General features: G+C 71.4%; 67 protein-coding genes and 3 pseudogenes (2 of these 70 running past the window's edge). 10 read left to right on the top strand and 60 right to left on the bottom strand.

All coding sequences use genetic code 11. The features are described 5' to 3' along the window. From ACIP2X_RS18945 to ACIP2X_RS18910, 8 genes and pseudogenes are all read right to left on the bottom strand, one after another. Positions 1 to 225, bottom strand: the start of a protein-coding gene (locus ACIP2X_RS18945) for a hypothetical protein (RefSeq protein WP_401674141.1). Its footprint begins 630 nt before the window's first position; the window shows 225 of its 855 coding nt (coding positions 1-225); the start codon lies at positions 223 to 225; the stop codon falls past the left edge of the window. A 137-nt stretch (positions 226 to 362) separates the two neighbouring features. Continuing rightward, positions 363 to 548, bottom strand: a complete 186-nt coding sequence (locus tag ACIP2X_RS18940; protein WP_401674139.1) for a hypothetical protein — start codon at positions 546 to 548, stop codon at positions 363 to 365. A gap of 151 nt (positions 549 to 699) precedes the next feature. After that, positions 700 to 1,635 (bottom strand): DUF3560 domain-containing protein, encoded by a 936-nt coding sequence (locus ACIP2X_RS18935; protein WP_401674136.1) that lies wholly within the window; start codon positions 1,633 to 1,635, stop codon positions 700 to 702. Positions 1,636 to 1,721: 86 nt separating this feature from the next. Then, positions 1,722 to 1,898 (bottom strand): hypothetical protein, encoded by a 177-nt coding sequence (locus ACIP2X_RS18930; protein ID WP_401674134.1) that lies wholly within the window; start codon positions 1,896 to 1,898, stop codon positions 1,722 to 1,724. A 173-nt stretch (positions 1,899 to 2,071) separates the two neighbouring features. Then, positions 2,072 to 2,803 carry a PP2C family protein-serine/threonine phosphatase gene (locus ACIP2X_RS18925; RefSeq protein WP_401674131.1) on the bottom strand — a complete coding sequence of 244 codons (732 nt, stop codon included), beginning with the start codon at positions 2,801 to 2,803 and terminating at the stop codon, positions 2,072 to 2,074. Between the two features lie 83 nt (positions 2,804 to 2,886). Continuing rightward, a complete protein-coding gene (locus ACIP2X_RS18920) occupies positions 2,887 to 3,417 on the bottom strand; it encodes a hypothetical protein (protein ID WP_401674522.1) in 531 nt (176 codons plus the stop codon). Between the two features lie 182 nt (positions 3,418 to 3,599). Continuing rightward, positions 3,600 to 4,091: a hypothetical protein gene (locus ACIP2X_RS18915; RefSeq protein WP_401674520.1), complete on the bottom strand. Its 492-nt coding sequence runs from the start codon at positions 4,089 to 4,091 to the stop codon at positions 3,600 to 3,602. Between the two features lie 220 nt (positions 4,092 to 4,311). Next, positions 4,312 to 4,566: pseudogene (locus ACIP2X_RS18910) on the bottom strand (DUF6884 domain-containing protein); the annotation flags it as partial. A gap of 261 nt (positions 4,567 to 4,827) precedes the next feature. Here ACIP2X_RS18910 and ACIP2X_RS18905 point away from each other — a divergent pair. Beyond that, a complete protein-coding gene (locus ACIP2X_RS18905) occupies positions 4,828 to 5,340 on the top strand; it encodes a hypothetical protein (protein ID WP_401674129.1) in 513 nt (170 codons plus the stop codon). Positions 5,341 to 5,432: 92 nt separating this feature from the next. Here ACIP2X_RS18905 and ACIP2X_RS18900 read toward each other — a convergent pair. The 8 genes and pseudogenes from ACIP2X_RS18900 to ACIP2X_RS18865 all read right to left on the bottom strand — a co-directional run bounded on the left by ACIP2X_RS18900 (position 5,433) and on the right by ACIP2X_RS18865 (position 13,965). After that, positions 5,433 to 6,202: pseudogene (locus ACIP2X_RS18900) on the bottom strand (transposase). Between the two features lie 10 nt (positions 6,203 to 6,212). Continuing rightward, positions 6,213 to 6,647, bottom strand: a complete 435-nt coding sequence (locus ACIP2X_RS18895; RefSeq protein WP_401674126.1) for a hypothetical protein — start codon at positions 6,645 to 6,647, stop codon at positions 6,213 to 6,215. Between the two features lie 223 nt (positions 6,648 to 6,870). Next, positions 6,871 to 9,399, bottom strand: coding sequence for a hypothetical protein (locus tag ACIP2X_RS18890; RefSeq protein ID WP_401674123.1), 2,529 nt, complete (start codon positions 9,397 to 9,399; stop codon positions 6,871 to 6,873). A gap of 635 nt (positions 9,400 to 10,034) precedes the next feature. Then, on the bottom strand, positions 10,035 to 10,214 hold the full coding sequence (locus ACIP2X_RS18885) for a hypothetical protein (RefSeq protein ID WP_401674121.1): 180 nt from the start codon (positions 10,212 to 10,214) through the stop codon (positions 10,035 to 10,037). 72 nt (positions 10,215 to 10,286) lie between these two features. Beyond that, a complete protein-coding gene (locus tag ACIP2X_RS18880) occupies positions 10,287 to 10,700 on the bottom strand; it encodes a hypothetical protein (RefSeq protein WP_401674118.1) in 414 nt (137 codons plus the stop codon). A gap of 66 nt (positions 10,701 to 10,766) precedes the next feature. After that, complete coding sequence (locus ACIP2X_RS18875) at positions 10,767 to 11,531, bottom strand: hypothetical protein (RefSeq protein WP_401674116.1); 765 nt, start codon at positions 11,529 to 11,531, stop codon at positions 10,767 to 10,769. A 179-nt stretch (positions 11,532 to 11,710) separates the two neighbouring features. After that, entirely contained in the window at positions 11,711 to 12,778 is a 1,068-nt protein-coding gene (locus tag ACIP2X_RS18870; RefSeq protein WP_401674114.1) for a hypothetical protein, read from the bottom strand. Positions 12,779 to 12,948: 170 nt separating this feature from the next. Beyond that, a complete protein-coding gene (locus ACIP2X_RS18865) occupies positions 12,949 to 13,965 on the bottom strand; it encodes a hypothetical protein (protein WP_401674112.1) in 1,017 nt (338 codons plus the stop codon). A 182-nt stretch (positions 13,966 to 14,147) separates the two neighbouring features. On the opposite strand from ACIP2X_RS18865, the gene ACIP2X_RS18860 reads away from it, so the two are divergent. Further along, positions 14,148 to 14,417, top strand: coding sequence for a hypothetical protein (locus ACIP2X_RS18860; RefSeq protein WP_401674110.1), 270 nt, complete (start codon positions 14,148 to 14,150; stop codon positions 14,415 to 14,417). Positions 14,418 to 14,586: 169 nt separating this feature from the next. Here the strand turns inward: ACIP2X_RS18860 and ACIP2X_RS18855 are convergent, their stop codons facing one another. The 10 genes from ACIP2X_RS18855 to ACIP2X_RS18810 all read right to left on the bottom strand — a co-directional run bounded on the left by ACIP2X_RS18855 (position 14,587) and on the right by ACIP2X_RS18810 (position 20,605). After that, entirely contained in the window at positions 14,587 to 14,820 is a 234-nt protein-coding gene (locus ACIP2X_RS18855) for a hypothetical protein (protein WP_401674107.1), read from the bottom strand. 146 nt (positions 14,821 to 14,966) lie between these two features. Further along, the gene (locus ACIP2X_RS18850) at positions 14,967 to 16,343 is read right to left on the bottom strand and encodes a hypothetical protein (RefSeq protein ID WP_401674105.1); all 1,377 of its coding nucleotides are present in this window, start codon (positions 16,341 to 16,343) and stop codon (positions 14,967 to 14,969) included. Then, positions 16,343 to 16,738 carry a hypothetical protein gene (locus ACIP2X_RS18845; protein ID WP_401674103.1) on the bottom strand — a complete coding sequence of 132 codons (396 nt, stop codon included), beginning with the start codon at positions 16,736 to 16,738 and terminating at the stop codon, positions 16,343 to 16,345. Before ACIP2X_RS18845 ends, ACIP2X_RS18850 begins: the two co-directional genes overlap by 1 nt. Before the next feature lie 17 nt (positions 16,739 to 16,755). After that, positions 16,756 to 17,619, bottom strand: a complete 864-nt coding sequence (locus tag ACIP2X_RS18840) for a hypothetical protein (RefSeq protein ID WP_401674100.1) — start codon at positions 17,617 to 17,619, stop codon at positions 16,756 to 16,758. Then, positions 17,619 to 18,350: a nuclease-related domain-containing protein gene (locus ACIP2X_RS18835; RefSeq protein WP_401674098.1), complete on the bottom strand. Its 732-nt coding sequence runs from the start codon at positions 18,348 to 18,350 to the stop codon at positions 17,619 to 17,621. The genes ACIP2X_RS18840 and ACIP2X_RS18835 overlap by 1 nt, the downstream gene beginning before the upstream one ends. Further along, complete coding sequence (locus tag ACIP2X_RS18830) at positions 18,347 to 19,516, bottom strand: hypothetical protein (protein WP_401674095.1); 1,170 nt, start codon at positions 19,514 to 19,516, stop codon at positions 18,347 to 18,349. The genes ACIP2X_RS18835 and ACIP2X_RS18830 overlap by 4 nt, the downstream gene beginning before the upstream one ends. A gap of 84 nt (positions 19,517 to 19,600) precedes the next feature. Continuing rightward, positions 19,601 to 19,846, bottom strand: a complete 246-nt coding sequence (locus ACIP2X_RS18825; protein ID WP_401674092.1) for a hypothetical protein — start codon at positions 19,844 to 19,846, stop codon at positions 19,601 to 19,603. Continuing rightward, positions 19,846 to 20,019, bottom strand: coding sequence for a hypothetical protein (locus tag ACIP2X_RS18820; protein ID WP_401674090.1), 174 nt, complete (start codon positions 20,017 to 20,019; stop codon positions 19,846 to 19,848). Before ACIP2X_RS18820 ends, ACIP2X_RS18825 begins: the two co-directional genes overlap by 1 nt. Then, entirely contained in the window at positions 20,016 to 20,162 is a 147-nt protein-coding gene (locus ACIP2X_RS18815) for a hypothetical protein (RefSeq protein ID WP_401674087.1), read from the bottom strand. Before ACIP2X_RS18815 ends, ACIP2X_RS18820 begins: the two co-directional genes overlap by 4 nt. Continuing rightward, positions 20,159 to 20,605, bottom strand: a complete 447-nt coding sequence (locus ACIP2X_RS18810; protein ID WP_401674084.1) for a hypothetical protein — start codon at positions 20,603 to 20,605, stop codon at positions 20,159 to 20,161. The genes ACIP2X_RS18815 and ACIP2X_RS18810 overlap by 4 nt, the downstream gene beginning before the upstream one ends. Positions 20,606 to 20,749: 144 nt before the next feature. On the opposite strand from ACIP2X_RS18810, the gene ACIP2X_RS18805 reads away from it, so the two are divergent. Further along, positions 20,750 to 21,091: a helix-turn-helix domain-containing protein gene (locus ACIP2X_RS18805; protein ID WP_401674081.1), complete on the top strand. Its 342-nt coding sequence runs from the start codon at positions 20,750 to 20,752 to the stop codon at positions 21,089 to 21,091. A 172-nt stretch (positions 21,092 to 21,263) separates the two neighbouring features. Further along, positions 21,264 to 21,485: a hypothetical protein gene (locus ACIP2X_RS18800; RefSeq protein ID WP_401674079.1), complete on the top strand. Its 222-nt coding sequence runs from the start codon at positions 21,264 to 21,266 to the stop codon at positions 21,483 to 21,485. A gap of 110 nt (positions 21,486 to 21,595) precedes the next feature. Here the strand turns inward: ACIP2X_RS18800 and ACIP2X_RS18795 are convergent, their stop codons facing one another. Then, positions 21,596 to 21,784 (bottom strand): hypothetical protein, encoded by a 189-nt coding sequence (locus ACIP2X_RS18795; RefSeq protein ID WP_401674076.1) that lies wholly within the window; start codon positions 21,782 to 21,784, stop codon positions 21,596 to 21,598. A gap of 317 nt (positions 21,785 to 22,101) precedes the next feature. On the opposite strand from ACIP2X_RS18795, the pseudogene ACIP2X_RS18790 reads away from it, so the two are divergent. The 4 genes and pseudogenes from ACIP2X_RS18790 (at position 22,102) to ACIP2X_RS18775 (ending at position 24,395) form a co-directional block, all read left to right on the top strand. Continuing rightward, positions 22,102 to 22,427 (top strand): annotated as a pseudogene (locus ACIP2X_RS18790) (DUF6233 domain-containing protein). A gap of 60 nt (positions 22,428 to 22,487) precedes the next feature. Beyond that, on the top strand, positions 22,488 to 23,345 hold the full coding sequence (locus ACIP2X_RS18785) for a DNA ligase (RefSeq protein WP_401674073.1): 858 nt from the start codon (positions 22,488 to 22,490) through the stop codon (positions 23,343 to 23,345). Positions 23,346 to 23,393: 48 nt separating this feature from the next. Continuing rightward, complete coding sequence (locus ACIP2X_RS18780; RefSeq protein WP_401674070.1) at positions 23,394 to 23,606, top strand: hypothetical protein; 213 nt, start codon at positions 23,394 to 23,396, stop codon at positions 23,604 to 23,606. Between the two features lie 336 nt (positions 23,607 to 23,942). Then, positions 23,943 to 24,395 carry a hypothetical protein gene (locus ACIP2X_RS18775; protein ID WP_401674067.1) on the top strand — a complete coding sequence of 151 codons (453 nt, stop codon included), beginning with the start codon at positions 23,943 to 23,945 and terminating at the stop codon, positions 24,393 to 24,395. Positions 24,396 to 25,288: 893 nt separating this feature from the next. On the opposite strand, the gene ACIP2X_RS18770 is transcribed toward ACIP2X_RS18775, so the two are convergent. The 29 genes from ACIP2X_RS18770 to ACIP2X_RS18630 all read right to left on the bottom strand — a co-directional run bounded on the left by ACIP2X_RS18770 (position 25,289) and on the right by ACIP2X_RS18630 (position 41,809). After that, positions 25,289 to 25,747 carry a lactococcin 972 family bacteriocin gene (locus ACIP2X_RS18770; protein ID WP_401674064.1) on the bottom strand — a complete coding sequence of 153 codons (459 nt, stop codon included), beginning with the start codon at positions 25,745 to 25,747 and terminating at the stop codon, positions 25,289 to 25,291. 792 nt (positions 25,748 to 26,539) lie between these two features. After that, positions 26,540 to 27,022 (bottom strand): hypothetical protein, encoded by a 483-nt coding sequence (locus ACIP2X_RS18765; RefSeq protein WP_401674062.1) that lies wholly within the window; start codon positions 27,020 to 27,022, stop codon positions 26,540 to 26,542. A 56-nt stretch (positions 27,023 to 27,078) separates the two neighbouring features. Next, on the bottom strand, positions 27,079 to 27,867 hold the full coding sequence (locus ACIP2X_RS18760; RefSeq protein WP_401674060.1) for a hypothetical protein: 789 nt from the start codon (positions 27,865 to 27,867) through the stop codon (positions 27,079 to 27,081). A gap of 69 nt (positions 27,868 to 27,936) precedes the next feature. Beyond that, complete coding sequence (locus ACIP2X_RS18755; protein ID WP_401674057.1) at positions 27,937 to 28,851, bottom strand: hypothetical protein; 915 nt, start codon at positions 28,849 to 28,851, stop codon at positions 27,937 to 27,939. Further along, positions 28,851 to 29,105, bottom strand: a complete 255-nt coding sequence (locus tag ACIP2X_RS18750; protein ID WP_401674055.1) for a hypothetical protein — start codon at positions 29,103 to 29,105, stop codon at positions 28,851 to 28,853. The genes ACIP2X_RS18755 and ACIP2X_RS18750 overlap by 1 nt, the downstream gene beginning before the upstream one ends. Before the next feature lie 3 nt (positions 29,106 to 29,108). Continuing rightward, entirely contained in the window at positions 29,109 to 29,768 is a 660-nt protein-coding gene (locus tag ACIP2X_RS18745; protein WP_401674052.1) for a hypothetical protein, read from the bottom strand. Beyond that, positions 29,768 to 31,105, bottom strand: a complete 1,338-nt coding sequence (locus ACIP2X_RS18740) for a helix-turn-helix domain-containing protein (RefSeq protein ID WP_401674049.1) — start codon at positions 31,103 to 31,105, stop codon at positions 29,768 to 29,770. Before ACIP2X_RS18740 ends, ACIP2X_RS18745 begins: the two co-directional genes overlap by 1 nt. Positions 31,106 to 31,283: 178 nt before the next feature. Beyond that, positions 31,284 to 31,511 (bottom strand): hypothetical protein, encoded by a 228-nt coding sequence (locus ACIP2X_RS18735; protein ID WP_401674047.1) that lies wholly within the window; start codon positions 31,509 to 31,511, stop codon positions 31,284 to 31,286. Then, the gene (locus ACIP2X_RS18730; RefSeq protein ID WP_401674045.1) at positions 31,508 to 31,804 is read right to left on the bottom strand and encodes a hypothetical protein; all 297 of its coding nucleotides are present in this window, start codon (positions 31,802 to 31,804) and stop codon (positions 31,508 to 31,510) included. The genes ACIP2X_RS18735 and ACIP2X_RS18730 overlap by 4 nt, the downstream gene beginning before the upstream one ends. Positions 31,805 to 31,893: 89 nt before the next feature. Beyond that, positions 31,894 to 32,190, bottom strand: coding sequence for a hypothetical protein (locus ACIP2X_RS18725; RefSeq protein ID WP_401674042.1), 297 nt, complete (start codon positions 32,188 to 32,190; stop codon positions 31,894 to 31,896). 32 nt (positions 32,191 to 32,222) lie between these two features. Next, positions 32,223 to 32,462 (bottom strand): helix-turn-helix domain-containing protein, encoded by a 240-nt coding sequence (locus ACIP2X_RS18720; RefSeq protein WP_401674040.1) that lies wholly within the window; start codon positions 32,460 to 32,462, stop codon positions 32,223 to 32,225. Beyond that, a complete protein-coding gene (locus ACIP2X_RS18715; protein WP_401674037.1) occupies positions 32,459 to 32,920 on the bottom strand; it encodes a hypothetical protein in 462 nt (153 codons plus the stop codon). The genes ACIP2X_RS18720 and ACIP2X_RS18715 overlap by 4 nt, the downstream gene beginning before the upstream one ends. Beyond that, positions 32,917 to 33,117 (bottom strand): hypothetical protein, encoded by a 201-nt coding sequence (locus tag ACIP2X_RS18710; protein ID WP_401674035.1) that lies wholly within the window; start codon positions 33,115 to 33,117, stop codon positions 32,917 to 32,919. The genes ACIP2X_RS18715 and ACIP2X_RS18710 overlap by 4 nt, the downstream gene beginning before the upstream one ends. Next, positions 33,117 to 33,407: a hypothetical protein gene (locus ACIP2X_RS18705; protein WP_401674032.1), complete on the bottom strand. Its 291-nt coding sequence runs from the start codon at positions 33,405 to 33,407 to the stop codon at positions 33,117 to 33,119. The genes ACIP2X_RS18710 and ACIP2X_RS18705 overlap by 1 nt, the downstream gene beginning before the upstream one ends. Before the next feature lie 43 nt (positions 33,408 to 33,450). Further along, complete coding sequence (locus ACIP2X_RS18700) at positions 33,451 to 33,810, bottom strand: WhiB family transcriptional regulator (RefSeq protein ID WP_401674029.1); 360 nt, start codon at positions 33,808 to 33,810, stop codon at positions 33,451 to 33,453. Then, a complete protein-coding gene (locus tag ACIP2X_RS18695; protein WP_401674027.1) occupies positions 33,807 to 34,094 on the bottom strand; it encodes a hypothetical protein in 288 nt (95 codons plus the stop codon). The genes ACIP2X_RS18700 and ACIP2X_RS18695 overlap by 4 nt, the downstream gene beginning before the upstream one ends. Next, the gene (locus ACIP2X_RS18690; protein ID WP_401674025.1) at positions 34,087 to 34,419 is read right to left on the bottom strand and encodes a hypothetical protein; all 333 of its coding nucleotides are present in this window, start codon (positions 34,417 to 34,419) and stop codon (positions 34,087 to 34,089) included. The genes ACIP2X_RS18695 and ACIP2X_RS18690 overlap by 8 nt, the downstream gene beginning before the upstream one ends. Then, positions 34,419 to 34,679 carry a hypothetical protein gene (locus ACIP2X_RS18685; RefSeq protein ID WP_401674022.1) on the bottom strand — a complete coding sequence of 87 codons (261 nt, stop codon included), beginning with the start codon at positions 34,677 to 34,679 and terminating at the stop codon, positions 34,419 to 34,421. Before ACIP2X_RS18685 ends, ACIP2X_RS18690 begins: the two co-directional genes overlap by 1 nt. A 174-nt stretch (positions 34,680 to 34,853) precedes the next feature. Next, the gene (locus ACIP2X_RS18680) at positions 34,854 to 35,459 is read right to left on the bottom strand and encodes a hypothetical protein (protein WP_401674020.1); all 606 of its coding nucleotides are present in this window, start codon (positions 35,457 to 35,459) and stop codon (positions 34,854 to 34,856) included. Positions 35,460 to 35,467: 8 nt separating this feature from the next. After that, positions 35,468 to 36,208: a hypothetical protein gene (locus ACIP2X_RS18675; RefSeq protein ID WP_401674017.1), complete on the bottom strand. Its 741-nt coding sequence runs from the start codon at positions 36,206 to 36,208 to the stop codon at positions 35,468 to 35,470. A 2-nt stretch (positions 36,209 to 36,210) separates the two neighbouring features. Beyond that, positions 36,211 to 37,101 carry an exonuclease domain-containing protein gene (locus ACIP2X_RS18670; RefSeq protein ID WP_401674015.1) on the bottom strand — a complete coding sequence of 297 codons (891 nt, stop codon included), beginning with the start codon at positions 37,099 to 37,101 and terminating at the stop codon, positions 36,211 to 36,213. Continuing rightward, positions 37,098 to 37,625 (bottom strand): hypothetical protein, encoded by a 528-nt coding sequence (locus tag ACIP2X_RS18665; protein ID WP_401674013.1) that lies wholly within the window; start codon positions 37,623 to 37,625, stop codon positions 37,098 to 37,100. Before ACIP2X_RS18665 ends, ACIP2X_RS18670 begins: the two co-directional genes overlap by 4 nt. Next, positions 37,625 to 38,596, bottom strand: coding sequence for a recombinase RecT (locus ACIP2X_RS18660; protein WP_401674010.1), 972 nt, complete (start codon positions 38,594 to 38,596; stop codon positions 37,625 to 37,627). Before ACIP2X_RS18660 ends, ACIP2X_RS18665 begins: the two co-directional genes overlap by 1 nt. 2 nt (positions 38,597 to 38,598) lie before the next feature. Then, positions 38,599 to 39,672 (bottom strand): YqaJ viral recombinase family protein, encoded by a 1,074-nt coding sequence (locus ACIP2X_RS18655; RefSeq protein WP_401674008.1) that lies wholly within the window; start codon positions 39,670 to 39,672, stop codon positions 38,599 to 38,601. After that, positions 39,669 to 40,154, bottom strand: a complete 486-nt coding sequence (locus tag ACIP2X_RS18650; protein ID WP_401674005.1) for a hypothetical protein — start codon at positions 40,152 to 40,154, stop codon at positions 39,669 to 39,671. Before ACIP2X_RS18650 ends, ACIP2X_RS18655 begins: the two co-directional genes overlap by 4 nt. Then, on the bottom strand, positions 40,154 to 40,855 hold the full coding sequence (locus tag ACIP2X_RS18645; protein WP_401674003.1) for a hypothetical protein: 702 nt from the start codon (positions 40,853 to 40,855) through the stop codon (positions 40,154 to 40,156). The genes ACIP2X_RS18650 and ACIP2X_RS18645 overlap by 1 nt, the downstream gene beginning before the upstream one ends. A 5-nt stretch (positions 40,856 to 40,860) precedes the next feature. After that, a complete protein-coding gene (locus ACIP2X_RS18640; RefSeq protein ID WP_401674000.1) occupies positions 40,861 to 41,088 on the bottom strand; it encodes a hypothetical protein in 228 nt (75 codons plus the stop codon). Positions 41,089 to 41,222: 134 nt separating this feature from the next. Further along, positions 41,223 to 41,549, bottom strand: a complete 327-nt coding sequence (locus tag ACIP2X_RS18635) for a hypothetical protein (RefSeq protein ID WP_401673997.1) — start codon at positions 41,547 to 41,549, stop codon at positions 41,223 to 41,225. Then, positions 41,546 to 41,809, bottom strand: a complete 264-nt coding sequence (locus ACIP2X_RS18630) for a helix-turn-helix domain-containing protein (RefSeq protein ID WP_401673994.1) — start codon at positions 41,807 to 41,809, stop codon at positions 41,546 to 41,548. The genes ACIP2X_RS18635 and ACIP2X_RS18630 overlap by 4 nt, the downstream gene beginning before the upstream one ends. 230 nt (positions 41,810 to 42,039) lie before the next feature. On the opposite strand from ACIP2X_RS18630, the gene ACIP2X_RS18625 reads away from it, so the two are divergent. Then, positions 42,040 to 42,510: a helix-turn-helix domain-containing protein gene (locus ACIP2X_RS18625; protein ID WP_401673992.1), complete on the top strand. Its 471-nt coding sequence runs from the start codon at positions 42,040 to 42,042 to the stop codon at positions 42,508 to 42,510. A gap of 5 nt (positions 42,511 to 42,515) precedes the next feature. Next, on the top strand, positions 42,516 to 43,205 hold the full coding sequence (locus tag ACIP2X_RS18620) for a hypothetical protein (protein WP_401673990.1): 690 nt from the start codon (positions 42,516 to 42,518) through the stop codon (positions 43,203 to 43,205). Positions 43,206 to 43,236: 31 nt separating this feature from the next. On the opposite strand, the gene ACIP2X_RS18615 is transcribed toward ACIP2X_RS18620, so the two are convergent. The 4 genes from ACIP2X_RS18615 to ACIP2X_RS18600 all read right to left on the bottom strand — a co-directional run. Further along, positions 43,237 to 45,018 carry a tyrosine-type recombinase/integrase gene (locus tag ACIP2X_RS18615; protein ID WP_401673987.1) on the bottom strand — a complete coding sequence of 594 codons (1,782 nt, stop codon included), beginning with the start codon at positions 45,016 to 45,018 and terminating at the stop codon, positions 43,237 to 43,239. A 152-nt stretch (positions 45,019 to 45,170) separates the two neighbouring features. Further along, positions 45,171 to 46,616, bottom strand: a complete 1,446-nt coding sequence (locus ACIP2X_RS18610) for an aldehyde dehydrogenase family protein (RefSeq protein WP_401673985.1) — start codon at positions 46,614 to 46,616, stop codon at positions 45,171 to 45,173. Positions 46,617 to 46,782: 166 nt separating this feature from the next. Then, on the bottom strand, positions 46,783 to 48,351 hold the full coding sequence (locus ACIP2X_RS18605; RefSeq protein WP_401673983.1) for a PucR family transcriptional regulator: 1,569 nt from the start codon (positions 48,349 to 48,351) through the stop codon (positions 46,783 to 46,785). 128 nt (positions 48,352 to 48,479) lie between these two features. After that, on the bottom strand, positions 48,480 to 50,538 hold the 3' portion of the coding sequence (locus tag ACIP2X_RS18600) for an ATP/GTP-binding protein (RefSeq protein WP_401673981.1). 338 nt of this gene lie beyond the right edge of the window; the window shows 2,059 of its 2,397 coding nt (coding positions 339-2,397); the start codon falls outside the window, past its right edge; its stop codon occupies positions 48,480 to 48,482.

Below are 50,538 nucleotides of genomic sequence, written 5' to 3'. Positions count from 1 at the left end.
GCCGCAGGGGCCGGGGCCGTGGGCCAGCAGGGCCTGGAGGGTGTGGTTTCCGGCGAGGACCACCAGGCCGTCGCCGGTGTCGCGGACGATGAGGCTGCGGAACTGGCCGGTGCGGACGAGGCTTTGCAGGATGACGCCGGGGTCGCCGCGGCGGGCGTTGCCGGGGAAGGGGCGCAGGTCGCCGAGGGCGACGTCATCGGTGCGGACGTAGGTTGCCTGGCTCATGGCGTGTTGTCCCTGCTAGGGGGCTGCTTGGGCAGCGGAGCAGGGTACGCCGGGCGACGGGCGGGGGCCTGGGGACGACGAGGGCCCGCCCTGGCCGGAGGGGGCGGCCGGGGCAGGCTCATGGGGGGGCTAGTCGGTCAGTCGCCGCTTTGCTTGACCGGGTTGATGGCCGTCGTGGAGTCCTGGCCGGTCTCGGCCCGGTCGTGGGCCATGCCGCGTGCGCAGGTGGCAAGGTGCCCGGCCCAGCCCTCCTGAGGGCCGTCGGGGATCACGCGGTAGACGAAACAGCGGTTGCCGCAGAACTTGCAGTAGGCACCAGGCATAGCGTGTCCTCTCGTGTCCGGACAGGGTCCGGGTGTGGTGTCCGGACACGTGGCGGAGGCTGTCCGCCCCGTGTCCGGTGGCTGGAAGTCCGTGCCGGTCAGGTGGTGTCCGGACGCGTCCGGCCGGTGGCGTCCGGGCGTGTCCGGCCGGTCAGGTGGCGGGCGCCTCGTCGGCGGCCTCGTCGTGCGAGCAGCGCAGGTCCCGGACTTCCTCCCACCCGTACTTGTCCGTCCAGGAGTAGCCGGTGGTCACGCTTACGGTCTTGGCGTTCGCCCGCACAACCTGGCGCCACTGGCCGCGGATACTCACCAGGTCGTCCCGGTGGACGTTGTCGCGGCTGTACTGGCCGAACCGGCCCTCCGCCTGGGCCTGCTCCAGCAGCTCCTTGTCCCCCTCGATCCGGGTCACGAGCGTGGCGCGCTCCCCCTGGTACTGCTCGACCACGGCGGACGAGTAGGCGTCGGGGTACAGCTTCATGCGGGCCAGGCGGCGGTCCAGGCCGCGCAGTTCGGCCTCCATGCGGTCCACGCGGCGCTTGACGACGTCGGGGCGCTCGCCGCGGGCCTCGGCGGCGCGGGAGGCGGCGATGCGGGCGGGCATCGCCTCCGCCTGGCGGGCCACCTGAGCGCCCTTGATGGCGGTGTCGATGGAGCGGTTGAGGAGGTTGCGGTGGGCCTGGCCGCGGCGGCCGGGGAGGACCGGCTGGCCGAGGGGGATGTGCTCGACCATGGCGTTGGAGCGGGCGTGCAGGGCGGCGGACTCGGCGGTGAGGCGCTCGCCCTTGGCGGCCAGGGCGGTGCGGCGGTCCTCCAGGCGCTCGTGCTGGGCGGCGCGCACGGTGGCGTTGTCCCGCACGGTGTCGTCCAGGGTCACGGTCACCTCGTGGCCTGCCGCGCGCAGGGCGTCTGCTGCGGCGTTGATGGCCAGGCGGCGGGGTGCGTGGTCGCGGCTGCCACGGATGCCCCACTGCTTGATGGAGGGGAACCAGCGGAAGCCGTGGGTCTTGAGGATCGGGGCGGTGCCGTCGCCGCGGTCGGTGCCGTCCACCAGGGTGCCGTCCTCGTGGGTGTGGGTGATCGTGATCATGCGGGGGTGGCTCCTTGCCTGTGAGGTGGGTGGGGGCGGGTCCGGGGGCCGCATATCGGGTGCGGCCCCCGGTCGGTGACTGCGGGTCAGGCGGGGAGGAGCTGGCCGGGGATCAGGGTCACGGTGGGCCCGTCGTCCAGGGTGACCTGGGGGAATCCGGTCCAGCTGTAGCCGGTGACGGTGGCCTCGGTGCCTACCGGGTACTGCTGGGGGTCCAGGGCGATGGTGATCCGTACGCGGGTCCCAACGGGGTGCTTCTTCATGGCGGTCGCTCCCTTTCCGGTCGGGCCCTGCGCCCTCCCTGACAACACGAACCTTACCCAACATGGCTTGGGCAACACAAGTTGGGCAACGTCGGGAGTGTCGTCGGCGACCAGGGTCCGGACATGCCCGGGGATAGGAGGCGGGCACGTCCGGACACCGGCGTGAGCAGGGGTTACCCGTACAGGTCGGCCACCAGGGCGGTGGCGTTGTCCGGCCGGTCGGTGATGGTGCGGGCGGTGGCCACGGCCCGGGTGACGACGCGGCGGGCGGCCTCGGCGGGCGTGCCGTGGAGCAGGTCCGAGAGCTGGTGTCCGGCGTCCTCGTGGGGCTCGTACGCCCCGTCACAGGCGAGCAGCAGGCGCCCGCGCTCGGCCCCGACGGTGACCGCCTCCACCGCCGGGTGGTTGGCGTAGCTCATGACCTCCTCGTCCGTCTCGACGGCGCCCAGGCAGCTGGTGACGCGGTGACGGCTGCCGCCGTCGTGCGTGTCGCATGGCGGGAACACGCGGCGCAGGTTGTGGTCCTGGGTGAGGGGGCGCAGGATGCCGCGGACCAGCCAGTAGGCGCGCACGTCGCCGCTCCAGGCGACGGTGAGCGGCAGGCCGGGGGCCTCGACGGCCACGAGGGCGCAGGCCTTGGGGCCGAGACCCCACGGGCCCTGGCGGTCCGGCTCGGCGGCGTAGTGGGCGCGTACGCGGCGCATGCCGGCTTCCGCGTCGTGGAGGCGGGCGGCGGTGCGGGCGAGGCGGCGGGCGGCGGCCCGGGTCCAGTCGCGGTTGTGCGGCTTGTCGCCGATGCCGTCCAGCAGAGCGTAGGCGCGGACGCCGTTGACGGTGGCCACGGCGGTGGCGTCGCACTGGTTGTCGCGGCCGCCGATGGCCTGGCTGGTGGCGTAGTTGCGCATGGTCCTGCTCCGTTCCGAGTGGTGTGGGGTGAGGGGCCGGGGGGCCGGGCGCATATCGGGTGCGCCCGGCCCGGCGGGGTGGGTCAGTCGGCGGTGACGGTGGCGCCGAGGGCCAGGCGCTCGCCGTGGAGCTGCAGGAGGGTGGCCAGGAGGGCGTAGCGGGTGGTGGGGTCGCCCTCGGTGGCCAGGTCGTGCTCCGCCAGGGCGATGCGGGTGCGGAGCTGCACGTCCTGTCGGGCGCCGGGGTCGGCGGCGGGCAGGGGCTCCGGGCGCATCAGGCGGTTGGTGACGGGGGCGGTGACGTAGGCGAAGAGGGCTTCCGAGACGCCGGCCTGGGGGTGCTCGGCGGCGTGGGCCATGGCCATGAGCAGGGGAAGGTGTCCCTCGGCGGGGGTGACGTTGGTGATGGTCATGCCGTCCATGACCAGGGGTTCGGCGGTCTCGAATCCCTCGGCGGCGGTGTGCAGGTGGCCGATGAGGACCAGCAGCGCCTGGCGGTGGGGGTGGCGCTCCAGGCGGGTGCGCAGGATGGCGGCGAGGTCGCGGGCGCGGGCGGCGCACTGGCCGTAGCGGTGGGTGGGGGCGGCGGTGCGGGTGGCGGTGGTGGTGATCACGGTGGGGCTCCTCCCTGGGGGGCTCCGTTGCCCTCCCAACACCCCGAACGTTATCCAACATGCGTTGGGCAAATCAAGTTGGTTAAGGCGTTTCGCGTGTCGTCCTGGCAGGTCAGGAGGTGCGGACACGTCGACGGCCGGGCGCCTATCGGGTGCGCCCGGCCGTCGAGGGGGGTGGCGGGTCAGGCCGCCGCGGCCCGCACGGGACCGTGGTCCACGCAGTCCTCGTCCCAGCAGTAGCCCCAGGGGCACGCTTGGTTGCGGCGGGGGGCGGGGCGCGCGGGGTCTAGGACGCAGTCCCGGCCGGCGGGCAGCTCCCCCACGGCGTAGCGGCGGGCGTTGACCACCAGGGAGATGGCCTGCGTGAGCACGGGGGCGCCGGTTTCCCCGGCGGGAAAGAACTCGTCGGCCTGGGGGTCGTACCACTCCGCGTGGATGGCGCTCGCCATGTGCCCGAGGGGCAGGATCACGCCGAGCAGGGAGCCGCTGGAGTCGCGCAGCTCCCACCCCTGCACGGGGTCGGTGCCGTCCATGTCGTCGCCCACCCACTTCCAAGTGGTCACCTGGGCGGAGGTCATGGCCACGAGCATCACGGTGACCTCGGAGAAGTTGAGGGCGGCGCCGTTGCGGCCGGTGAACAGGTCCAGGGTGCGGGCGGTGACCTGGTGCTGCATGACTGCCTCCTGGGGGTTGCGGTCGGGCGGTGCGCCCTCCCTGCGCTTCCCAAGTTACCCAATATACGTTGGGCAACGTAAGTTGCGTAGCGTTGAGAGTGTCGCGTCCAGGCAGGTCAGGAGCGGCGGGGGTGGCCCCGGCCGCCATGGCGGCCGGGGCCTGGAGCTGGTAGCCCATGCCGCCGAGTCCGGCCAGCGGGGTGGCCGCGTGCGACCACACGGCCAGGACTTCCCGGGTGTAGGCGGCGCCGCCGAGGGCGACCACCTCGCGCGCGCCGTCCAGGCCCAGGGCGCGGGCCTGCTCGGCCAGCCGGGCCGGGGTGACGCTGCCCGGCTGGCCCATGCGCAGCTCGTACGGCTCCAGCACCTGATCCAGGGGTACCAGGCCGTGGAGCGCGCTGAGCACCACCCCGGCGCCGCCCTGGGCGGTCAGGGCGTCCGCGGCGCGGCGGCACGCCCGGTGGTAGCTGCCCACGTACAGCTCCCCCGCCGGGGCCGGGCGGTCCAACTTGGCGCCGCCGCAAAGAAAAGCGCGCCTGTTCGCAGAATCTGAGACTCCGGGGGGCTGGAACCGGACCTAGCGGCCGGCGCTTCGCGTCAGGAGAAGACGCAGCGATTCGTGGCGAACTCGCGTTAAGTTATGGGCAGATAAGCCCAGGGGGACTGGCGCGACTTGCGGCGCCCGTGTGTCTTTGTTCCCAAGGCTGCCCGGCTGAAGTCAAGGGGGATCCGTGGCATGAAGTACAAGAACGAAGCTCAAATCATGAAGGCGCTTGGGATCGAGTCCTGGAGGAACCTCTCCAAGGACAAGATGGTCAGGTTCGCAGCCATGATGCCCAACATGGACACCGAGGTGGCTCTCAAGATCGTCGAGCAGTTCCCCGCGTTCAAGGACTTCGCTAAGGATGCTGTGAGTGTCGTCGAGAGATCGCATCAGATTACACTCTCGGCCAACAACCAAAGTCAGGAGCATGTCCACCGGGCCTGGCAAGAGGTCAGAGACATCCTCAAGGGCGAACTCGACAAAGACGACCTGAGCCGGGAAGATAAGAAGTTTCTGATCGAGCAGATCCAGGAGACTGCAAGGATGCAATCTCAAAAGGACAGCGAGAACAAGCAGTTCTTGGATGGGGCGGCCAAAAAGGTACTGATCGGCGCTGCCGCCGCAGTCGCCCTCACAGTAGCTTTCGTCGGCGGCAGGGTGACGGCCGAGTCCGAGGACAATACCGAGAGCTCCCAGGACGCCTGAACTGGGCTCGGTTACCGGGGCAGCTAAGACCTGTCCCGTAAATAATCTTCAAGGCGTCTCGGGCACGGTTGGCCGTTGCACGGCCCGCTGGTCTATCCGGCGAGGGCGGGGTCGTGCATCCGGGCGATGCCGAGCATGGCGTGGTGGACGCCGTCGCCCTTGAGGCGGCAGTCGCGGAGGATCTTCCAGGTCTTCATGCGGGCGAAGACGTGCTCGACACGGGCCCGGACCTGCTTTGGGACTTGTTGTGGTCCTCTTTCCAGTCCGGCAGTTCGGCCTGGCCGCGCCGCCGGCGGTGCGGGATGACGAGTCCGGTGCCCGGATAACCGCCGTCGGCGATCGTGATGGTGTTGCCAACGGTGGCCTTGGCGCCGGATTCCTCCCATGCCTTGCAGTCGTTGCGGTTCCCGGGCAGAGGCTGGCCGACCACGACGACCAGGCAGGTGTCGGCGTCGATGACGACCTGGTGGTTGGTGGAGTACCGGTAGCTCTTCGACCGCTCGGCGATGGTGTGGTCCCGGGTGGGGACCAGGGTGCCGTCCACGATCAGCACGGTGTCCTTGGCGAACCGCTTGCGGGGCTGGAGGGCGAGCATCGGCCCGAGGTGGTCGGTGATCCGGTCCGCCGTCGACTTGGGCACCCCGAACAGCGGAGCGAGCTGGTGCATGGTCAGGCTCGTGCGCCAGTAGGCCGCAACCAGCAGGGCCCGGTCCTCCAGCGGAAGACTCCACGGCCGACCCATGCGGACCGCGTCCGCCCCCTCGCGCCGCAGCACCGTCACCAGCTTCCCGAACTGCCGCGGGCTCAGTCCGGTGAACGGGGCTATCCAAGACGGCTCCGACGCCGTGATCACACCAGCCACACCAAGATCATCACATTGGGGTCAGACGGAGATCCCCGGCCCAGCTCTCGCAGCGGACGCGACCTCTGGGGAATGAGAGCTCCAGGGCAACGCGACCGGTGTTCGGTTCGTGCTCTTCCCGCACCGCCAGAATGCTTTCCCCGATGTGATCTGCGAACGGTGTCTCGTTGCCGATCGCTCCCACAGTGACGCGTCCCGAGTCGCCCATGCCGTAGCCGGTGTGGGGCTCCGACTCCTCGACGATCAGACACCCGTCCGATCCAGTCGTGACGTGAACAGTTGCACCCCGGTCATCGATCAGCCACACGTCCAGCGGCCCCGCGAGATCACCGCCGCCACTTACGTGCCGCGAAGCGACGACCTCCGCGAGCAAGCGCCCCATGAGACTCTGGGCAGCCGCCCCACCGCCGTGAAGCGGGCACCCGTTCGGCTTCTCAGACTCCATCAGCCGACAGTACCGCCAGCCGACCTACCAGCTCACAGCCATATACGGGACAGTTCTTAGGCGGTTAGTTCAGGAGGGGAACTGCATGGGCTTTTCGGCACACCCCACGGTTCGAGCCATCGTCTTCGAACCCCCGTCGCGGGCGGGCGGTGTTCGCGGAGCTGGAACGAGGGAGGCGGGCCCTCGACCGTGCCGAGAGCCCGCCCCTCCCCGATCTGACCGGTCAGACCTTGAGGATCAGCGCTTCCACCTGTTCGAGCGTCGTCACGCTGGCTTGCGCCGCGGCCCGGGCCTTCGACAGCTTCTCCATCCACTCGATCCGCCGCTCGGCCGGGAGCGACTCCTCCTCGAGCTGGACACGCAGGCGGTGCGCCTCCTCGAAGTCCGTCATCAGGGCGTGGGCGGCGTCCACCGCCTTCTGGTAATTCCCCTCCGCCAGTTCGACCCGCGCCGGCAACTCCCGGCGCAGCTTGACGAGCTGGTCGCGCGGGTCGGCGGCGGCCTCGCCATGCACGGTGGGCGGGGCGTCGGCGTCCGCAGTATTCCCAACGCCTGCAGGCGCGTCGGCGGAGTTCCCTGACGCAGTCGGCGCCGGGGCACCGAGGCTCACGGGGAACAGCTCGTCGAACCACGCCTTGTCGGCGACGTAGCGGGTGGGCCGGCCCTCGGTGTCAGGGGCGATCACCATCCCCGCGGTGATCGCCGTCCGGTCCGCCTCGGCCCAGTGCTGCTCGCCGTAACAGATCAAGGGCGTGCCATCGTCAGGCTCGGGCGGCCGCGGCGCGTCCGGGTGCTCCAGCACGGCCTTCGCGAACGCAAGGAGAAGGGCCTGGCTGACACCCGGCGCGCTCACCGTGTACGCAAGTGTCAAGGCGGCGAGGGCGTTCTTGGGCGTGCGGCGCACCCCCTTGCGCCCATCGCTGGCCTCGCTGCCCTGCCCCGGGGTGATGAACGGCTGCGGAGCATGGATCAGCGCCGGTGTCATCCGCCGGACCAGGGCGGTCCAGGCGGTCGCGTCACCGGCCTCCGCCCCGAGGAGCAGCTCCGTAAGCGGCCTCGGATCCTGTCCGGCGCCCTCCCTGGTCTCCGTGGTGCCGAAGAGGCCGAGGGCGGAGAGGATGTTGCCCCGGTGCACGAACAGCTGCGCGACGGCGGCGGACCACAGACGCATGCGCCCCTCGGCTGCCTTCGCCCGGATCTGGCTCCACGCCGGCTCCTGCAGCGTCCCCCTGACGACCGGCCAGAACCGCCCGGTGTCGCGGACGGTACGCCCGTTCGCCTGCTGCGGCTCCTCGGACGGAATCCCGGGGAACACCAGCGCGGTAATGGCCCGGACCGCGATGTCACGCAGCACGACCGAGGAGACGTCTGCGCCTGCGGGAACGAGCGGCTCCAGCGGATCGAGCGGCCCGTTGACCGTCAGCGCGTCGCGCACCCCCGTCAGATCGAGGAGGTCGGCCCCGCGCGCATCGGGGAACGCCTCGGCGAGCGCGTCCGCGAGGAGGGAATCCCTGGCGTAGGCGTCGACAAGCGTCGCGAACAGGGCGATCAGCCGCGCGTCCTCGTCGTAGGGCTGAATGCCGCGCAGGTGGTCGTTGACGTTCAGGGCCCGCAGGACGTGTTCCAGGGCCTCGGGCTTCGTGCAGCCGATCACGATCTCCGCCGACACCGTGGCGATCTTCGCGGCCCGGAGCGACGGGTCGGTCGCCTCCGTCTCCGGCTTCGCACCATCCCGGTTGAGACGAGCGGAGAGCCGGTTCAGGATCTCCCGCAGACTCAGCAGCAGGGGCTCAGGGCCGTCCTTCTTGTCCTTCGGCAGGGGCACGAGGGACTGCGGCATACCCATGACCAGATGCTCCGGACGCACACGGAAGACCTCCAACCGGGCCAGCGCCCGGTTGTTCCCCGTCACTGCAGCCAGTCGCCACGGCTTCGACACCGTTCCGTCCGCGTGGGCGATCTGCCACTGCTGCAGGACGTTCATGCCCTTGGAGAGCTGACCGGCGTCCGCGAGGGACTCGGCCAAGTCGTATCCGCGCTTCGTTCCGGCGCGCTTCAGGTTGTCGGCGGCGTACCGCTGCATGTGCACGGCCACCGCGTACGGCTGCTCGGCGAGCGTGAGCGCCGCCTTCGGCTGCCCGTCCTCCTGGACGGCGCGGACCACGGGCCGCGGCCGCCGGTGGCCCAACGCGGCAAGTAGAGCGTGCTTCTCGGCCTCAAGCTCGTGCAGGTGACGGATGGCGTCCTGGTGCTTCTGCGTCGCCGCCGCCAACGCCTGCGACGCGTACGCATCGTCCCCCGGCGCCCGGCGCAGCGCCTCCCGCTCCTTCTCGGCGGACTTCGCGCTCTTTGTGGCGTCCTGAAGCGCCATCTCGGTGGCGACGAGATCCTTGACGCGCTGGCTCGCCTCCGGTGCCGGCGACGACCAGCAGATGGCCGTGCGGTCGTTGAGGTCCCAAGGGACCACCGCGGCGCCGTGGACATCGCAAGTCAGCAGGAGCACCTGTTCGTCGCCGGCCTGCACGATCCGGTAGGCGTTGGGCTTGAGGACCTTCCTGCCGCGCTGAGTGGCGATCAGGGCCTTAATCTCGGTGTCCGGGAGCGCGGCGGCCAGACCCTCGAGGATCGCCTGCCGCGGAGGCGGTACGACCTCGTAGTCCGCGCAGGTGTTCTCGATCGCGTCCGCCAGACGGCCGGCCCAGAGGGCGTTGCCGATCTGCGGGTAGATGTCGTCGGACCGTTTCTCGGCCATGATGTCGTCCTTCCACCCGGGGCATCCCGGGCGAGCACAGAAACTCCCGACCGTCGGGAGCGAGTCACGCGCCCGAGTGCAGAAGACTCGTGCCAGCGAGGAATCGGGCCGACACCCGTGAAGGTGTGCGACGGTCCTCGCCCCGTACGGTCCACCGGTCAGCGTCCGAAGAACGATCAGCCCCAACAGCGCCTCGGTGGCACCTGGACCGCTCGCAGCTTGCTCCTGCTCCGCCGGAGGCGGCATGAGGCGGACGCCGGTGATGAGCCACCGACGTGCAGCACGGAATTTGTCACCGTCTGCGGCCCAACCGCCATTCGGGGCAGTCGAGTTCACCCAATCAGGTGAACGGATGCCACAACCAGACCGCGGGGCGCATGGGTTGGGATACATGTGCGCCGGCAAGCGACGGGATGCCTGGTTCTGGTCACCATGGCGCGCCCCTTCGGTGTGCGGGTCGAGCCCCTCACCCTTCCCAACCTCGAACGCTAGTCAATCTCTGTTGCCCAAAATTAGTTGGGCAATGGGTGTTGGTTCAGGTGGGAGTGATCTTGACCCCTGCGTCTCACCTCCCCAGGAGACGGGCAGGCCCGGGCGCATATCGGGTGCGCCCGGGCCGGCGGGTGTGGGTGGAGTCAGTGCGCGAGGGCGGTGGTGTCCAGGTCCAGCAGCACGTCCGGGCGGTCCGCGTAGCGCTGGACGTAGCGGTTCATCAGCTCCGGGAAGTCCTTGGGGTCGGCGGTGGACTCGCAGGCGAGCAGCTCGCCGTCTGCGGTGCGGCGGGCGGCGACTCTGTACAGGGCGGGTGCGGTCATGGCGGGTGGTTCCTCTCCGGGGTGGTGGGCCGGGCGCCTATCGGGTGCGCCCGGCCCGGGGGTTGGGGGTGGTCAGTCGGTGGCGGTCTTGGCCAGGGCGGCGTAGGCCAGCGCGGCCCCGGCCCCCTCGCGCCAGGCGGTGGCTGCCGGGCCGTCCCAGCTCGTGGCGTAGTCGCCGGGTACGGGCACGCCGCGCCAGGTGGCCGGGGCGGGGATGCCGGGTTCGGCCTCGTCCAGGGCTGCGGCGGCGATGCGCTCGGCCACCTCGGCGGCGTCCCCGCCCACGCCGTACTCAACTCCCGGGCCGCGCAGGCACCAGTGGCCGCGGCCGATGTAGGTCAGCTCCCAGCGGATGCCGCCGTGGTCCACGACGCGGGTCACGCGGGTTCCGGGCTTGAGGGGGCCCAGGGTGATGCCGGCGGCGGTCAACTCCTCCTGGAGGGCGGTCAGGTGCTCGGCGGGGGTGTGGCGCGGCACGATCGACATGGGGTGTGCTCCGTTCCTTCGGTGGGGCCGGGCACCGTGCGGTGCCCGGCGGTTGGGGGTTGCGGGTCAGGCGGTCAGGACCAGGGCGACGTCCTCGGCGATCTCCACGGCGGGGGCCTCGGCCAAGGCGACCTTGAAGGTGTCCTTGCGGCTCTTGCGCGGGGGAACGCCCAGTCCGGCGTCCAGGTAGGCCACGGCGACCTGGTCGGCGTCGATGACGGTGCCGCCGTTGGTGCGGGTCACGGTCACCCGGCCGTACACGCCCACGGGCAGGCGGCGCAGCCACCTCTCCTCAGCGTCGGCCAGCTTGGCCTGGGCCTTGGCCTCGGCGTCCAGCGCCTTGAAGCGCTCCGCGTGCGCCTCAATCTCGGCGACGGCGGGCAGCTCCCCAGCGGGCAGGGTCTTGTCCTGCTCGGGGGCGGGGGCGGCGGCGCGCTCGCCCAGGCGCTGGGCCACCTCGCCCACCAGGCGGGTGGCGGTGGCGGCGGCGCGCAGGGCCAGGCGGTCCAGGCGGCGGGCGGCGGTGGCGGCGGTACGGGCGGCCTGGCGGGCCTCGTAGCGGGCGACGCGGGCGGCCTGCTCCAGGGTCACGGCCTTGTCCAGGCGGGCGTGGAGGCGGCGGGTGGCGGCGGCCAGGCCCTTACGGGCGCGCTCGGCCTTGCGCAGCTCGGTGCGGGCGGGGGCGACGTTGGCGCGGGCGGCCCGGGCGCGGGCGGTGGCGCGCTGGGCGGCCTTGGCGGTCTTGGCCTCCTCGCGGCGGGCGGCGGTGAAAACGTCCTCCGCCTCAACGAGGCGGGCCATCTGCTGCGCGGTCTTGGCGATGATGCTCATGGCGCTGTCCCTCCGTTCCGTCCGGGCCCCTCGCCCGTCCTGACACCACGTAAGTTACCCAACACGCGTTGCCCAAGTCAAGTTGGCCAACGTGTTTTGGAGTGTCGCGTGTCGCCCTGGACGTGCCGGCGCCCCGTCCCCCTCGGCGGGGGCGGGGCGTCCGTGGCAGGGTCGGCCGGTCAGGCGGCGTTGCGGTTGTCGATGACCCGCTGAACCTCCGCGCGGCGGCGCAGTACGCGGGTGGCGGCCAGGACGGCGGCCATGTCCACGGTGCCGGGCTCGGCGGGGGCGTCCTCCGGGATGGGGTTGCCGGTGAAGTCCACGCGGATCGGGGCCGCCTCGCCCCGGACCCACACGCGCTCACCCTCGGCGCTGCGGGCGACGACCAGCGCCACCTTGTTGATGGTGAAGCGCTGCTGTGCGGCGTTCCAGCGGGGCATGCGGCGCATGGCGGCCACGGCCTCCTGGACGGCGGAGGCGTCCAGGGTGAGGGTGCGGTCGTCGCTGTCGCAGCCGTTGATGTGCAGGGCCTCCAGGGCGGCGGTGTAGGCGGTCACCTGGACGGGCTCGGCCGGGGCGGGCCCACTGTCCGCCTCGGGGGCCTGCTCGGCCTCGGCCGGCTCGGTCACCTCGGCCGGGGCGTCGTCCACCTCAGGGGCCGCCTGTCCGGCGACGTCGGCGGCCGGGGCCTCGGGGGCCTGCGGCTCCTCGGCGGGCGCGTCCTCGGTGACGTCAGCGGCGGGGGCGGGGGCGCCGTCCACCACCCAGACCTTGGTGGCGACGCCGCCCGAGAACTCCACGGTGCGGCCCTGGGTGTCCTCCAGGTAGCGGTAGCCGCCGCGCTCGGTCCACTGGCGGGTGAAGGTGTGGCGCTCGCCCTTGATCTGCTTGGCGGTGCCCCAGGGGGTGAGCACCAGCTTTCCGCGCACCTCGTGCAGGTCGCCGTGGATCTGGAACGCGCCGTTGGCACCTACGCCCTTGAGGGTGCGGTACTCGGGGGCGGCCTCGGCGTCCGGGGTGGTCTCGGCGGGGACCTCCTCGGCGGCCGGAACCTCGGCGGCCTTGGCGACCAGGGCGGCAGCGATCTTGGCGCACTTCGCGCACACCTTGTCCTTCCGCGGGGTGACCAGGACGCTGCTCGGGGTGCTGCCGCACAGGGTCTTGGTGGCGCCGGTGGCGAGCAGGTGCACGGTGCGGCCGGAGCCGACCTGAACCGGGGTGGTGGTGGCGGTGGCGGTGGCGTTCATGGCGTGTCCCTTCCTTCGGGCCGGGCCCCTTGCCCGTCCTGACACCACGTAAGTTACCCAACATGTGTTGGGCAAGTCAAGTTGGCTAAGGGGTCGGGAGTGTCCGCCGCAGGTCCGGACACGCCGCCGCCCCGCCCGAGGTGCGAGCGGGGCGGCGGCCGGCGAGGGAGTCAGCGACGGGCGGCCTCGTCGCGCAGAGCATTGGCGAGCATGGTGGAGGCCTGCGACCGGTAGGCCTCCAGACCGTGGGCGTAGGTCCCGGCCGAGGTGATCCAGCCGTAGCGGGCGGAGTGGAGGCGGCCGACCCGGAACGTGTAGCCGATCAGCCGGCCATCCTCGGCGCGCTCGGCCTCGAACGCCTCGGCGAGCGGATGGGTGCCGACCACGCGGTCCCGGGCCTGGCGCTCGCCACGGAACGGCTCCTCCAGGCGCTGGCGGATCTCGGCGGCGGCGTCCTGGGTCACCCGGGCATCCGTGCCGGTGTACGCCTCGTCACGCAGGACAGCGCGGCGGGCCTCGGACTTCCATTCCTGGTCGACCTGCTCGGCGACCTGGAGCACCTGGGCGGCCGGGATGCCCAGTTCGCCGGCGATGTCGGCGAGCTCCGTGGGCCACTCCCTGGCCACGGCGTCCCGGGCGCCGTCCAGGTCGTGGAAGTGGCCCACGATGCCGTCGCGGCGCTGCGCGTAGGGGGCCCATGCGGCGTACCGGCCCCGGCGCTTCTTGCGGGCGCCCTCGTCGTGGACGGTGCCCAGGAAGGTGCCGCCGCGCTTGACGACCCAGCGGCCCGGGCCGTCGTCCTTGGCGTAGACGGTGTCCTGGTCGAGGCAGGCGATGATCCGCTCCAGGGAGTCCGTGGGCTGCGTGAGGAGTTGGGCGATGTGCTCCTGCCGGGGGGCGTCGTCCAGGCCCGTGCGACGGGCGAGGCGGGCGGCCTTCTCGGCCTGCCAGCGGTACTCGCCGCCCTCGCCGACGCTGACGACGTTGCGGGTGGACACCCAGTGGTAGCGGGCACGGGCGCCGTGGGCGGTGCGGAACGTCCACGCGATGCGCTCGCCGTCCGGCTGGTCGACAGGCTGGAATGCGTGGCTGGTGATGTAGCAGCCAAGGATCAGGATTCGGGCGGCGATCTCGGTTTGCAGGTCCTGGCGGTGCTGCTCGCCGTCCCGGGGGGTGGTGTTCGCCATGGGGGCCTCCTGGTGCCGTGGCCGGCGCCGTTGCCCGGCCCTTCACCACAAACGTTACCCACCATGCGTTGGGCAAAGCAAGTTGGCCAACAAGACTTGTTGAAATTGCGTCGCTACGCCTCACGTGCGACTTGCCGTTCGGGGACTTGCTTGGCCAACGCGAGTTGTGTAAGTCTTCCGTCATGAGTGAGTACACCCCCAGCGACGATGTGGTGGCCGGCATCAAGGCCGTGGAGGACGCGGAGGAGGCGTTGAGACAGCGCCGGCAGGAGCTGCGCGAGGCCGTGGCTGCCGACCTCCTGGCCAATCCCGAGGCGACGAACAAGGTGGTGGCGGACAAGCTGCCGTTCACCGAGGAGTACGTGCGGAAGGTCGCCCGCGACTTCGACGTCCCGCGCAAGCGGCAGCCCACCGTGCGCTCCATCAAGCCCACGAAGCGCGCCACCAAGTAGCGCCGCCGCCACGGGCCCTGGGGGCCAGGGACGCGGGGCGGACACGTCTGTTCTCGTGCCACCTGCCTGGCTGCCGCGTGTGCGCCTCAGTCCCGAAGCAGCACAACGAAAGGCCGCCCACCTGAGAGTGTGGGCGGCCCTTCGTGGTGCACCGGGGGTGCGGTCCGGGTCAGCGCATGAACACGGCGGCGACCAGGACCACGAGCAGGACGGCGGACGCAATGGCCTGGCCGCGGGGGATGTCCATGAGGCCAGCAACGGGTACGTCGATGACGCGCTCGCCGTCCGGGATGAGGCCAGCGTGGGCGAGGTTGCGGTGTCGGCGCGCCTCGGCCTGGTACAGGCCGTCTGTCATGCACACCGGTGACGTGCTCCCGCAGTCGTCGCAGCGGTACCTCTTCATGCCCGTGGCCCTCCTCCTCACAGTCTGTGTCTCCATGGTGACCGATTGAGAGGTGCGGGCGGAACCGTTTCGGGTGGATCGGGCCGTGAGGTTGCGCGCGATTCGCTCACAGTTCGAGGCGGTGCCAGCCGCGGCGGGGTCCCGCTTCACCCCTCGTCGTGGTGGTGGACGATCACGGTGCGGTCGGGGTTATCCGGGTGCGGCTCGAAGTGATACGGCCGCCCGGCGGGCCAGTAGGTGCCGTCTACACCCAACCCCTTCTGGGGCCCCTCTTCCGGTGTTGGCATTGTTGTTGTTGGCTCCTGACCTGCGACAACAGCGTCCCCCGGGGCGGGGTCAGGAGAGGGGGGCGGCGGCGGGAAGTCGTTGGTGTGGACGCCGGGCCCATTCCCGTCTGGCGTACGCACCCCTGCCCGCACCTGGATGCCGGCCCCACTCAGCGCCTTCCGGACGGCCCGGGTGTGGGGCTGTGAGAGGTGCTGTCGGAGGGTGGTGAGGAGCACCCCGCTACCCCCTCGGTAGAGGTGGTGGAGGGCCCCCGCGATGGCCTCCGGTGTGGGGGACGCGGGGGGCTCTGCGGGGGGCTCTGCAGGGGCCTCGGCGGGGGCCTCTTCCTCGGGCTCGTCGAGGCAGTCGCCGGCGGCCTCGGCCGGCTCCTCGTCGGGGGTGTCGGCCGGCTCGGCGTGGGGCCGGTCCGAGGAGGTGATCCGGGACCACCAGGAGCGCCGCGCGGCTGCCTGCTCGTCGCCGTCCTGGTTGCCCTTGGCCCCGGCGTTGGGCCCCTTTCCCTTGGTCTTCTTCTCGGCGGCCTGGGCGCGCTGGCGGTGCCGCTCCCCCAGGGCAGCGCCGAGCCAGACGACGCCGATGCCGGCGGTGCCGTACAGGGGCCAGGTGTCCACGGTGCGGTAGGCGAAGTACCCGCTCAGGAAGGCCAGGCCGAGACGGCCGGGGCCCTTGACGCTGGCGGGGCCGTACTCGCCGCGGAGCCACGCGGCGCCGTGGCCCAGCAGCATGACGCTCCCGGCAACGACGTCCACGGCGATCGCCAGAAGTCGGCCCGGCCTGCCTTCACGGCGCTGGACCTGCTGGGCGCGGGCGCGACGGGTGGCCGTTACGCCAGCGGTGATGACCTGGGGGAGGGCGGCAACGTCGGAGTACGGACGCAGGTCGGGCATGGCGAGGGCCCGCCGGGGAGTGTCACCCTCGTCGTCCTCTTCGTCCTCCTCGTCGTGCAGGTCCTCCACCAGCTCGTCGCCGGTGTCCGGCTTCTCCTCCGTCTCGGGCTCAGCGGCCGGGGCGGGGGCGGGCTCGGGGACCGGGTGCTGCTCCCCCGTCGCATCGGGCGCCGGGAGCTGCTCGACTTCCGGGTCGGGGGTGTCGTGCTGCTCCTCCGCCGGCTCCAGTTCGGTGGCCGGGGCGGTGGCGGGCTCCGGGACCAGGTGCTGCTCCCCCGCCGTATCGGGCGCCGGGGGCTGCTCGTCGTCCGGGTCGGGGACCAGGTACAGGGCGGCGGGCATCTGCATCACGCCCAGTGCATGGCGATGATTTGGATCCGCTCCGCCAGGAAGTGGAAGGGACCCGCCTCCGCTCCGGCGCCGACGGTGGTGAAGGCGATGCCCAGGAACGCCACCTTGCGCAGGGAGTTCTTGGCGAACAGGACGACGGCGACGATCGCCATGCAGAGGCCGGCGGCGGTCATCTTGGGGATGACTCCCCCGGCCATGCCGGCGCCGTCCATGATCAGGTCGGAGAACCAGGAGAACGGCTCTCCGGCCGCTCTGTAGGCGCAGCCAGCGACCGTGGCGAGGAACAGCGTCCAGCCCCAACTCAGGGTGTGCTTACCGCCGCTGGTGGTGCCGAACCACAGGGCGATGGTGAGGGCCAGGGCCACGCCGCCGATACCGAGGTGCATGTCCATGAGGTGCTGTCTCCAGGTCAGTTGGTGAGGGGGGCGCTGTACCAGAGGGCGCCGACGACGACGGACGTCGACAGGGCGCGGACGGCCCAGGCGAGCAGGGGGAACAGGTTGCGGACGCGGTAGTCGGCCATGAGCAACAGCCCGAGCAGGCCCCAGGTGGCCACCGCCTCCAGGTCGTCGGCGGGGCGGTCGGCGATGAACCGGTGGCCCTCGTAGCCGTAGGCCGGTACGCCGAAGTAGAGGCCTGCGCCCAGGCCGGTGCCGTGGTAGATGAGCCACCGGGTGTGGGGCTCCATGCCTCGGTACCAGGTGAACAGGTTGTGCTTCTCGGGCGGGGGACCGGGCGGCCGGCCGAGGGCGGGCCGTGCCCAGCGAGGTTTGTCCTCCGCCTTGCCCTTGGTGGACTTACGGCTCGCTCCGGCCTTGCTGTCCGGCTCGTCGTCCTCGTCGTCCTCGTCGTCCTGGTCGCCCTGGTCGCCCTGGTCGTCGTCCTCGTCGTCGTCGTCGTCTTTCGTGGGGCCTTTGGACACACGGCGGCGGGAGGGACGGGGGCCGTGGGTGGCCGACTTCTCCTCGCTGTCCGGCTCGTCGTCCACGTCGTCCTGCTCGTCGTCGTCCAGGTCGCGTGGCTTGTCGTTCCTCCACCACTCCACCAACCTGTCGTTGAGCGCACGGGCGGGTGCGGCCTGCTCGGGCTCCTGCTCTCCCGTCTCCAGGTCAGCGTCGGCGGGCTCCGGCTGCGCTGGGATGCTGGGCTCGCGGCCGGTGCCGTCCACGCGGCGATGCAGTTCCTGCCGGATACGGTCCTCCGCCTCCTGCTCGGTCTCGGGCTCTCCGCCCCGGACGGCGTGCAACGTGCGTTCGTCGGGTCCGGCGGTCATCAGGTCTTCCTTCCGGTCTTGGGAGGCAGCAGGCGCTTGGCGGTGTCCGCCAGGCGACGGGCGGGGATGGTGGTCAGGTGCTGGCGGTCCAGGGCGCGCAGGATGTCCACGGCGTCCTCCGCCGGGACCAGCCGGATGCCGCGGAAGCGCAGTTGCGTGCCGCGGAGCATCGGGCCGACCACGGCGGCGAGGGGAACCACCGGCACCGACAGCAGGTTGGAGACCGTGCGTGTCTCGTAGAGCAGCCCCCGCATGCGACTGGAGATGTCCCGGTTGCCGTAGAGGAGGCGGTTGCCAGACACGGTCAGGCGGAAGCGCGGGTGGTACTTCTTGGCGTCGACCACGGCGACCAGGCCGCGCGGCCCGATGGCCAGCAGGTCGACGTTCGCCTCACCGCGAGGCAGCGCGCAGTCGGCAAGGAACACCCACCCCTCCCCCGTCAACGGCTCCAGGAGCGCGGCCACCTGCCGCTCCCCCTTGGCTCCCTGGGTGAAGCGCTGCGCCCGGGCCTCCGCGCGGGTGGGGATCCCGGCCGCGGTGGCCAGCCGCACAAGCGGTGTGCGCAGCTCCCGGGCGTGGGCGTCGGCGGAAGCGCCGGCGCCCACGATCGGTTGGCCGCCCGGGCGAGCGTCCGCCGGTCGGCGGGCGCTTCCGGTGCGGCCCGGGCCGCGATAGCGCAGCCACAGGTAGGCGGCGCCCGCGACTGCCACGAGCAGGACGGCGTGCTTCACGAGGCCTTCCGCTCCTTGGACTCCTGCCGGCGGCGGGTGCGGGTGACGGTGTCGGTGAACTTCACGCGGTCGCCGCCGTCGTCGCCGCCGCGCAGCTCCAGCACGCGGGCGACCATGTCGGCGTCGCTCTGCTTGGGGTCCTCGGTGCGCGCCTGTCGGACGGCCGCGGCGATGGACAGCGGACCCACCGGGCGCAGGCCCGGGGTGGTGCTCTCGTCCTGCTTGGGCTCGGCCTGCTGCTCGCTGCTGCCGGACGCACCAGCGCCCACCGGGGTAACCGGCGGAGCGGGCGGCACGGGAGCGGCAGGCGGCGGCACAGGCGCCGTGGGCGGCGCGGGAGTGGCGGGCGGCGGGGGCGGAGTGCTCGGCGCGGGCCCGGACGGGTCCGGGACTGGACCGGACACGTGTCCCTGTCCGGGCGCGGGGGCAGGGTCGACCTGTCCGGACGTGTCCGCGGCCTGGAGTTGCTGGGGCTGTCCAGCGGCCTGGGCCAGGATGGCCTCCGCGGCCTGGAACTCCGGGCCGCTGGCGCGCATCTGGACGGCACGCCGGTTGAGGCGGGCCAGGCGGGTCCCGAGGAGGAACCGGCCGGCCATGTGCTGCTCCTGCTCGGCGACCCAGTGGGCAACGCCCGCATCGAGCTGCACGCGGTCCAGGCCCATGATCAGCCACCACAGGCCCTTGGCGGCCAGGTCCAGGCAGGAGCCGACGACGCCGGCGGGCAGCTGCTCCATCTCGTGGCCGTACGTGATGACGGCGCCCATGCCGATCAGGAGCATGATCCACCCGGCGTTGCGGGCTCGGGCGGCGCGGGCGGCGTCCACGCGCTCGATGTGCTCGATGCCCAGGCACACGAGCCATGAGGACGTGAAGACCGCGCCCACGGTGTAGGCGACGCCGGGGTGCAGCATGCGGCCGAGCAGGCCGCCAACGCTGGCGGTGGTCCCGGCTGCGGCGAGGAGCGTCACGACGACGGCCACGGCGGTGGCGCCGCGTCGAATGATCTCGTCCCAGTCCCGCGGTGGCAGGGCTACCCACTCCACGGTGGTCACCATGCGCGTGGATGGACGGCCGTCGATGACGGTGGTGTCCGGCCGCTGGACCTTGACCCTTTTGCGGCGCGCGCCGGGCTGCCAGGCCTGCGGCGTCTCGGGTGTCTCGGTCATGGTGGTGCCCTCCGGGCTAGTGGGTCATCAGGAGGCCCGGCCGCCTCCGAGGGGGAAGTGGGCGGCCGGGCCGGTCAACAGAGGTCAGGTGAGCCTGGAGTTGTGGCCCTTGCGGGCCAGCTCCTGCTTGCCTCGACGGGCCCGCTCCGCGCTGGCCTGCCGGTCCTCGGCGGTACGCCGCTCCTCGGCCTCGGCGATCGCTTTCACCGCCGCGGCATGCTCGGCCGCCTTCCGCCTCTCCCGGGCTTCCTGCTCCCGGCGCAACTGGGCGGCCAGTTCGTGGTCGTTACCGGGGCGGAGCGACCGCGCGAAGTCCTTGGCCCTCCCCATCAGCGCCGCCCCCTCGGGGTCTCGGACGCGGACTTGCCGTTCCACTTGGCCGTCTCGGCCTGGGCGACAGCGTCCGCCGCACGGGCAGCGCGCTCCTTGGGAGTCCCGCGGTCCTGCTGGCAGGCCTCGACCGTCGCGGGTTCCGACACGATCCGGTTCGTGGGTCGCTTCATCGAGCACCCCCGCCCTGGCTGCCGGTGGCGGCACCGTTGATGCGGGCGTTGTCCTGGCCCATGCGGACGGCGTCACCGTCACGCCTGCCGCGGCCCTCGGCGTACGCCTGCCGGGCCCGCTGCTGCTCGTTCTGCTGGCTCACCGGGCCACCGCCTGCGCGCGGCGAGGCGCCGGAACTCGGCCGGACTCATCGGTGCGGCGCGGGCCCGGCACCGGGTGCTTGGGAATCGCGCGCTCGTTGTCGTCCCACTCCCCCTGGACGCCGGACCAGTCATAGCCGAGCGTCCTGGCGGCCTCCGCGACCGTGACCGCGAACACCTCCCGGGCCACGTCGGCCGGGACCTGCCCCACGGCGCGCAGCGCCGTACGCGAGACGCTCACACCTCCGCCGTGGCAGCTCCGCCCGCCCCGCTCGTACGCCCGTGCCCCCACCAGGACCGTGAACTCCATCGCGTTCACCGAACTCTTGGGGTCCTCGACGGCCAGCGTCCGCGCGACACCGGCGAGCACCAGTGCCGCCTTGGACGCGTGTTCACCGGTGACGTCCCGGGCCAAGCCCAGGGGTCGATCAGTAAGGTTCTCCATGCGTCAGCTCCATCTGACGTGGCCCCCCGCCAGCGTTTCCTAGGCCCTGGCGGGGGGCCGTTGTGTAGGCGCACCTCGCGCCGGTTGCCCAAATTACGGGACTCCCGTAATTTGAGCAACCGGCCACGGCAGACAAGGAACCGAATGGCCGAAGATCAGACAGGTGGCAAGGAGGAGGTGCGGCGCGTGTTCGACGCTCTCGACGCCCTGGAGGCCATGGAGGACCCGGCGGCCAGAGCCCGTGCGATCAGCGCATTCCTCAGGGAGCAGCAGCCACGACTGCGCAAGCTGAGCGAGCTCCGTCGGGACTACGTGCTGGAGCAGCGCAGACAAAAGGTGACGCGCAAAAAGATCGCAGCCGATATCGGCGTGTCGCCCTCCACGGTCCAGGACATCGAGCAGGGCTATTCAGGCTCTGGCAGCACCCGCCCCCCCACCGGAAAGGGAAAGCGTGGAGGCGACGGCGGAGAAGGCAGCGACGAGTAGGCCAGCGGCGGTCTACCGACTATGGGCGGCGGACGGAGCGCTGCTCTATGTCGGGTCGGCGTACGACCCGGAGGAGCGCTGCAAGAAGCACCGCTCCGCGCCGTGGTGGACCTTGGTCGCCCGGCGCACTGATGACTGGCGACCGAGTCGCGCTCAGGCGTATCACGCGGAGATGGCAGCGATCGCGGAGGAGCACCCGGTCCACAACATCATGGGCTCGGCGGCCTACCAAGAGGAGTGCCGCCGTCGCGCCCGGGAGAACCCGGCGCACCGTGCCCGGATCATGGCAGGAGTCGCCGCAGCGAATGGCGCCCCGCGCCCGATCGTGGACGCGATCCTGCGGGGCGAGGTGAAGTCGTACGGCAGCCGAACCGGTGTCGTGCACTTCGACTGACCGGACAGCAGGCACGTCCGCGCGACCGGGCGCGCTCCTCGGAGGAATCCCCGAGGACTGGCGGCCCCCGCGCCAGGCAGGAGTGCGGGGGTCGCCACTCAGCTACTGCACTAGCAGCGTTTTCCGGCCGGGTCCCGGCGGAAGCACCGCAGGAGCAGGAGGGGAGCGAGTCCGGCGATCACCTCCGGGACCTGCGGGTCAGTGTGCAGGAGGTACCAGACAATGCCGGCGAGGGCTGCCTCGGAATAGTTGGGCGTGCGCCACTGCGCGCCGAGGCTGTTCCACTTCTGTGCTTCCATGGGCGTGTTCGTACTCCTTGCGGCTATCACCTGTGAGGCGCGGACTCTGGAGACCGCCCCCTCGACCGGGGCGGTCTTCATCCGTCTCTGACGCCGGTGACGTTAAGCGGTCACGCCGTGACCGAGGATTCTCGCCAGCCAAGTTTGTTCGGGGCGGATTTCGCCGCCGGTCAGGCCAGAGGGACATCCGCGGCATAAGCCCAGGTCAGGGATGTATAGCCCAGGTTATAGAAATGGTGCGATCCGCCAAATTGCCTGGTGGGACGGGGTGCCCGGAGGTTGGCGAAAAGCCGTTGATCGACCGTACGATCGAACACATGAGCGATGGCTTGTCGCGGCTTGAAGTGCTGGAATTTGCGCGCCGCCTGGTGGAGCAGCAGGCGCGGGCGAGCCTCGCGCAGCTGGATCGGTGGATCGCGGAGGAGAGGCGCCGGAGATGCGGCCGCCGCCCCCGGACTGGTTGCTTCAGCGCGGACTGGACCGGACGAACATCGACTCGGTGCACGTCGGGGACTGCTGGGCGGCGGCCAAGAGTGGGCGGTGTCGGCCGGCGACACGGGAGCAGGCCATGGAGGCGCTGCGGCATCAGGTGCCGGCGTGTACGCATTGCCGTCCGGATACGGCGCTGGGGGTGCTGGAGTAGGCGCGGCGGGCGAAGTGACGGGGGCCGGAGCAGCCTGGTGGGGTGAGGTTCCCTGTCGACGTGGCGCTCGCGGAGCTGGTGCCGTCGCTGCCGGTCGGGCCGCGGTGGCGGTATGAGCCGAAGCTGGACGGCCATCGCACAGTGCTGTGGCGGCTGGCGGAGACCGTGCGGCTTCAGTCTCGGTCCGGTCGGGATGTCACGCCATGGTGGATGGATGTCGCGCTGGCGGGGATGGCGTTGCCGCCGGGGGTGGTGCTGGACGGCGAGGCGGTTGTGCCCGTCAGTGGCGGACGGGTGTCGTTCGAGGCCGCTCAGTCCCGGGCGGCCTCGAGTCCGGCTCGGGCGCGGGTGCTCGCGGAGCGGTCCCCGGCGCTGCTGGTCGTGTGGGATGTGCTGGCGTTTCCTTTTGGGGACGTGCGTGCTCGGCCGTACGAGGAGCGGCGGGCGCTGATGCTGGACGTGCTTGCGGGCCTGCTGTTGCCGTCGCCGATTCAGGCCGTGTCGGCGACGGATGACGTGTCGGTGGCGCGGGTCTGGTACGACACGCTGGCCGATGCCGGTGTGGAGGGCGTGGTGGCGAAGTTCGGTTCGGCGCCGTATCGGGCGGGCCGGTCGTCATCGTGGAAGAAGGTCCGGCACGCGGAGACCGTGGATGTCCAGGTGGTCGGGTTCACCGGCCCGGCGGCCAGGCCCAGGGCGCTGGTGGTGCGGCTGCCGGATGGCCGTACGGCGCTGTCCCAGCGGCTCGGGGCGCGGCTGTCGGCGGAGGTGGCCGAGCACCTGACGGGTGTGGACCTGCCCGGACGAGGGCGGACCAGCAAGGGCGAGGCGTACCTCAGGGCGGACACCGGGGTCGTGGCCGAAGTGCTGGCGGGCACGACCAGGCATGCCGTGGTGACGGTGACCCGGCTGCGGTGAGGGTGCGCCCAGGATGCGTGTCCGGGTGTCCGGGCGGACGCTGGGGCCATGTCCGGACAGCGTCCCGTGGTGGTGTCCGCTCCGTCGCCGAGCGGTGGTCGGCGGGTGCGCGCGGACGGGGAGATCTTGGGTTTGGCGTACGGGCCGGGCGACGTTGTGGAGTTCCTGCGCCGGGCCGGCCTGGACGACGTGGACGTCGAGACGTCGGAGTTGATCGAGTGGCGGGACGGCGGCCCGGAAGTGTGGGAACTGCCCGGGTGAACACTTCGGCCCCCCACCGTGCTTGGGAGTGGTGGGAGGCCGAGGCGCGGGCTGTCGCACGGAGCAATGCGCGTCAGCAGTTGGGCAGTTCCGAGATTAGCAGCCTGTGACGGCGTACATGCAGGGAGCGAGGGGCGGCCGGGAGCGCGCGGGGCGGTCCGCTCGCCGCGAGTGCTCCCGTTGTGACGACCGCCACGGGGTGGCGGGGAACCCGGGGGCGTGGATCCGGTCTGGTGGTCGAGCGCCGTCCTCGCGGGTGACAGCGCGTGGCGGCGGCCCCCGGCCGCTCGCTACGGTCTGCCCGCTTAGACCGGAAAGAGGAGGAGCGGGGAGTAAATGCGCAGGTTGGGACTGGGGGCGGCGGCCGTGCTCATGGCGGCGTCGCTGGCGGCGTGCGGCGACACGACGGACACGGCCGGCGGGGACGCCAAGGGCAACACCTCGGCGAGCGTGCCGGCGGCGCCGGAGCAGGCGTCGGCGTCGTCCAAGGACGTCACGATCACCAAGGCCGGGGTGGAGAACCACCAGGTGTGGGGGGACGGGGCGTACGTCGTTCACTACACGATCAAGAACAACGGTACGGACGAGGCGAACTACTTCGCTGAGGTCCGGCTGGTGGACAAGGACGGCGACCACCTGGGGCAGACCGGGGTGACGGCGGACCGTCTGGGGCCGGGCAAGTCCAAGAGCGGCGATATCGGCGTCCTGGACGTGGAGATCGAGAACGGGAAGCTGAGCGACATCGCGGGCGCGGAGATCGGGACGGTGGACCGTACGAAGCCTGAGTGACCTCGCGGCGAGGACAGGGAGGGCCGGGCGCCTGGTGGCGGCCGGCCCTGCCGCGTCCCCAGGCAGTGCGTGGGGCAGCGAGGCTCTAGGCGGGCCTCGATTGGGGCGCTCGCCGAGGCAGTGGAGCGGCTTGCGAGCCCGGCGACTCACCGGAGCAAATGCGCGGGGCTCGCTCATGACGCATCAGAAGCGCTTTGCCGGGGCAGGCTGCCGCGCAGGCCGGCCGTGCCACCACCTCCACGCTGTGTGGCCTACGAGAAATACGACGGCCACCGCCGAGAGCGCGCGAACCGAAGCCCAGACCATTTCCACGACCCGGTCCTGCGAGTTGTCCACCTCCGCTGCTAGCCGCATGGAAGCCTCGGTGAAGGCGATCAACGGGACAAGAAGGCGGCACCCGAGACCGCCGATGCCGGGCGTTCTCGCCATGCTTCCCAGGAGCCCAAGGGGCGCACCAAAGACGACAGCCGCCACCCCCCAGAACAGTGCCCTGGAGAAGAGGCCATCGCCTGCACCAGAGATGACGTGTCCCCCGGGCGGAACGTTAGGGCTCAGAAACTTGAAAAGGTAATATACGGCTACACCCACTGCCAGCGCCGAAGACGCCAGCAGCGATGCCTCAATTCTTGACCGCCGCGAGTAGCCGACCAGGAAGGCGAAGCAGGCCCACGACCATCCCACGGAAAATATGACGCCTATGGCCTGGCAGACCAGGTTGTCGAATTTGCCTGCCAATGGGCCTACCGCACCAAGCAGTGCACCTGCCCCGTGAACTGCCACAATAGGAGCGATACGAGAACACGTAAAGTGTGGGATTTTCATGACCCTACTCTTTGGACAATCCCTCGCGAGAAAATCCGCCCCCGGCAGTGGCTGCCGAGGGCGGAGGAAAACTAGTACTTAGAGTAGTAGGTCTTACACGTGTACGCCGCACCAATAGTGATGTTGGCGTAGGACCACAGGCCCTTTTCCACCACCGACTTGTCCTCGTAGCTGCTCACCTGCACGGTCGACCCATGCTTCACCGTGGGATGGTAGTAGTTCGAGTAGCAGTACTGGCCATCGGTGGTGAGATTCTTTCCGTAGCTCCACGTTCCGCCACCAATGTCGAGGACGGTCATCGGCGTGACGCCTCCCTCGGAGCCAGCCGTGAACTCCACGACGCCCCATTCCTTGGGGTCTCCCAGCGCCGCAGGCGGCTGGGTGCCATCACCCCTGGTGTGAGTCGTGACGGTGACCGAACTAGCAGCCGAAACATTGGCACTGCCTGCAGTGGCCGGGGCGGCAAGGATGCCTGCAGCCAGGAATCCACCCGCAACAGCGAAAGCTATGGACCTGCCGGAAACCTTCATGTAATTCCCCTCCCATGATGCCCCCGTCGCGGGGGTTCGGATGGATCTTCCCCCAACCCGCACCTTCCGGCAAAGAGATATCTAAGCACTTGGCTAAAAAGTGCCGCCGATCGGCGTGTGAAGTTTGCGCGCTCATTCGGTATTAGTGCCGCTTCCTCGTAACGAACGTTTAAATATGTGATGTCCGGCATAGTGGACTTTCCTCGATCTTGCGTGAGGGTCCGTCGACGAAGTTGGCGGGCCTTTCCGCCTTCCGGGGCGGGTGGTACTCCGGTTTAACTCGCGGAGTCCGTGGGTCGTGACGGTTCTTGATCGTTGCGGTACGACGTCCTCATGCGGTACTTGGCGAGGGTGAGCGCCAGGGCGTAGAGCGCGGTGGCTGGCGACCAGGGCGGCGGCGCCGTACCAGCCCAGGGCGGTGAACGCCGTGGTGTACAGGACGATGCCTGCCCGTCTCGACCACGTCATGGCGTGCCTCGTCTGGCTTCGGTCACCGGGCCGTGGTCGGCGACCAGGTTGCGCCAGCGGAGCCACCGGGAACCGTTGTTGGTCCAGCGGGTGGTGCGCTTGGGCTACAGCCGGTTATGGCGGTCAGTGACGGCGGGGACGCCGTCCGGGGCCGGGCCTGGAAGCTGCCCAGGCCGTCCGGTCACCAGGTACGCGGGCCGTCGGCCGCGCGTTCGGCGGGTGTTTCATGCGGGGTGGGTTGCTCGGCCACGGGGTGCCTCCGTACGGTGGGTGCCGGCGCCGATGGCCCCCATATCGGGTGGGGACGATCGGCGCCGTCTTGCGTCAGTGGCGGCGGTTGAGCAGGGCAGGCCCCATGCCCAGCCAGCGGGGGCAGCCGGGGCGGGGAGTTTGGCCGGTCGCTGCCGCAGCGCTGTCGATGACGCGTCGCAGGCCTGCTCGGCGGTCCTCCGGGGATCGCTCGCCGTTCTCGACGTCGGCGAGGACCGGGCGCAGCGCGTACGCCTCAATCGCGATACGGCCCCGGGTGGACCTCGTGCAGTGGCAGTGTCCGATGTGGAGCCAGTCGGCGGCGTCTAGGCCGCCGGCGAGGGCGAGGCGGTCGACGTGGTCGCCGAGGGCCTGGCCGCCGGTGGTCCAGGCATAGCGGATGGTTGCGCCTCCGTCCGGGCGGTGGAGGACGATCCACAGGAACGTCTCAGGCTCGTGCTGGGCGGTGATGCCGTCGAGGACGGCCCGGACGACGGGGGCAGGGTCGTCGGTGGGCGTGAGGCATGGGCGGTCGCTGGCGGTCAGGGTGCTGGGCATCAGTGCCTCCAGGTGGGGGCCACCCCGTTCGGGCGGGGCGGCCGTCGCGGGGTCGGTCAGTCGGTCGTTTCGGCGTGCTGGCCGGGCGCGGTGTTGTGGGCGTGCTGGGTCTGGGCGATCAAGCGCCAGGTGCCGCAGGTCTGCTCCAGGCCGGCGAGGATGCGGCGGGCGTGGACGTGGCCCGCCTCGGTGGCCATGTGGATGGCGCTCTGCATGACGCCGGCGACTTCGTTGAGGAACCCGATCAGGTCGTCGTCATCCATGAGCAGCGCCCAGGGCAGGGCGAGCGGGTACGCGGCGGTGTCGGCGGCCAGGCGCTCCAGCAGCTCCCGGGCGTCGCCGCGGCCGGGGTCCAGTTCGTCGTCCTGGGGCAGGTCCCAGATGCGGGCGGCGGCCTCCGCGAACGCCTGGGTGCGTACCGCGGTGTTGGCCGGGGCCGCGGCTACGTCCTGCCACACCGGCTGGAGGTCCGCGCCGTACATGCGGCGCAGGTCGCGGGACGCGAACCGGTGGGGCACCAGCGGGACCTCCCAGAGCACGCCCGTGACGCGGGCAGCCTGGGTCCAGGTGCGGCCGTCCGGGGTCCGGTACCCGGTGAAACGGCGCTCGGTGGCGGGGTGGATGAGGAACAGGCGGCGGGTGCTGACGCGCACGTCGTCGCCGTTGCCGGGCCGGTCGTCCCCGAAGAGGGGGCGGTTCGCGACGAGGACCGTGGCCCACATGCCGGTGATGCCGATGACAGGGCCGGTGATGGTGGTCTGGTGGCGGCCGTAGGTGCCTCCGACGTGGTCCCCCTGGTGGAGGGGGCGACCAGCGGCGTCGGTGGCGGTGGTGTTGGTGGTCATGGCTGTTGCCCTTTCTCGGTGGCCCGGGCCGTCCGCGTATCGGGCGGGGCGACCCGGGCTGCTGGTGGGTCAGGTGGAGTTGGTGGCCTGCTTCTTGGCGGGGCGGGTGTCGCGTTTGCAGCCCTCGCAGTACGGGTGCAGGGCTGCGTCCAGGCGGCCATCCACGGTGAGGTCGTGGCCGTTGGGGCAGTTGCCGGTGGGCGGGTCGGGCAGACCTTGGATGCGGCGGAGGGTCAGGCGCAGGCCTTGGCGGCCGGGCTCGTCCTCGACGCAGGCAGGGGCCACACAGTGCTTGACGTCGCACTCGGCGCGGACCTGGCCCTGGGGGTCCCGGCCGGTGCGGATACGGAACGCGATGCCGGCGGCGCTGTACCAGGAGCCGAACAACCGAAGGATCGGGGTGCCGCTGGTGTTGGTGGCGCGTGGGCCGGTCCACTCCAGGTGGTCGCCGTCCACCTCGCGGACGTGCTCGCGCCACACGTCTTCGACGGGAGGCCGCTCGGCGCGGTGGCGCTCGTAGGTGTTGGGCATGCCGTGGGTCCGGCGGATGCGGCTCACCGCCTGCTTGTCCACGCCCAGCTCCCGCGCGATGGCGCTGTTGCTGCCGGTGGGGCCGCCAGCCTTGAGCGCGGCCAGGATCTCCGCCTCGCGCGGGTGCGGGCGGGACTTGGCCTTGGGCACCGGGGCCGGGCCCAGGCCCATCAGGCGGCGCCGCTCGGCCACCGTCTCCGGGGTGGCTCCGGTGCGTCGGCTGATCTCGGCGTCCGTGAGGTCATCGGCCAGGAGCTGGCGGATCTCCCGCTCCTTGGGGTGCGCGTGCCGCCAGGAGTCGCGCGGCGCCAACGGCCGGTCGTTGTCCAGGCGGACCCGACGCACGGCGCGGGGACCGCAGAACAACAGCTCGCCGATGGCGGCGTTGTTCAGGCCCTTGTCGATCAGGGCCAGGATCTGGGCCTCCTGCGGGTGGCGGCGGCGCTGGTTCATCACAGGGCCCCCGTCCAGCAGGCCAGTTCCTCGGCGGCCTGGGCGTTGGCCTTGACCAGGGCGTCGCGTTCGTTGAGCAGGTCGGTGAGTGCGTCGCGGCAGCGGGTGAGCTGGGCGCGGTGCTCGGCGTCGGCGGCGGTCGCCTTGCGGAGCGGCGGGGCGACGATCTCGGCGAGCAGGTCGCGGATCTCGGCCACCCGCTCCGGGGCGAGTTGGAACACGGGGGCGTTGTCGGTCTCGGTCGCGTTGTTCATCGGTCAGTCCTCCCGCTCCCAGGTGGTGCCGTCGCCGGCGTCGTGGTCCCCGTCGTGGTCGGGGTCCTCGATCTCGCAGAACACCTCTGTGCCAACCGGGTTGTGGTTCATCTCGCCGCAGGCCCTCCGGAAGTGGCCGGGCGCGGGCTCGGCGGGGCGCTGGTCGACGGCCGGGCTGGCGGCCTCCCAGCGGGTGCAGCCAACGACGGGCAGGACGGTCCCGGCCGGGACGGCGCGGACGTCGCAGGCGGCCGGGTAGCCGGTGCAGCCGCAGCCGTCGGGGTTGCACGGCTCCTCGGGCGCGGTGGCGGGCAGGAAGTGCTCACAGGTGAGGCAGCCCGAGCGGGCGGCGCGCTCCCGGCGGCGGCGCTCGGCCGGGCCGACCAGGCCGGCGGCCCGGCTGAACGCGGTGTCGACGGCGGCCAAGCGGCGGGACTCGGCGCGGGCGGCGCGGCGGGCGTGCATGCGGGCCAGGACCTGGGCGGGGGTGGGTGCCTGCCAGGTGTGCAGGCCAGCCGCTGCGGTGCGGCGGTTGCGGTGCTCGGCGCGGTCGATTCCGCACCAGCGGCAGCCGTTCGGGGGCGGCGGGGTGCCGTCCGGGTGGCGGACGTGGCCGTGGTGCAGGCCGCAGGTCCGGCAGCGGGTGGACGGGTGCTTGGACATCAGTGGTTGGCTTTCTCTGCGATGGCGGCCAGGCCGGGGTTGGCTGCGGCGATCTCGGCGCGCAGCCGGTCCAGTTCCTCGCGGTCGGCGCGCTGGTCGTCGGTCTCGGCCGTGGCGGTCTCGGCGGTATCGGGCCGTCGAGGGGCCTCGGCGGGCTCCTGCGGGGGTTCGGGGGTCTGGGCGGGGTCGTTGCCCAACTGGGCCTCCCAGCGGGCGGCAGCAGCGCGGCAGGCCGCTTCCGCTTCTTGCTTGCAGCGGCGACACTCCAGGTCAGCGGGTGCCTCGCCCTTTCCGGGGCGGCCACAGTTGGCGCACTCCCAGGACGGGGTGGCCTCTCGCTGGCCGGGCACTGGGGCCTTGCCGCCACGGGCGCGGCGGTCCGCCTTGCGCTCCGGGCAGGCTGGGCAGTCGGCGCCTGTGTCGATCATGCGGCCGTCCTCGCAGGACGGGTCCGGGCACTCGCTGGGGCCGACCAGGCGGTTGGCCATGCCCACCGCCCGCCTGACGCTGGGGCCCTCGGCGGACAGCACCTGCTGGGCGTAGCCGTGGGCCTCCCAACGCCTGGCCACCCGGGCCGTGAGCTGGTCCACGGTGCGGTTGCCCAGCTCGTGGGCCACCAGGTGCCGGACGCTGGTGGGCAGTTGCCGGTAGGGCAGCAGCTCCACCAGGGGCAGGGGCAGGGTGGCCTCCACCGCAGCGATGGCGGTGACCTGCTCGCGGGTCAGCTTGGGCTGCTTCTTCGGCCGGGGGGTCTTGCTGGTCGCGGCGGAGCCGCTTGCAGCCTCGCGCGCGCCACTACCCGCAGTAGCCCTCCGGGCGTCACCGGCGCTGCGCGCCGTAGGCGCTTGTCCCTCCTGATCTTCTTCAACCCTGGTGTTCTTGTGGTTGTTGTTCTTCTTAGGTGTCGGGTTTTCCGGTGCCGGGTTATCCGTTGCCGGAAAACCCGACATCGGTGGAGAGCTGGACTTACGGGCCTTGGTGGGGAGCTGGGGGGCGTTCTCCCCGAACAGCTCGTACAGGTGGGCAGGCATGTCCGTGATGCGGTAGACGACGCCAGCGAACTTCCCGCCGTCGTCGTGCTGCTGCTCGCGCTCGAGGTAGCCGTGCGACTCCAATTCCTCCAGGGCGGCGCGGATTGCGTCCTTGCCTTCCTTGCACCACTTCTTGATGCGGCCGACGGTCAGGCCGTAGCCGTCGCTGTGGGTTGAGATCAGGCCGAACAGGCCCTTGGCCTTGAGGCTGATCCGGGCGTCCCGGAACAGGGCGTTCGAGATCTGCGTGAAGTGGTCCCCCGCCATGGGGCCCCGCTCGATGCGGCTCCGGTACGTGATCGCCATTGCTCACCTCCTCTCGTGTCGCTCTGGGTGGGTGCGGGGGCGCCGTATCGGGCGGCGCCTCGCTCGCTGGCTGGATCTTGAAAGTACACAGACGGTGTTGGCCAACACAAGTTGTCCATGTCGTGTTGGGTCCATTAATTGGCAGGTGGGAGGCAGGTTCACCCGCAGGGGTGAGGTGCTACGGCTTCCCCTCCGGCCACCGCGCTAGCTCCTCGTCGCTGCTGGTCGCCACGGCCTGCTGCCAGTCCACGGGGTGGCCGGCCTCCTCCCGGAGCGAGGCGCCCGAGTAGCACGGCGTGCACAGGGACCGGACGAGGCCGTCCCGCACCGACCGGTGTGGGCTGAGGTGCCGCTGGTGGCCGCACAGGGCGCAGCGGCCCAGCGGCGGCAGCGAGGAGGCGTTCACCGCTCGTCCCGGCCGCGGCGGTCGCCCAGGCGGATCACGCCCAGGCACCGTGTCAGCGGCTCCTCCTCGCGGCCCCTGCAGGTGGCCACGTGCGGCTTGTGCAACTTCTCGTAGGGCGCCAGCGGCAGCTCCTCGGTCGGCCGGCGCGACAGGTAGGTGCCGCGCCCGTCCCGGGACACCGCCGTGTTCCCGGCCGGGTCCGGCGCGACGTCGACGGCCAGGCGATTGCGGGCCTCGGTGACGGTCCACCGGATCGCCGCACCGCAGGCCGGGCAGTGCGAGGGGCGAGGCATGGCGAGGCTCCTTCCTTGACGGAGAGGGGGCGCGCGGGCCCGGGCCGAGGGAGGGGGGAGGCGGCCCGGGCCCGCGCTGGGAAGGTGGTTCAGGGGCACACGGTCAGGTCGACGTCCAGGCCGCCGTGGCCGTGCGGGCGGGCGGAAGCGGTGCGGGCCGGGGTGCTCGACGGTCGGGCCGTACGGGCCGGGGCCTTGCTCAGCCTGGGCGCCGGCGGGGCAGCCGGCCGTGCGGTGCGGGTGGCCTGGACGGCGACCAGGCCGAGGCTGCGGCAGTCGCCGTCCTCGCCGTTGCCGCGGTTGGCTGCGGCGCACGAGAACAGCAGCACGAGGAGCGCACACAGGCCTGCGGCCACGATCACCTGGCGGGGAAGGGGGTTGGACACTGCGGTGCCTTCCGGGAGCGGGACGAGGACGGTCAGGGGCGCGGCCGACGTCGGGTGCTAGACTTGGAGCGCATGGGTACGTCGGCCTCCAGCAGCAGGTCCCGGGCCAGGCCGAAGGAGACGGGCCCCCAGTGCTCGGACAGGTGGGCGGCCACGGCGCGGATGCTGGACCCGGTCGCGTAGTCCGTGGCCGCCTGGGCACGCATCCGGGCGCGGGCGTCGCCCCTGACGGGCTGCCACTTCGCGCGCGTGGGCTGGACGTCGGTGCTCATGCGGTAACTCCTCCGGGGTCGGGGGTGGCGGGTCCCTGCTCGGCCCGCAGGGTGAGGCAGCGGACGTGTGCGAGCAGGGAGCAGATGGACTCCGTGCGGTCCTGGCAGCCGGCCGCCTCGGCGGCCCGGAACAGCGCCAGGGCCATGGCGTGGTCGCCGTTGAGGTAGGCGGTCATGAACCGCACGGCGAACAGCCGGTGCGGGTCGTCGGCCAACTGGTCCGACATGGCGGGCGGAAGCGTCCACTCCTCGCCGGGGCCGAACCCGGCGTTCGGGAACAGCGCTTGCAGCGCCACCATGCCGGTGTCCGCGGCGGCGCAGCACACGCCGAACAGGTCCGCGCTGTCGCCGTGTTCGGTGATGACGTCCAGCACCGATGCGGCCACAGCGGGCCGACTGTCCAGGGTGTGCCGCAGGATCTCCCGCACCAGCGCTTCCAGGGACTCCGGTCCGATCACTGGCCGTTCACCGCCTGCCTGGCTTCCAGCGCCTCGCGCGTCGGCGGCAGCGTCTCCAGGGCCGCACCGATCCGGTCGGCGATCTCCCGGCGGCGCGCGGCGACCTCGGGCCCGGCGGCATGATCGGCGGCGACCAGCAGGGCCTCCACGATCTCCTGGTAGTCGTCCACGCCCAGGCCGGTGACTTGTGCTGCCATCACTTCTCTCCGTTCCTGGCGGGGGTCGGCGTGGGCTCGTCCTGCGCCGGGTGGGCGGCGCGCTCGCCGCGCAGCACCAGGCGCCGGTCCACGGCGTCGTGCGCCCACTGGACGGCGATCTCAATGCCCTTGATGGCCTGGGACTCCTCCCGGCAGCCGGGCACCAGGTCGTGGATGAGCACGGCCAGTTCCTCGGCCTTGGCGGAGATGCGGGCCTTTATGTCGTTGCGGGCCTCGTCCGTCTTGGGTGGGGCGAACCGGATGCCGAGCTCTTTCCTGGTGATGGCCACAGGGGGCTCCCCTCGTTGGTGGGCGGGTCAGGTGGTGTGGGGGTCAGCCGGTCTTGGCGAGTTCGCTGGCGTCCTTCTGCTCCTGGGCGGCCTGCTTCTCTTGGGCGGCCTCCTTGTCGGCGGCGGCCCGGCGCACGGCGCGCACGGCGCGTAGCTCGTTCTCGTCCAGGCCGCCCCAGACGCCGTGCTCCTCGCCCCGGTTGAGGGCGTCCGTACGGCACCGCATCTGCACCGGGCAGCTCCGGCACAGAGCCTTGGCGTACTCGACGCCGAGCGGATCGGTGGGGACCGGGAACCACGTCTCCGGGTGTACGTCGGGGTTTTTGCACACGGCGGCGGTCGCCCAGTGGACGGGCCGCGGCAGGTTCTGCGGCGCCTTACGGGCGGGAAAGATCGACGTCATTGTTCGCCCCTTGCCTCGTGTCCGGACGCGTCCGCCCTGGTGTCCACGGACACGTCCGGACCCGTGTCCGTGCAGGTCACAGCGCTGGGGGTGGGGTTGTCCGGGCTGGCGTCCGCGCCCGTCCGGACCGTGGCCCGGACGTGTCCGGGCACCGCCCGGCGGGCAGGCCGCCGCTGCCACGCCAGGACGGCGACCGTCCCGGCGAGCAGCAGCGGCCCCCACACCGGCACGGTCTCCACGACCGGCAGCACGACGTCGAGCACCTGGAGGTAGACGTCAAGCACGGCCCGCCTCCGCCGACTCCCGCCACCGGGACACCTGGCGCGCGTGGGTGCCCAGGCGCGCGGCCGTGGTCTCGATGCTCATGCCGACCTCTCCCATGACCAGGGCGGCCAGCAGCGGCTCCCCGCGCTCCTCGTCCAGCTCGGGCAACGGCGCGGCCAGGTCGGCGGCCCGGGCCACGGCGACCAGGTCCCGGCCGCGCCAGGATGTGGCCATCTCGGGGGCACCGGCCAGCCGCCGTGCGACACCCAGCAGCTCCCCGCGTCCGACCCCCGCCAGCATGGTGCCGACGAGGGTGCGGGTGGTCCGCTCGCGACGGTCGCCCATCACGCCACCTCTGCCAGGGTGGCCCGGGCCGCGTCGCGCATCAGCCGGTCCGCCTGGTGGCTGGGCTCCACGCAGTGCGGGAACGTGCACGACGGGCGTACCTGGCCCTCCGGCTCCCGCCCGTGGGCGATCGTGAAGGCGACCCGTCCGGCAGTGACGTGCTGGCCCCGGTGCGAGATCACCGGGGTGCCGCTGGCGCCGGTCTGGCGCGTCCACTCCCGGTGGCCACCGGCGACCGGCCGGGACCGATCCCGGAACACTTCCTCCAACGACCGCCGCACGGACCGCTTGCCGCGCCGGTAAGCAGGCAGACGCCAGGTCCGCGCGTACCCGGGCAACCATCCTGACGCTGCATCCGTGCTCGGCGGCCAGGGCCAGGTCCGACAACTCCCAGGGGTCCCCGTTCTGCAGGGTCCTCGCCACGGCCTCCCAGCTCACGCCAGCACCCCCGCGCGGGCGGCGGACCAGTCGGCGTTTTCCACGGCCTTGCGGTGCAACTTGGGCACGTCCCCGATCGGGGCGCCAAGCCAGTCACGGCCAGCGGCCATCAGCACCACGCCATCCGCGGAGTTGTCGTTCCCGCCGGTCTGCCACTGAGGCCAGCGCCGCACCACCTGCTCCAGCACCACGCCCTTGGAGCCGGTGCCCTTGCCTGTGGCGTAGTGGATGCGCTGGTTCGTGGACACCACCCCCACCGGGATTCCGGCGTCCAGCAGCCGCTCGTACACCCGCCACCAAAGCCAGCCGCGCTCATGCGCGCCGCCGGCCGCCTTGGACAGCGCTGCGCCCTCGATGACGGCCAGGTCCGGCGTGCCGACGGCGGCCAGGACCGCGTCCAGGAGGACGTTCATGTGGGCCAGCCGCTCGACGCGCGGCAGCTTGGAGATGGGGTTCTTCTTCGTCTTGTCCACGTAGCCGATCACCCGGCACCAACCCTCCGAGGAGGCCAGGCCGGTGGCGGTCAGGCTGGTGTCCACCCCGACCACCCGGGGCCCGTCAAACAGCCGGGCCTGCGGGGTGCTCTCGTGAATGGTCTGCACGCCGTGGTTCACGCGCGCTCACCCCCGGCCGGTGCGAGCTGGAGGGCGCGCAGGGACAGCGTCTGCTCCGGGCCCATGAACCCGCCCAGCAGCGGCTCCGCCACCTGGATATGGGTCAGGACCAGGTCGTCAGGGGTGGTCGCGTGGCAGTTGGCGTCCGCGTCCAGCCACACGCCGGCGAGCTCGTCGGCGGCCAGGCCGGTGGAGTCCACCAGGTGCTCCAGGAGCACCGGCACCGGCAGGACCGGGCTCCAGGCGCCCACGATCACCTGGGCCAGCCGCGCCGCCCTGTCGACGGCCACGACCTCCACGCAGGCCCTGAACCGCGGAGCGCTGCGCGCGTCCAGGTACACCTGGCCCAGCTCGCAGATGCTCCATTCTCCGGCGTCGGTGTCCTGGGCGAACCCGCCCACGCGCAGCAGGCCGAGCGCCTGGCGGTCCTCGACCTTCTCGCCCTGGGCCAGCGCCCGCAGGACGACCTCCACCGAGGCGGGCAGCGGGCACTCCGTGGCGCGCACGGTCGCGCGCAGCCGCTCCGCCCGCCAGGCCGCGGTGCCCCGCTTCAGCGGCGACGAGCACGGGCAGCCGTAGACGTCCGCCCGGTACTGCGGTCGGACACAACTCACGCACTCCCGCACGCGGGCCGCGCCACGCTGGCACAGCTCCGCGAAGCAGCACGGGCAGTTGGGGCACTGCTCACCTTCGGGCCACGCGAACGCGGGCCCCTGCGTGGGGATCTCAACAGTCATGGTCACTGGTTGCCGTCCGTTTCGTTCCCGCAGCCCCAGCACTTGCGCCGACCGTCAGCCGTGACGGCGTGCGCGCGGGTGGAGCGCTCGCGGGTGCAGTAGTGGTACTCGGCGGCGTCGACCTCACCGACCGCGTGCATGGCGGCCAGCGGGTCGGCGCGGTGTTCCTCGAGGGCCGCCGCCGTGGCGGCCGGGACCATCGGCCAGTCCAGGCGCACGTCCAGGGCTTCCAGCTCCCGGCCGGGCGTGCGGGCCAGGTGGTCGCGGAAGGACGCGTTCTGCTGGTTCGCCCACTTCTGCTGGGCGTCGTGCAGCTGCGCCAACGTCTTGCGCTGAAGCCAGGTGTGGCGCCGGGCGATCCGGTACACCAGGTCACAGGCGGCGAGCGCATCCACCTGCGAGTCGTGTGCCGGGCCCTGGAGCGACGCGCACCAGTGAGTGCACAGGTCCTCCAGGCGCCGCCGGCCCTTCCGGTAGCGGTCGACCTGCTTGTCCAGGACACGGGGGTCAAGGACGTACGGGGTGACCCGCTCGGCGAGCGGCCGAACGCCCAGCCGCCGCGCCGCTCGGTCCATGAGAGTCAGGTCGAACGGGGCGTTCATGACGACCAGGGGGTGGCCGCCCTCCACGGCGGCCACCAGGACGTCGATGACCTCGGCGACGACAACCGCAGGGTCCTGCCCCTGGGCGGTCGCCTCCTCCGTGGTCCACCCGTGCACCGCCCTCGCCTCGGCTGGAATCTCCACCTCGGGCACGGCCACCCAGGAGCGGGGCTCGGTCTCCAGGCCCCCGCCCCAACGGACGACTGCGGCCGTGACGATGCAGTCCCGCTCCGGGTCCGTGCCGGACGTCTCCAGGTCAAAGCCGACCAGCGGCTTTCGGTACCAGCTCACGCAGCGCCCCCCGTGGCCTGGTATCGGCCCGTCTCGGGGTCCCGACCGTGTTTGTGGTCGTGAGGGCGCCGGTTCAAGTTCTGTGTCGAGTAATCGGCCCAGCGGCAGTTGCCCGGCTCATAGCCACCGTCGTTGTCAATCCGGTCGAGCGTCAGCCCAGGCGGGCACTCGCCCATATCGGCGAGGAAGTTGGAGAAGTCGCGCCACCTCTCGCACACGGTGATTCCGCGGCCCCCGTAATCCGCCCACCGGGGGTGGTCCGGGTTCGTGCAGCGCTGGATCATGCGCGCCCACGTCGTGTAAAGCGTCGTACCGAATCGACCGTGCGTCCGGCGACGCTCGGCGGACAGCTCTCGCGAAAGGCAGCCGCAGGACTTCGTCACGCCCCACTCGGCGAAGCGCACCGAGCGCTGCGCCCCGCAGTCGCAGACGCACTGCACCCGCTTTTCGCCGGGCTTCCGCTCCTGAGTTGCGACCAGCCGGCCGGAGCGAGCTCCGACCGGGATCGTGCGCGGGCGGCTCATCAGCTCACCCGGCTCTTACGGCCGCCGCGCTGCCTCTTGCCCCGGTAGGTGCGGCCCTGCTTGGACCGCTTCGCCGGCAGGGGCGTGGTCTCCTGGCTGCTCTCTGCCGCGCGGTGGGCCCGCTCGGCCTCGGCGATCAGGGCGACCCGCTCCGGGTTCGGCGCGTGCACGATCTGCACGTCGCCCCGCTCGCCGGCGTCGTCGGCCTGCGCGAGTGCCACCAGCTCCGCCGACGTCGGCACCCATGGGAACAACCGCTTGAGTGCGGTCTTCTGCATGCCGTGGTCGAAGTGCCGGTGCCAGTAGGAGTCTTCGCGGCCCTGCTGCTTGGCGAGCTGGTAGCCGTAGCTCCACTCGTCGCGGACCTCGGCCGCCTTGGCGCGGTTGACGTACACCACCTGCGAGCGCGACCCGTTCTTGAGGACCACGAACGCGTACGCGAACAGCGCCTTGCCGCGCTCCTCCTCGTCCAGCTCCGGCCGGATCGTGAGGGTGAAGTCGTCCGGCGCCGGGGTGCTGGGCCGCACTTCCCACTCGTCCTGTTCGTGGACCAGGCCGCAGTGCACGGAGGCCACCAGGCCGGACCGGTACATCAGCCGGACGTATCCCTTGTACGTGGGCACGAACACGGCCTTGGTGCCCTGCACCTGGATCGTGGCCTCGAAGCCGTCCGGCAGCAGGCCGAACCGGGCGCAGGTCAGCAGGGCCAGGCGCAGGGACGCCGGTGTGCAACCGGCGACCTTGGGCAGCAGACCGGCCACGGCGGCCTGGAACGCCTCATACGGCACGTGGCCGGGCAGGGAGTCGCGGAACTTGGCGCCGTGCTTTTCCAGGTAGGCCTGGACGGCGTCCACCTGGGCCGGGGTGGCCTCCCCGACCGGGGGCTCCACCGCCTGGGTGGTGTTCTCCTCGGGGGCGGGGCGCCCGCCGCCAGTCGCGGCGAGGACCCGGCTCATCAGCGTCTCGGTCAAGGTCAGATCTCCTTGGAGGGCACGCGCAGCACGCGGGCGCGGAACTCGCGGTACAGGTCGGGGTGGTCCTTGGCGAGCGCCTTGGTGTCGATGCCGGTCTTCGTCACGGCGTACTTGGCGGCCAACTCCGGGTGGGTCTTCGCGAACTTGGTGCCGGCGAAGTTGCCGTTCTGCTTCCAGGTCCACGCGACCTTTCCGCCCGGCGTCTTGGCGATCTCGTTCTCACGGCAGACCAGCCGCATGGTGTTCTGCACCGTCTCCAGGCGGCGCTGGGCGCGCTCGATCGCGGCGCCCAGGGCGGCCTCCCGGCGGCGCAGGTTGCGGGCCTGCTCGACGGCCACCTCGGCGACGGCGTCGACCTTGACGTCCCACAGGTGGGCCAGCAGGTCCTTGGTGCCGGGCAGGCCGTCCGCGTCGGGCTCCTCGCCCTCGACGATGTGGCGCTGCCACCAGTCGCCGGTCCACTGGACCAGGTGCCCGATCAGGTCCTCACGGCGCTCCACCCGGTGCCAACGCAGCTTGTTCCCGCCGACGCAGGCCGCGCAGTAGCCGCCGCGCCAGCCGCCCACGGCCTGGTACCAGAGGTTCTGGATCTGCGGGGCGTCGGGCGCCTCGTCCTGCTCCCAGTCCGTCAGCTGCCACTCGGTGCGGTTCTTGCACTCCAGCGGGCCGACGACCTCGCCGGTGTCCGCGTCCAGCGCCAGCCGGTCGACGTTGCCGCGCATCCACGGCCGCTCGACGTTCGCATACATGCCGGGCGGTGTGACGACGGGGATGCCGGTGCGCCGGGAGAACACCCGGGCGATGGGCTCCTCCATCTCCCGGCCGAACTCCATCGCTTCCGTGTCGAAGTCCTTGCCGCGGCCGTGCTTGTCCTCGAAGACGTGCCATGGGCCCTTGCCCTTGATGAACCCGAGCAGCACGGCGACGTCGGAGCCGCCCAGGCCGCTCAGGCGCTCGGCCAGCCAGCGCTTGCGGTACTCCTGGTCCCACATGTCACCGACGGGCAGGACCACGGTGGCCTCCGGGGCCAGGTCCATCCCAGGAATCGTGGGCTCGTAGATGGTGGCGGTCACTGGGCAGAGTCCTTCCGGGCGGCGCTGGTCTGGAGAAGGTGGGCGGCGACCTGCAAGGCGCCGGTCTTGCGGTGGGCGGCGACGAGAGCGCGCACCTGGGCGGCCTCGTCGGTGTAGCCGTGCGCGGCGAGGAGGTCGGCGGCCTGGCCGCCGCTGAGGTACAGCGCAGCGGCGTAGTGGGCCTCGGCCACGAGGCGCACCGGGGCCGGCATTTCCCCCGGGAGGTTGGCGGCCAGGGCCTGGCCGTCCGTGTAGCGCACCCACACGGTGCGCTGGCCGTCGTCGAGGCTCCGCCAGGTCTGGAACGAGCCGCGGGGGGCGTAGCTGGGCAGCTTGCCGTTGCGCACGGAGTAGGCGGTCTGCCGGGCGGTCTCCGCGTTGCGGTAGGTGCCCAGCCGTACCCACGTGCCCGGCTGGCTGCGGGCCTGCTGGGCGACCTGCGGGTGGTCAGCGATCCTGTGGTACTCGCGGTGCAGCCCCATCAGCAGCCACCGCCGAGTTCCTGGAGGAACGCCACCGCCTGGAGGCTGGTGAAGTTGCCCGCGCGGTTCTTGACCTCGCCCCGCACCAGCGCGGCGGCGTCGTCGTACCCGTACCGGTCCAGCAGGTTGGCAACCTGGCTTGCGTGCACGCCGATCTCACGGGCGGCGTAGGCGGCCTGGACCAACTCCACCGGGGTGGCGCGCTGCTCCTGCCGGGACTCCGCCAGGACGGCCGCGTAGAGGTCCTCGTGGCCGCACGGGTTCTTCCAGGCGTCAACCGTGATGTGCTCGCCATCGTGGGCGAACCGGTAGGGCCGCACCTGGTCCCATCCGCGCGGGCCGCCGCAACGGGGACAGCGGGTGGAGATCGTCACGGCGAGGGCGCCCGCGCCCTGGTAGCCGGGCTCCTCGCCGTCGTAGCGGATACGCACGGACATGGTCTCCGGCAGGGGCGGGGGCACGGGGCCATCGCCGATGTACCGGGCCCACACGGCCTGGCCGTGCTCGCATGCCGTGCTGTACGCCTCCCATGACCCTTCCGGGCCGAAGTCGGCGCGACCGTGGTTGATGCGGCCCACGGTGGCGCGAGAGCCCTGCACGGAGGGGTAGACGGCGAGCCGTCGCCAGGTGCCGCGCGCCTCGCGGGTGCCCTGGACAGCAGCGAGGAACGCCGCTCGGTGGCCGGTCGGTTTGTTGGGCATGCCGCTCACCAGCCCTTCCGGGTCTGGGGCTTGATGACCCGGGCGACCTGCTGGCGGGTGGGAGCTTGCGACGGGTGAACCATCCAGATGGCGCACTGTCGGCAGTCCTCGCCCGTGCACTCCCCCTCAAAGGCGGGACGCGGCGGGGTGTGCGCCGCGCGGTACGCGGCGTACGCGGCGGGGACCAGCAGAAGGAGCGCCACCAGGACGGCGAAGATCATTTCCGAAGTCATCGGGCACCCCCCTGCGGGGTGGTGCTGGCGCTAAGGTTGCGCGTCATGGGTTGGACCTCGATTCAAGGGATTGAGGTACGGCCTGGTGAGCGGGGCTGCCTGGACCGGGCCTGGTCCGTGCGGCCCCGCCGCCGTCACACCCCGGCTGTCTGCCGCTTGCGCCCCTTCGAGGGGCGCAGGGCCGCGTAGGCCGGATCGGCGGGCGTGGCGGAGGAGGCCTCTGGGGGGGTCAAGAGCGCTGCGGCGCGGGGCGGCAGCACCGTGTTCATGGCCTGGATCAGCCGCAGGTCGCAGTCGCAGAAGACGGCCGCGTTATGGCCGAACTTCATGTGCGGCAGGCCGCTGATGTGGTCCCGCAGCCAGTCGGCCTTGATCTTGAGCTTTGACGCAGCCTCGTCGTAGTCGTAGTTCCGGACGACGACGCACGTGCAGTGCGACCGGCTGCCGAGAGGGCCGGTCATGCCGGGACCCGGTCGGTCTGGTTGTGAACCGCTGCGGCCTGCTCTGTGTCCGGCCTCTGCAAGAGGTCGTCGACCGGGATGCCATAGGCGTCCGCGAGAGCGACCAGGCTTTCCGCGCTCGGGGTGGTCCGTCCTGATAGAAGCCGGGACACCGTCGACGCCGTCACACCCGTGCGCTGGGCGATGCTGATGTCACTCTCATCGCCGAGGGCCTTGGCCCTTTCGCGGAGACGGTCTGCGTGTAGGCGAATCCGATGCATGCCCACCTCCTTGATCTAGCTTGCGTGCATGCAATCTAGCTTGCATGCAAGACACTAGACACAAGCTTGCACGCATGCAAGCCATATGGAGAAGGTGTGTCTTCTTAAGCGGAGTACACCGGTGCACTTCCGCCGCAACCTGCAATGACTCCGGCGAGTAACCTGACCTGCAAAATTGCACGCATGCAAGCACATCCATGTTGCTTGCGTGCGCGCTAGCCTTCCGTGCCATGCAGAGCAAGGAACCTAACGACATCCCGGAGCACGGCTCACCAGCCGAGCGCTTCGGTGCCTACATGAGGGAGGCGGCAATCGCGGCAGGCTTCGACCTCAGCGACAAGGGCGGCGGACGCACCCGACTCGCTCAGGAAGTCGGCATAAGCCCATCGGCCATCGGTCGGATGCTCAATGGCCGCACCCTGCCGCTACCCCGCCACTTCGCCAGCCTCGCCCGAGCTGTGGCGAGACCAGTACGAGATCTGTACGAACTCGCCGAGATGGAAACTGGCGAAGAGTCAACAGACGACCGGATTAGACCGGTAGGGTCAGTTCCTCCCACCCCCGAAGAGGTAGCCGACGCTTGGGCGATCACTGACCCCGGGCTGCGGCGCCTCTTCATCACCAACTCCGAGCAGGTGCGACGCCTGCAAGAGGAGATGAACCAACGCGAGAGTGGCGGGGGTGCCGTAGCAAGGGGGTAACACCGATGCAGCGTCCCACTCCGCGGCAGACCACTGTGGCAGCCGCAAGCGCCCTGACCGGCGGCGCAGTAGTGACCACCACGGCCTACCGCGACGAACTGGACTCGGCCGTTATCGACGTTACGTGCGGGCTCCTGCCCGTCGCCTGCGCGACGACCGTGGTCCTAACCGTCGTGCGACGCTGGCTCAACCAGCACGAAGCCTCAACCACTAACGCAGTCACCCGGCTCCTCACCCAGCAGGAGACCAAGCAGGACGAGCTGCTGGCACGGGAACGGGCCCTTGCCCACAAGGAACGAATGCAGCGCCGGCTCGTGTACACCACCGACCTACGGGTGCGAAGCGCCTGGCACAGGTCAGACGACCTCATGCGGGAAAACCGGGAACTACGCAGTCGCCTTGGCCAGCTGGAGATCGACCTCCAAGAGGTCAGCAGGGAGCACAACGAGTTGGTGGGCGAGGTGCTGCGGCAGCGGGGCTCCGTCTTCACGCAGCGCACGACCGGCTCGGCGACCATCATCCGTGGCGCCGACGACGAACGCTCCCGACCAACTTCCACGATCCCTAGGGCGACTGCATGTCCGGGCCGGGACGACGAGGAGGTCATCCCGGTCGCCCGTCGACGCGGCAGGCCCGAATCCAGTCTGCCCGTCCAGCACAACGGCCCAGCAGCGCGCGAACACAACGGCAGGTGAGGCGGCCCGACGACGGTCGGGCCCTACTCTCCTACACCCGCCCAGTGCCGGTGCCAGCTCGATCCGGATGCTGCCCACAGATACGCAGCGCGTCAGCACGACTACGCGCGTACGCGGCCAGAACGGCCGCCTTGTCCGTACCCCACGCCCTCGCCTCAGTTTCAATGAGGGGGCCGCGCCGCCACTCCGCGACGCTATGGGCTTCTTCCTGGGTGAACTCTTCTTCCCACTCCCACACCCAAAGACCTCGCGGCTCGTGCGATCCCAGGGCGGACTGCATTTCCTCCCCATCCGCTCCGTATACCGCCGGGCCCAACCTCCAGACATAGGCACGTGACGGCAGTTCATCCCTCACAGCCATCAGCCCTGAGTCGATGCCGCGTTCGGCTGTGAATCTAGTCCACCTCTCGACGGACCACTTCTCCACGCGAACTGACCTTCCGCGATCAAGCGCCCACCGTTCCGCCGTTTCCTCCGCATCCTCGACCCGCCAAAAAGGCAGGGTCGTAGGGCCGACGTGCAGGACGTACACCGCCTTCCTGACCGGGTTTGCGTCAGCCGTCGCGGAAGGCCGCTGAACGCACGGCGAGATGCCCATGACGCGATCAAGCGTCACCAGGGCCGCCTCGTGCGCCGTCTCCAGAAGATGCCCGTACTGGTCGGATGTGGTCTTGATCGACTCATGGCCAAGCCGCCGCTGCACGTACGTCAGGCTGTGGCTGTCCGACAGCAACGCCGCGACATGCGAATGCCTGAGGTCATGAAAGGTCGGGAACTTCCATTCTGGGATCGCCCCGCGCTTCTTTGCCACAGCGACTGCCGCTGTCCACCGGTCATAGAACGTCGAGTAGGGAAGCCTGCGACCGTTCCCGTCATGAAAGATCAGGTCATCCTTTGACAACGCGCCCAGTCCGTAGTCCTGCAGCTCCTGCCACAGCCCTGCGGTGATCTCGACAGTCCGGCGCCCAGCCTTCGTCTTCGGCGGGCCCAGATACCACGGCTGTCCTGGGTTGCGCTTCCAAGCCCGAGCAACTCGCAACTCGTACCGACTCGTGTGCGGGTTGCGGGCGTGGCGGGCAGCGAGCGCGCTGATCTCGCCCCACCGCAAGCCACTTCCATAGGCCGTGCGCACGAGCATCCGGTCCTTGTGTGCCGGAAAGCATTCCACCAAGCCGGCGACCTCCTCGGGAGTCATGAACTCCATTCGGTCATCGCTCGACTCGTCATCGTCGATGCCCCAGTCGTCATTACTCGGAAGCCGGGTCAAATCGCATGGGTTGCGATCTCGCAGCGGCGGCTCGGCAATAACAGCTTCCTTTAGCACCGACGACAGCAGACCATGAATGCCCCTCAGCGTCTCCGGCGACATGTCCTTGGTCTTGGCACCGCGTTTGACCTTCGTCTGAGCCATCTTGTTGACCCAGGCGCCGATGGTGGCCTTGCTGAAGTGTTCGCTGGAACGTACGTCGCAGTTGCCAAACGTGGGAAAAAGGTACATCTCTAGGGCTCTGATGCGCTGCTTTTTGTAGCGCGGGCTTGCGGTCCGATTCTCCACAGACGCTCGCGCGAATCGATCAAAGCGATAGCACAATTCGTCGGCCTGGCCCTCGTCGACGAACCCCTTGCCCTTTACCCAACCAGCAGGCCAGTTTTGACCGGCCTCGTCAACGGCATCCTTAAAGATCCCGGCCGAGCCCACGTCGTCAAAGCGTTCGCTTTCCCAGCCGCCCGTCCTCGTACCGCCGTTGCGCCACTTGACCTGGTAGCTGGTGATGTCACCAGCCCTGTTCTTACGCGGAACGATGCTCGCCATGGCGGCAGACAGTAGCGATGGTGTTCCCACAGTGTTCCCAAGACCGGACCAGATTCAGCCGAATGAGGGCCATCGCCACAGGTGAGGGCCATGACACACGACGACGGCCGGAGCCCCCGCACAGTGGGCTCCGGCCGTCGGGTCGGGAGGTGTCAGAGGGCCAGGCCGGTGAGGACCAGGACGCGCTCGTAGGTGTAGTCGTCCATCGCGAAACGCACGCCCTCGCGGCCCACGCCGGACTGCTTGGCACCGCCGTACGGCATCTGGTCGGCGCGGTAGGAGGGGGCGTCGCCGATCACGACGCCACCGACCTCCAGGGCACGGTGGGCGCGGAAGGCGGCCTGGAGGTCGCGGGTGAACACGCCGGCCTGGAGGCCGTACTTGGAGTCGTTGACGGCGGCGAAGGCCTCGGCCTCGCCGTCCACCTTCTGCACTGTCAGGACCGGGCCGAAGATCTCCTCGCAGGCGAGGGTGGCGTCGGCCGGCACCTCGGTGAGGACGGTCGGCGCGTAGGAGGCGCCGTCGCGCTCGCCGCCGGTCAGGAGCTTGGCGCCCTTGCCGACCGCCTCGTCGACCCAGGACTCGACGCGCCGGGCGGCGTCCTCGCTGACCAGCGGGCCGACGTCCGTCCTGGCATCGGCGGGGTCGCCGCTCACCTGGGCCTCGACGGCGGCGACGATGCGCGGGAGGAGACGGTCGTAGACGGCGGCGTCGGCGATCACCCGCTGCACCGAGATGCAGGACTGGCCGCCCTGGTAGTTGGAGAAGGTGGCGATGCGGTTCGCCGCCCAGTCCAGGTCCTCCTCGGAGGCGTAGTCGGCGAGGACGACGGCCGCGCCGTTGCCGCCGAGCTCCAGGGTGCAGTGCTTGCGCGGGACCGAGTCCATGATCGCGTAGCCGACCTTCTCGGAACCGGTGAAGGAGATGACCGGGAGGCGCTCGTCCTGGACCAGGGCCGGCATGGCCTCGTTGGGCACCGGCAGGATGCTCCAGGAACCGGCCGGAAGCTCCGTCTCGGCCAGCAGGTCACCGATGACCAGGCCGGACAGCGGGGTGGCCGGCGCCGGCTTGAGGATGATCGGGGCGCCCGCGGCGATGGCCGGGGCGACCTTGTGGGCGCACAGGTTGAGCGGGAAGTTGAACGGCGCGATGCCGAGGACGACACCCTTCGGGAAGCGCCGGGTCAGGGCCAGGCGGCCCTGGCCGCCGGCGTCGGTGTCGAGGCGCTGGGCGTCACCGCCGTTGAACCGGCGGGCCTCCTCGGCGGCGAACCGGAACACGGACACCGCACGGCCGACCTCGCCGCGCGCCCACTTGATCGGCTTGCCGTTCTCGGCGGAGATCAGCTGGGCTATCTCCTCGGTGCGCTCGACCAGCCGCCTGCTCACGTGGTCGAGGGCGGCGGCGCGGACGTGCGCCGGGGTGGCGGCGAACTCGTCCCGCACGGCGTACGCGGCGGCCACGGCCTCCTCGACCTGGGCGTCGGTGGGCACGCTGACCTTGCCGACGAGCCGGCCGTCCCACGGGGAGGTGACGTCGAAGCTGTCCTGGCCGGTGGCCTGGCGGCCGGCGAGCCAGAAGGCGTGGGTGGCGGTCATATGAGTCCCGGCCCTTCGCGTTGAGGTGTGCGTCGAGGTGTGCTGGAGCACGGCGTTCCGTGTCAACGGTAGGTCGGGAGGGCGCGGGGCGCGGTTGTCCGATCCGTAGCAGTGCGGGGCCTGGGTGCGACGGTTTGGACTGCCGTCCGGCCTCGGCACGGAACGGCTACTCCGCCGACGTCGCCTTCAGCGCCAGCCACAGCTCCATCCGCACGTCCGGATCGTCCAGCGACCGGCCGAGGATCTCCTCCACGCGCCGCATCCGGTAGCGCAGGGTGTGCCGGTGGACGCCGAGGTCGGCGGCGGCCGCGTCCCACTGGCCGTGCCGGGACAGCCAGGCCCGCAGGGAGGCGACCAGGTCGCCGCGCCCGGTGGCGTCGTGCTCGTGCAGGGCGCGCAGCAGGCCGTCCGCGAAGGCCCGGACCGCGTCGTCGGCCAGGAGCGGCAGCACGGACCCCGCCGCGACCTGCTCGTGCTCGACCAGTACCCGGCCCCGGCGCCGGGCCACCGAGAGCGCCTGCTCGGCCTGCTTGTAGGCGGCGGCCGCCGCGACCGGGCCGGCCGGCGCGGAGAGGCCGACGACCAGGTCGCCCTCCTCCCCCACCGTCGGCTCATGGCCCGCCCTCGCGGCCTCCCGCGCCGCCGCGTACTCCAGGCACGCCCCGACCGCCGCGCCCCCGTCCGCGGCCAGCACCACCAGCCGCTCGCCGTCCCCCTCGGGCACGGCCAGGACCGACTCCCCGGACCGGGCCGCGGCGGCGTCGACGGCCTCGGCGATGCCCGCGTGTCCCGACGCGCACTCGGCGAGGACGATCCGGTAGGGCGCGTCGAGGAGGCCGCCGTAGAGGTCACCGGCGACGGCGCGGGCGTGGTCGGGCTGCCCGGCGAGCAGCATCCGCAGCACGGCCGCCCCGATCCGGTGCTCGGCGGCCCGCAGGGAGCGGGAGCGTTCGGTGGTCAGGGTGAGCAGGGCGATCGCGGAGTGCAGGGCGTAGCGCTCGGCGGTGCCGAGGGCGGCGGCGGTGCCGACGGCGAGGGCGGCGCGGGGGCGGCGGCCGGTGCCGATGGTGTGCAGCTCCACGCGGTCCTCGTGCTCGGGCCCGCCGACGACCGAGCTGGCCGGCGCGGCGCGCTCGCGCAGCCGCTCCACGTCCGCCGTGAGCCGGGCGGCCCGGCGGCCGGCCCACTCCGGCGCGGCGGCGACGACGGCGCCCGAGGCGTCGTAGAGCGCCGCCCATCCGTCGATCTGCGCGGCCAGCACGGCGAGCAGTCCCTCGGGGCCCTCGCTCTGCGCCTGCCGCGTCAGCTCGCGCTGGGCCGCGAAGCCCGCGGTCACCGCCCGGTACTGGTCGGCGGCGATGGCGGCGGACACGGCCTTGGTGATGGCGAGGAACGGGGTCCGGCGGGGGACCTCCAGCAGGGGCAGCCCCGCCTCCTCGGCTGCGTCGACGAGCGCCTTGGGGGTCTCGTCGTAGTTCACCCCGACCGCGAAGCCCAGCCCGACGACGCCCGCTCCCGCCAGCCGCTTCACGTAGCGCCGCATGGCCTCCGGATCCTCCGCGTCCAGCTTGAGCGCGGTGATCAGCAGCAGCTCGCCGCCCTCCATGTACGGCACGGGGTCGGCGAGCTCGCTGACGTGCGCCCAGCGCACGGGCACGTCCAGGCGGCCCTCGCCGGCCCGCACGGTGAGCTTGAGCGCGGAGTGGTGGACGAGGGAGGCGAGCGTGGGGGGCATGAGGCCTTCAGGTCGGGGTGCGCCGCGGGTCTACGGAGATCGACGGATCGATGTGATCTTTTGGCCGCCGCGTATGAACGACCTGTGTCGATTCTGCCTTACCGTACGGTCCCGGCGCCCCCGATCCCTCAGCCGCGCAGATCCACCAGCAAGGGCGGCGCGTGCTCCCCCTCGACACTCGTCAACGAGAGCACGGCGTGCCCGGGCGGCACCGCGTGCGCCAGCTCGGACGCCGACCACCGCTCCCGCTCGACCTGCCGGACGGTCACCGCGTCCGTGGTCACGGCCTTACCCGTCACGAGTTTGCGCAGCGCGTGAAGGGCCCGGGTCATCGGCTGATCGGCGAAGACCGTGTGCTTGGCGACCTCCGTCGTCTCGACCCACTCCTTGCCCCAGGCCTGGGCGAACCGGCTGCCGTCCCAGGTGGTGACACCGCAGAAGGCCATGTGGCAGCCCACGGCGCCGTAGAGCGGGCCGTGCAAGGCTTCGGGGACGTCGGCGATGGTGCGCAGGGCGAGCAGCACTCCCGCGTTCTGCCCACGCAGCCCTTGGATCCGGCGCACCGACTGGGCGGTGACCGCGCCGGTCGCGTCGTCCAGGACCAGACAGGCGAAGTGGGCGCGCCGGCCTTCCCGGACGACGGTGGTGAACTGCGCGAGGACCAGCCGGGTGATCAGTCGGCCGGCCTCCTCGTGGCCGCGTTCAGGCAGGTCGATCCGGACCCGCAAGGGGTGATGGGCGACCGCGCGCAGTGAGAACGGCCGGCTCGGGCCGCCCCCGCCGAAGAAGTCGGCGAAAACGGGCCGGTTCAGCAGCCCCAGCCGTTCGGCCAGGACGCGGCCCGCGTCGCCGGGCGTGCCGGTCTGCCGGACCCGCGCGTCGAATTCGCGGATCATGACGCCGTTCCCGCCCGCCGCGAGCGCCTCCTGGAGCGCGGTCAGCGCCTCACCCTCGCCGTCGAGCAGCTCTCGTAGCTCGGGCAGGGCAGGGAAGCGACCGTGCACCGCCCGGTACGGGCCGAGCACCTGGGCGAGCGCGGTGGCGGCGCTCTGCGCACCGACCGTGTCCAGGTCGCCGACCAGTGCCTCGGCGAGCATGGCGGCGGCCTCGTCCGGGTCGTCGGAATCGGCGTAGGGGTCGAGGTCGTGCACGGACGAGGGATCGCCGATCCGGACGATCACGTCGAAGGAGTCGTCGGCGCCGAACGGGCGCCCGGCGGCGGAGACGGCGACGACGGCACACCGATTGGTGAGCGCCTGCAGGGCGAGTGTCTCGGTCACCGGCTCGACGAGGGTGCGGGTCTTGCCGGACCCGGCGGGGCCGACGGCGAGCATCGAGGTGCCGAGGACGTCGAGGGCCAGGGCGGCCTCGGCGTCGCCGTAGGACTCCGGGACCCCTTCGGTCGCCGCCCAGCGGCCGATGCGCACCTGTCCGGCCAGCAGGTCGTGGCGGGCGGCGCGGCGCGGCAGGTCACGGGCGCCGGAGGGATGCGTCCAGGCCCCGCCCCCCTCGCGCAGCACGGTGTCGCGGAAGGTGTCGAGCCCGGCGCCGCGCCGGACGGCGGCGAAGGCGTGCTCGACGCGGACACAGTCGACGTCGTTCATCCTCCCTCCGGCGACCTCGGCGGTGAGCAGCTCAGCGGCCTCGTGCTGGCCGACGTCGCGGAGATCGGGCCACAGGGACCGGGGAAGATCCGGCACGGGAGCGATGGGCCCGGCGCTCGCCCGGCGGGCGGCCAGCCGGGCGCGCGCGTACGGCCACCAGGCACCGAGCCGGGCGAAGGGCCACAGCACCAGCAGGGTGATCACCGCATACAGCGCGTCGGTGAACAGCGGCGAGGCCATCAGCTCGTAGTTGCCGGAGATCAGCACGGTCAGGGAGAGCAGCGGTGAGACGACCGGCACCGAGGACCATCCGGCGCCCGGAAAGGCGTCGGGGAACACGAGGGCCAGCGCCACGAGGGCGAGCGCGAGGGCAACCAGCGCGCGGGCCGGCTGCGATCTGCCGCCCACGTAGTACCCGACGATCGCGCGCCAGCTCCCGAGCTTGGCCATCGCGACGACCAGCAACGCGAAGAGGATGCCGTGGTAGACCACCCGGGCGTGCTCGCCCGGTGCGCTCACCACCCTGCCGTCGAAGTCCCTGGGCGAGGCGTCGGTGCCGCCCCACCACCAGTCGTCCGGCGTG

Origin of the sequence: Streptomyces sp. NPDC089424 (assembly GCF_044749345.1) — a bacterium.
Taxonomy (GTDB): domain Bacteria; phylum Actinomycetota; class Actinomycetes; order Streptomycetales; family Streptomycetaceae; genus Streptomyces.
Note: the sequence above shows the minus strand (reverse complement) of the source record. Positions and strands in the feature narration are given on the sequence as shown.

What these genes read in the sequence shown, in the direction of transcription:
- ACIP2X_RS18755 (WP_401674057.1), bottom strand. Translation starts at nt 28,851, where the DNA reads ATGAACCAGCGCCGCCGCCACCCGCAGGAGGCCCAGATCCTGGCCCTG.
- ACIP2X_RS18880 (WP_401674118.1), bottom strand. Translation starts at nt 10,700, where the DNA reads ATGTCGATCGTGCCGCGCCACACCCCCGCCGAGCACCTGACCGCCCTC.
- ACIP2X_RS18850 (WP_401674105.1), bottom strand. Translation starts at nt 16,343, where the DNA reads ATGCAGATGCCCGCCGCCCTGTACCTGGTCCCCGACCCGGACGACGAG.
- ACIP2X_RS18805 (WP_401674081.1), top strand. Translation starts at nt 20,750, where the DNA reads ATGGCCGAAGATCAGACAGGTGGCAAGGAGGAGGTGCGGCGCGTGTTC.
- ACIP2X_RS18930 (WP_401674134.1), bottom strand. Translation starts at nt 1,898, where the DNA reads ATGAAGAAGCACCCCGTTGGGACCCGCGTACGGATCACCATCGCCCTG.
- ACIP2X_RS18690 (WP_401674025.1), bottom strand. Translation starts at nt 34,419, where the DNA reads ATGGGCGACCGTCGCGAGCGGACCACCCGCACCCTCGTCGGCACCATG.
- ACIP2X_RS18630 (WP_401673994.1), bottom strand. Translation starts at nt 41,809, where the DNA reads ATGCATCGGATTCGCCTACACGCAGACCGTCTCCGCGAAAGGGCCAAG.
- ACIP2X_RS18840 (WP_401674100.1), bottom strand. Translation starts at nt 17,619, where the DNA reads ATGACCGCCGGACCCGACGAACGCACGTTGCACGCCGTCCGGGGCGGA.
- ACIP2X_RS18925 (WP_401674131.1), bottom strand. Translation starts at nt 2,803, where the DNA reads ATGCGCAACTACGCCACCAGCCAGGCCATCGGCGGCCGCGACAACCAG.
- ACIP2X_RS18775 (WP_401674067.1), top strand. Translation starts at nt 23,943, where the DNA reads ATGCGCAGGTTGGGACTGGGGGCGGCGGCCGTGCTCATGGCGGCGTCG.
- ACIP2X_RS18795 (WP_401674076.1), bottom strand. Translation starts at nt 21,784, where the DNA reads ATGGAAGCACAGAAGTGGAACAGCCTCGGCGCGCAGTGGCGCACGCCC.
- ACIP2X_RS18750 (WP_401674055.1), bottom strand. Translation starts at nt 29,105, where the DNA reads ATGAACAACGCGACCGAGACCGACAACGCCCCCGTGTTCCAACTCGCC.
- ACIP2X_RS18745 (WP_401674052.1), bottom strand. Translation starts at nt 29,768, where the DNA reads ATGTCCAAGCACCCGTCCACCCGCTGCCGGACCTGCGGCCTGCACCAC.
- ACIP2X_RS18895 (WP_401674126.1), bottom strand. Translation starts at nt 6,647, where the DNA reads ATGGAGTCTGAGAAGCCGAACGGGTGCCCGCTTCACGGCGGTGGGGCG.
- ACIP2X_RS18770 (WP_401674064.1), bottom strand. Translation starts at nt 25,747, where the DNA reads ATGAAGGTTTCCGGCAGGTCCATAGCTTTCGCTGTTGCGGGTGGATTC.
- ACIP2X_RS18940 (WP_401674139.1), bottom strand. Translation starts at nt 548, where the DNA reads ATGCCTGGTGCCTACTGCAAGTTCTGCGGCAACCGCTGTTTCGTCTAC.
- ACIP2X_RS18645 (WP_401674003.1), bottom strand. Translation starts at nt 40,855, where the DNA reads ATGCCCAACAAACCGACCGGCCACCGAGCGGCGTTCCTCGCTGCTGTC.
- ACIP2X_RS18635 (WP_401673997.1), bottom strand. Translation starts at nt 41,549, where the DNA reads ATGACCGGCCCTCTCGGCAGCCGGTCGCACTGCACGTGCGTCGTCGTC.
- ACIP2X_RS18605 (WP_401673983.1), bottom strand. Translation starts at nt 48,351, where the DNA reads ATGCCCCCCACGCTCGCCTCCCTCGTCCACCACTCCGCGCTCAAGCTC.
- ACIP2X_RS18810 (WP_401674084.1), bottom strand. Translation starts at nt 20,605, where the DNA reads ATGGAGAACCTTACTGATCGACCCCTGGGCTTGGCCCGGGACGTCACC.
- ACIP2X_RS18625 (WP_401673992.1), top strand. Translation starts at nt 42,040, where the DNA reads ATGCAGAGCAAGGAACCTAACGACATCCCGGAGCACGGCTCACCAGCC.
- ACIP2X_RS18620 (WP_401673990.1), top strand. Translation starts at nt 42,516, where the DNA reads ATGCAGCGTCCCACTCCGCGGCAGACCACTGTGGCAGCCGCAAGCGCC.
- ACIP2X_RS18610 (WP_401673985.1), bottom strand. Translation starts at nt 46,616, where the DNA reads ATGACCGCCACCCACGCCTTCTGGCTCGCCGGCCGCCAGGCCACCGGC.
- ACIP2X_RS18675 (WP_401674017.1), bottom strand. Translation starts at nt 36,208, where the DNA reads ATGACTGTTGAGATCCCCACGCAGGGGCCCGCGTTCGCGTGGCCCGAA.
- ACIP2X_RS18870 (WP_401674114.1), bottom strand. Translation starts at nt 12,778, where the DNA reads ATGAACGCCACCGCCACCGCCACCACCACCCCGGTTCAGGTCGGCTCC.
- ACIP2X_RS18615 (WP_401673987.1), bottom strand. Translation starts at nt 45,018, where the DNA reads ATGGCGAGCATCGTTCCGCGTAAGAACAGGGCTGGTGACATCACCAGC.
- ACIP2X_RS18700 (WP_401674029.1), bottom strand. Translation starts at nt 33,810, where the DNA reads ATGACGTCGATCTTTCCCGCCCGTAAGGCGCCGCAGAACCTGCCGCGG.
- ACIP2X_RS18830 (WP_401674095.1), bottom strand. Translation starts at nt 19,516, where the DNA reads ATGACCGAGACACCCGAGACGCCGCAGGCCTGGCAGCCCGGCGCGCGC.
- ACIP2X_RS18665 (WP_401674013.1), bottom strand. Translation starts at nt 37,625, where the DNA reads ATGAGCCGCCCGCGCACGATCCCGGTCGGAGCTCGCTCCGGCCGGCTG.
- ACIP2X_RS18845 (WP_401674103.1), bottom strand. Translation starts at nt 16,738, where the DNA reads ATGGACATGCACCTCGGTATCGGCGGCGTGGCCCTGGCCCTCACCATC.
- ACIP2X_RS18760 (WP_401674060.1), bottom strand. Translation starts at nt 27,867, where the DNA reads ATGACCACCAACACCACCGCCACCGACGCCGCTGGTCGCCCCCTCCAC.
- ACIP2X_RS18860 (WP_401674110.1), top strand. Translation starts at nt 14,148, where the DNA reads ATGAGTGAGTACACCCCCAGCGACGATGTGGTGGCCGGCATCAAGGCC.
- ACIP2X_RS18875 (WP_401674116.1), bottom strand. Translation starts at nt 11,531, where the DNA reads ATGAGCATCATCGCCAAGACCGCGCAGCAGATGGCCCGCCTCGTTGAG.
- ACIP2X_RS18730 (WP_401674045.1), bottom strand. Translation starts at nt 31,804, where the DNA reads ATGCCTCGCCCCTCGCACTGCCCGGCCTGCGGTGCGGCGATCCGGTGG.
- ACIP2X_RS18885 (WP_401674121.1), bottom strand. Translation starts at nt 10,214, where the DNA reads ATGACCGCACCCGCCCTGTACAGAGTCGCCGCCCGCCGCACCGCAGAC.
- ACIP2X_RS18720 (WP_401674040.1), bottom strand. Translation starts at nt 32,462, where the DNA reads ATGAGCACCGACGTCCAGCCCACGCGCGCGAAGTGGCAGCCCGTCAGG.
- ACIP2X_RS18765 (WP_401674062.1), bottom strand. Translation starts at nt 27,022, where the DNA reads ATGCCCAGCACCCTGACCGCCAGCGACCGCCCATGCCTCACGCCCACC.
- ACIP2X_RS18740 (WP_401674049.1), bottom strand. Translation starts at nt 31,105, where the DNA reads ATGGCGATCACGTACCGGAGCCGCATCGAGCGGGGCCCCATGGCGGGG.
- ACIP2X_RS18780 (WP_401674070.1), top strand. Translation starts at nt 23,394, where the DNA reads ATGTCCGGACAGCGTCCCGTGGTGGTGTCCGCTCCGTCGCCGAGCGGT.
- ACIP2X_RS18915 (WP_401674520.1), bottom strand. Translation starts at nt 4,091, where the DNA reads ATGCAGCACCAGGTCACCGCCCGCACCCTGGACCTGTTCACCGGCCGC.
- ACIP2X_RS18855 (WP_401674107.1), bottom strand. Translation starts at nt 14,820, where the DNA reads ATGAAGAGGTACCGCTGCGACGACTGCGGGAGCACGTCACCGGTGTGC.
- ACIP2X_RS18650 (WP_401674005.1), bottom strand. Translation starts at nt 40,154, where the DNA reads ATGGGGCTGCACCGCGAGTACCACAGGATCGCTGACCACCCGCAGGTC.
- ACIP2X_RS18640 (WP_401674000.1), bottom strand. Translation starts at nt 41,088, where the DNA reads ATGACTTCGGAAATGATCTTCGCCGTCCTGGTGGCGCTCCTTCTGCTG.
- ACIP2X_RS18825 (WP_401674092.1), bottom strand. Translation starts at nt 19,846, where the DNA reads ATGGGGAGGGCCAAGGACTTCGCGCGGTCGCTCCGCCCCGGTAACGAC.
- ACIP2X_RS18710 (WP_401674035.1), bottom strand. Translation starts at nt 33,117, where the DNA reads ATGGCAGCACAAGTCACCGGCCTGGGCGTGGACGACTACCAGGAGATC.
- ACIP2X_RS18905 (WP_401674129.1), top strand. Translation starts at nt 4,828, where the DNA reads ATGAAGTACAAGAACGAAGCTCAAATCATGAAGGCGCTTGGGATCGAG.
- ACIP2X_RS18820 (WP_401674090.1), bottom strand. Translation starts at nt 20,019, where the DNA reads ATGAAGCGACCCACGAACCGGATCGTGTCGGAACCCGCGACGGTCGAG.
- ACIP2X_RS18935 (WP_401674136.1), bottom strand. Translation starts at nt 1,635, where the DNA reads ATGATCACGATCACCCACACCCACGAGGACGGCACCCTGGTGGACGGC.
- ACIP2X_RS18865 (WP_401674112.1), bottom strand. Translation starts at nt 13,965, where the DNA reads ATGGCGAACACCACCCCCCGGGACGGCGAGCAGCACCGCCAGGACCTG.
- ACIP2X_RS18800 (WP_401674079.1), top strand. Translation starts at nt 21,264, where the DNA reads ATGGCAGCGATCGCGGAGGAGCACCCGGTCCACAACATCATGGGCTCG.
- ACIP2X_RS18890 (WP_401674123.1), bottom strand. Translation starts at nt 9,399, where the DNA reads ATGGCCGAGAAACGGTCCGACGACATCTACCCGCAGATCGGCAACGCC.